This is a genomic window from Coprococcus sp. HPP0074, from assembly GCF_964238105.1.
GTDB classification, from domain to species: Bacteria; Bacillota; Clostridia; order Lachnospirales; family Lachnospiraceae; genus Faecalimonas; species Faecalimonas umbilicata.
Window position 1 is genome coordinate 1 of record NZ_CAXSKS010000007.1, and the last position, 57,671, is coordinate 57,671.

The following is a 57,671-nucleotide window of genomic DNA, read 5'->3' on the forward strand; positions in this document are numbered from 1 at the left end:
GGTGGCTCAGTTGGTTAGAGCGCCGCCCTGTCACGGCGGAGGTCGAGGGTTCGAGTCCCTTCCGGGTCGCTTGTATCAAAAGATACATAATTTCATATCCCATGGGATCATAGCTCAGCTGGGAGAGCATCTGCCTTACAAGCAGAGGGTCATAGGTTCGAGCCCTATTGGTCCCACTTAGCAGATAACTGCTGAAATGCCGGCGTGGCGGAACAGGCAGACGCACAGGACTTAAAATCCTGCGGGACTTATACTCCCGTACCGGTTCGATTCCGGTCGCCGGCATTACACCAAAAGGTGTAATAATTAAATATTGTGTGGGCGTAGCTCAGCTGGATAGAGCGTTTGGCTACGGACCAAAAGGTCGGGAGTTCGAATCTTCTCGCCCACGCTTAAACCCCTTATTGAAGTATTGATAAGGGGTCTTTTATATGCTGATGTTTGAATGAAACAAAAGATTTAGATTATAGCATTAGAAATAGACAAAAAATAAAAAATACATGGAAAAAATACAACAAATATAGTATAATAGATACAAGAATCAGATAATTAATCAGTCATTAAAAGGCGGTGATTTTTATGACGAAGAACACGATTATTACAATTGGCAGACAGTTTGGAAGCCAATCTGGCAATGGGCGGATATAACGATTTTATGGCAAACGCTGAGTTTTATGCACCTGTTGGAAGAGATCTCTATGCGGTACAGTCTGCGATTATCAAGAAGCTTGCACAGAAGGGATCCTGTGTGATTGTTGGAAGATGTGCAGATTATGTGTTAAAAGATTATCCGGGATGTATTAATGTATTTATTTGTGCTTCCAAAGAAGACCGGAAAAACCGTGTCATGGACAAGTATCATTTATCAGAAAGAAAAGCAGCGGAAAAGATGAAGAAAATTGATCGAGAGAGAAAGTATTACTATGAAACCTATTCCGGAAAGGAATGGGGCAGCATTCAGTCTCATCAGATTCTTATGAACAGCAGTCTTCTGGGAAAAGAAAAAATTGTAGAATATCTGGCAGCTTTGTATAAAGAACAGCAAGAAGAATAATATTGCTGTATAAAGGAGTAATGGGATAGATAGAACAGTTCCATTCAAAGTAGAAGTGAAAAAGAATACATAAAAAGAATTTTACAAAATTTAAGAGGAAACCGGCAGTTTGCTGGTTTCTTTCTTTGAGCGAGCAGCTTTTGAGAATAAACATAAACAATAGTAAAGGTGAAAGTATGGAGAAGAGAAAAAGAGAGAAAAAAATAACGATGACAGAAGGAAGTATTATTAAAAGTATTATGCTATTTTCGATTCCGCTTTTAATTGGAAACTTGTTCCAGCAACTGTATAATACAGCAGATTCCGTCATTGCGGGAAACTTTATTGGGAAAGAAGCGCTGGCAGCGGTAGGATCAAGCAATTCCTTGATCAATTTGATCATTGGGTTATTCATTGGCATATCTACGGGAGCAGGTGTGATCATTGCACAATATTATGGGGCAAAAGATGAAGAAAAAATGCAATGGGCAGTTCACACATCGATGATGCTCAGCATTATCGGAGGGATTCTCCTGACATTTATCGGAGTATTTTTATCGCCGCAGATTCTAAAGGCGATGGGAACTCCTCCGGAAGTAATGGAACAATCCGTAATTTATCTTAGAATTTATTTTATGGGTTCTCTTTTTAATATTACATACAACATGGGGGCAGGGATTTTAAGAGGTGTCGGAGATTCTAAGCGTCCACTCTATTATCTCTGCATTACGTCAGCGGTCAATATTTTGCTGGATATTTTGTTTGTTGTAGTCTTAAGGATGGGCGTAAAAGGGACAGCGATTGCCACAGTTATTTCACAGATTATTTCGGCAGTACTTGTTGTCTCGACCTTGTGCAGGGATGATGATATTTACCGTATGTATTTTCGGAAACTTCGGATAGATGTGAGAATGATGAAGAGAATCCTGGCAATGGGGATTCCAAGTGGACTACAGTCGGCAATCATTTCTTTTTCCAATGTGATCGTACAGTCCAATATTAATAGTTTTGGAGCAAATGCGATGGCGGGAACAAGCTCTTATATGAAGATTGACGGGTTCGTGATTTTGCCGATCATGAGTTTTGGTATGGCTGCAATGACATTTACGGGACAGAATATCGGAGCAGGGAAGTTCGATCGGGTAAAGAAAGGTCAGCATCGAACGCTATTGATCAGTGAGATTTACTCTATTTTAGCATGTTCGATTTTACTGATATTTGGGAAACAGCTTTTAACGATATTCTCTTCAGATCCGCAGGTAAATGCAAACGGGCATCTGATGTTGAAGACGGTGATGCCATTTTACTTTTTACTTGCAATCGCACAGGTGTATACAGGAGTTTTGAGAGGTGCCGGGCGGTCTATGGCCGCAATGCTTCTGATGGTGGGAAGTATGGTAGGAATCCGAATGCTTTGGGTAGGAATTATGACTTCGATCATTCCGAAGCTTTCCACGGTTCTGTGGGGATACCCGGTCTCATGGAGTGCGGCTGCACTGGGTGTGATCATCTATATGTGGAGAGTGGATTGGCTTCATCTCGAGAAAAAGAAAGAAAAACATAGTGCATAAAAAATGCGTCATGAAATGATAAGGGAATCATTTCATGACGCATTTTTATAAAAGTAAAAATTGGATTTATGCAAGCAAGGTATCCGCAAGTGATGCAAGAGCAACCTCTGTTTCGGGTTTTACAGTTGATTTTACAGTAATAACGTTCTCACAGATGGAGATATTTTTCAATGTCTCAAAGAATGCTTTCATCTGTTTTGCGGCCATTGGAGCCCAAGAACCATTTTCAATCAGAGCAACAGTACGTTTCTGGTAGTTCTTTGCCTTGAGGTGATGTAAGAAATCCTCCATACATGGGAACAGTCCACCATCATAAGTCGCACATGCGACAACAAGTTTAGTGAAACGGAATGCATCTGCCAGTGCTTTGGACATATCATCACGAGAAAGATCAGTCAGGACAACATTTTTCGCACCTTTTTCTTCCAGATCTTTTTTTAATAATTCAGCTGCTTTTCTTGTATTGCCATGGATGGAAGCATAGGCGATTAAAACACCATCCTCCTCAGGCTCATAGCTACTCCAAGTGTTATACTTTTCAATGTAATATCCTAAGTTTTCTTTTAAGATCGGTCCGTGAAGCGGGCAGATCATCTGAATGTCAAGTGCAGAAGCTTTCTTTAAGAGCGCCTGTACCTGCATGCCATATTTTCCGACAATATTCAGATAATAGCGTCTTGCTTCTTCAGCCCAGTCTTCCTCTGTGTCCAGAGCCCCAAATTTTCCAAATCCATCTGCAGAGAAGAGAATTTTCTCACTCTGCTCATAAGTAACCATGACTTCTGGCCAGTGAACCATCGGTGCCATAAAAAATTGTAATGTGTGGGTACCAAGAGAAATCGTGTCTCCTTCTTTCACAATAATGGAACGACCAGAGAGGTCTAAATCAAAAAATTGAGCGATCATATTGAAGGTCTTTGCATTCCCGATTACCTGGAGTTCTGGGAATTTTTCAATCAGAGTTGCAACGTTGGCTGCATGGTCCGGTTCCATGTGGGAAACAACAAGGTAATCTACTTTTTTTCCATCGAGGGCGGTGTCAAGATTTTGAAGCCATTCGTCTGTCGCGCGGGCATCCACAGTATCCATAACGGTAACTTTCTCATCCAAAATCAGATAAGAATTGTATGAAACACCATTCGGAATGACATACTGACTTTCAAAAAGGTCTAATGTTTTATCATCTGCACCAATGTAAATAACAGAATCTGAAATCTTTGTATCTTTCATAATATTCCTCCTACAAAACTATGTGATCTGTATTATAAGCTATCGTATCTGTTTGAAATAGGTGTATTCAAACAGATCTGCCGCAATCTATCCTTTATAGAATTACGCTGCAGAGACTAAATGAATATCTTGTATACAATAGTAAATTATATAACAGATATCGTTAGATTTCCACAAATAAATGTAAAATATTTATTTCGGACGGATTCTCATGGAAGAAAACAAAAGTTCTATGCAGAATAACGAAAAAGCAGTTGGAAAAACTTATGATTTTTTTACAAAAAACAGTAGACAAATTAGCGAAAAAATGACAAACTTAAAATAAGTAGAACGAAAAAGGACTTTAGTCCTTTTCGAGCTAATATTATTTCGATATGATACAAAAAGAGTTATTAAATATCAACAAATAAGGACGGAAAAAGAATGGAAAATAGGAGAATTTTTTTAATCGTACTGGATAGTTATGGGATCGGAGCACTTCCGGATGCAGCAGATTTCGGGGATGAAGGAAGCAATACATTAAAGACGATTACAGCTTCCAAAGCCTATGATACACCGAATATGAAGAAACTAGGCTTGTTTAACATTGATGGTGTGGACTGGATGAAAAAGGAAGAGAGTCCTGCTGGAGCGTATGGAAGGATGAAAGAGCGCTCTCGGGGAAAAGATACGACGATCGGACACTGGGAGATTGCCGGAGTTGTATCTCCAAAACCACTTCCGGTATATCCGAATGGATTTCCAGAAGAGATTTTAGAGAAGTTCCGGGAGGCAACCGGAAGAGAAGTGCTTTGCAATTTGCCATATTCAGGAACCGATGTCATTCGGGACTATGGTGAGGAGCATATGAAAACAGGAGCTTTGATTGTTTACACATCCGCAGATAGTGTATTCCAGATTGCTGCGCATGAAGAGATTGTTCCTGTAGAGGAACTTTATAGATACTGTGAGATCGCGAGGGAAATCTTATGTGGTGAGCATGGGGTAGGGCGTGTGATCGCACGTCCGTTTATCGGAGAAGCGCCGAATTTTCAGCGAACTGCAAACCGTCATGATTTTTCACTTCTTCCGCCGAGAGATACGATGCTTGATGCAATCTTAGAGGCAGGATATGATACTTATGGAATCGGAAAAATTTATGATATTTTCGCAGGCAAGGGGATTGCACACACACAGAGAATCCAGAATAATGTGGACGGCATGGAGAAGACACTTGAGATGCAGGAGAAGGACTTTAAAGGACTCTGTTTTGTAAATCTTGTTGATTTTGATATGATGTATGGCCACCGCAATGATATTGAGGGATATGCAAATGCTGCAACAGTTTTTGACAGACAGTTAAAAACATTCCTGGAGCGCATGAGACCGGAGGATATTCTGATGATCACAGCAGACCATGGATGTGATCCGGGATTTAGAGGAACAGACCACTCCAGAGAGCATACACCGCTTTTGATCTGCGGGGAAGATATCAAAGAAAATGTAAATCTTGGGACAAGAGAGACATTTGCGGACATTGCTGCAACAGTATTGGATCTTCTTCATGTGGAAAATAATACAGACGGAACGAGCATGAAGGAACTTATTATAAAATAGTAACAGGGAAACAGTAGGAGAAAGGAAAAAGAAACGGAGGTAGGAGCGTGGAGTATGTAATCGAGATGAACCATATCACCAAACAGTTCGGGAATTTTAAAGCGAATGACGATATCACCCTGCAAGTGAAAAAGGGAGAAATCCATGCACTGTTAGGTGAGAACGGGGCAGGAAAATCCACACTGATGAGCGTTCTTTTCGGCCTGTACCAGCCGGAAGAGGGAGAAATCAAGATCAATGGGAAGGCAGTTAAGATCAATAACCCAAATGATGCCAACGATCTTGGAATCGGAATGGTACATCAGCATTTTAAATTGGTGCACAATTTTACAGTCCTTGAAAGTATTGTCCTTGGAAGAGAGACTACAAAATTTGGCACATTAAAGATGGATGCCGCAAGAAAAAAAGTGATGGAGCTTAGTGAAAAGTATAAATTTAAGATCGATCCAGATGCCTATATCTCTGACATTACAGTTGGAATGCAGCAGAGAGTGGAGATTTTAAAGATGCTTTACTGTGATAATGATATTTTGATCTTCGATGAGCCGACAGCGGTATTGACACCGCAGGAGATCCATGAGCTGATGAAAGTGATGAAACAGCTTGTGGCAGAAGGAAAATCCATTATATTCATTACGCATAAGCTGAATGAGATCAAGGAAGTGGCAAACCGGTGCAGTGTACTAAGAAAAGGGAAATATATCGGCACGATCGATGTGGCAGAGACTTCAAAGGAAGCAATGTCAGAGATGATGGTAGGACGAAAAGTTAATTTCCATGTGGACAAGCCGGAGAAAACGCCGGGAGAGCCGGTATTGGAAGTAAAGAATCTGACCATTGCCTCCAAGCATGAAGGGCAGCATGCAGTAAAAGATGTGTCTTTTGCGGTGCGTAAGGGAGAGATTCTCTGTGTTGCGGGGATTGATGGAAATGGACAATCCGAGTTAGTATATGGAATTACAGGATTGACTCCGATTGAAAAAGGACAGATTATTTTAAACGGAAAAGACATTACAAAAGAGAGCATCCGGCGTAAGTGTCTGGATGGAATGGCTCATATTCCGGAAGACAGACATAAAGATGGTCTGGTGCTTGACTTTTCGCTTCAGGAAAACCTTGTATTGCAGAGTTACTACACGGAACGGTTTCAGAAACATGGTTTTTTAAAATTTGATGCAATTCGGAAATATGCAAAAGGACTGATCGAGAAATTTGATATCCGTTCCGGTCAGGGAGAAGACAGCATTGTCCGGGGAATGTCTGGAGGAAATCAGCAGAAAGCAATCATCGCAAGAGAGCTTGACAGAGATCCAGAGATCGTTATTGCAGTGCAGCCGGTACGTGGTCTGGATGTTGGTGCGATTGAATATATTCACAAACAGCTTGTGGAGCAGAGAAATGAAGGAAAAGCAGTGCTGTTAGTGTCACTGGAATTGGATGAAGTAATGGATATCAGCGACCGTATCATCGTAATGTATGAAGGTGAGATTGTTGCAGATGTCAATCCAAAGGAAATTACGGTAGAGGAACTTGGTCTTTATATGGCGGGTGCGAAAAGGAGTGTGAAGAATGAAAAATAAATGGAAAAATATCTGGCGCGGAGACGGAATCGTCAATTTTAGTTCTTCCATTCTGGCGATTGTCTGTGGATTATTATTTGGATTTATTATTCTGCTGTCCAGCAATCCGCAGCAGGCATATTATGGATTTATGATGATCCTTCAGGGAGGATTTACAGACGGAATCCAGGGAATTGGGCAGATGCTTTATCTGGCAACCCCGATCATTATGACAGGGCTTTCTGTCGGATTTGCATTTAAGACAGGACTTTTTAACATTGGAGCATCCGGACAGTTTACCGCAGGAGCTTTTGCAGCAGTATTTGTCGGCGTGAAGTTTACATTTCTTCCACCGGGACTGCATTGTCTTGCAGCGCTTCTTGCAGCAATCCTTGCCGGAGCAATCTGGGGATTGGTACCGGGCTTGTTGAAAGCATTTTTCAATGTAAATGAGGTAATCTCCTCAATTATGATGAACTATATCGGAATGTATCTTGTAAATATGATGATTCAGAGAACAGTATACGATCAGGTAAAGAACCAGACTATGGCCGTTGCAGACGGGGCAAACCTTCCGAAAGCAGGGTTAGACAAATTGTTCCCGGGTACCAATATCAATATCGGTATTCTGATCGCAATTTTATGTGTGATTCTGATTTATATTATTTTGAATAAGACGACATTTGGTTATGAATTGAAAGCGTGCGGAAAAAATCCGAACGCAAGTAAGTATGCCGGAATCAATGCAAAAAAGAGTATTGTTCTTTCAATGGTGATCGCAGGTGCGCTCGCAGGGCTTGGCGGAGCATTGTTATACTTGGCAGATTCCGGAAAATACATGCAGGTACTTGACGTAATCGCACCGGAAGGATTTTCCGGAATTTCGGTTGCACTGCTCGGACTTTCCAATCCAATTGGAATCTTATTTGCGGGACTGTTTATCGGACATATTACAGTTGGCGGTTACAACATGCAGCTATTTGATTTTGCGCCGGAGGTTATCGATATTATTATTTCTGCGATTATTTACTGTGGAGCATTGTCGCTGTTATTTAAAAATCTGATCTACAAGATTCGCATGAGAAAATCTGCGAAAAAGAATAAGAAGGAGGGCAAATAATGAGTGTAGTATATTTTGTTATTCAACAGACGATGTATTTTGCGATCCCGCTTCTTATTGTAGCAATCGGGGCAATGTATTCTGAGCGAAGCGGTGTCATCAACATCGCAATGGAAGGTATTATGGTCATGGGAGCTTTTGTTGGAATTTTCTTCATCAATATTTTCCAGGACAGAATGAGTGGACAGAAATTATTATTGCTGGCAATCTTGATCGTAGCAGTTGCCGGAGGATTGTTTTCCCTGCTTCATGCGTTTGCTTCTATTAATATGAAAGCAGACCAGACGATCAGTGGTACTGCATTAAACTTATTTGCTCCGGCATTTGCGATTTTTACAGCGCGTATGATTCAGGGGGTACAGCAGATACAGTTTACAGATACATTTCACATTGATAAAGTTCCGGTACTTGGAGATATTCCGGTGATCGGGGATATGTTTTTCCAGAATTGTTATATTACAACATACATCGGAATCGGAATCTTTCTTGTGGCAGCTTATGTGATTAAAAATACAAGATTCGGTCTTCGTCTCCGCGCCTGTGGAGAGCATCCGGGAGCAGCAGATTCTGTCGGTGTAAATGTGGCGAAGATTCGTTATGCCGGGGTTATCATCTCTGGTGTACTGGCTGGAATCGGTGGGTTGATCTTTGTTATTCCGACTTCTACAAACTTTAATGCAAGTGTTGCCGGATATGGTTTCCTTGCAATTGCAGTGTTGATTTTTGGACAGTGGAGAAGTAACAAAATTTTAATGGCAGCATTTTTCTTTGGAATCATGAAGACATTGGCAAGTGCATACTCTGCAATTCCATTTTTGAAATCGTTGCCAATTCCAAACGAATTATATAAGATGATTCCGTACATTGCGACATTGATCGTATTAGCGTTTTCATCTAAGAACTCTCAGGCTCCAAGAGCAGAGGGAATCCCATACGATAAGGGAAGCAGATAATAGAAAGGAGTGGCAGACACCATGAGAATGTATGATCTGATCATGAAGAAAAGAAATGGTGAAGCACTGACAGAGCAGGAGATTCAGTATATGATCCGTGAGTATGTAGCAGGAGAAATTCCGGATTATCAGATGTCAGCGTTTTTGATGGCGGTTTATTTCAAAGGAATGACCGAGGAAGAGACACTTGCGATGACACAGGCTGTGGCGCATTCTGGAGAGATGGTAGATTTATCCGGAATCGAGGGCGTGAAAGTGGATAAGCATTCCACGGGAGGTGTCGGGGACAAGACAACTATGATTATTGCTCCGATTGTTGCGGCTTGCGGTGTGAAGGTTGCAAAAATGTCCGGAAGAGGACTTGGACATACAGGTGGAACAGTGGATAAACTGGAATCCATTCCGGGACTTCATACATCTCTTTCCAGAGAAGACTTTTTCAACGTAGTGAATCAGACCGGATTGAGTGTGATCGGACAGTCAGGAAATCTCGCTCCGGCAGATAAAAAACTGTACGCGCTCCGGGATGTAACAGCGACAGTGGACAGTATTCCACTGATTGCGGTATCGATCATGAGTAAGAAACTTGCAGCAGGAAATGACTGTATCCTTCTTGATGTAAAAACTGGAAGTGGTGCATTTATGAAGAGTATCGATGATTCTATCACACTTGCAAAAGAAATGGTAGCGATCGGAGAGAATGCCGGAAGAAAGACTGTGGCACTGATCACAGATATGGATATTCCACTTGGACATAATATCGGAAACAGTCTGGAAGTGATTGAGGCGGTAGAGACATTAAAAGGAAATGGTCCGGAGGATCTGACAGAAGTCTGTGTACATCTTGCATCGAACATGCTTTTCCTTGCAGGAAAAGGAACGCTGGAAGAATGCAGATCACTTGTGCGGGAAGTAATCGCAAATGGTGAGGCGTTAAAAAGACTTGCAGCAATGGTGGAAGCACAAGGTGGAGACAGCTCTGTGATCTTTGATACAGATAAGTTTGAAAAAGCGGCATATCAACATGAAGTACTCGCAAAGAAAAGCGGATACATTACATTTATGGATACAGAAAGCTGTGGGATTGCCTCTGCTATGTTGGGGGCAGGCCGTGAGACAAAAGACAGCCAGATTGATTTTGCAGCAGGAATCATCTTAAAGAAAAAAGTTGGAGATTACGTGGAGGCAGGAGAGCCTATGGCAGTCTTCTATGCAGATAAGGAAGAATTATTTGCAGCAGCAGAACTGAGATATCAGGCAGCTGTGACGATTGAAGATGAGAAAGCAAACGAGACTCCGCTTGTATATGCGAGAGTAACCAAGGATCAGGTAGAACGCCTTGCATAGCAATGTGTATAAAAAAATTAAGAAAGGAGAACGTGATGACAGAAAAGGAAATCATGAGACATGTGGATCACACACAGCTGAAAGCATTTGCCACATGGGAAGACATTAAGAAACTGTGCGATGAGGCAGTGGAATATCAGACTGCTTCGGTATGCATTCCGCCATGCTACATTCAGAGAGTGAAGGAGGCATACGGAGAACAGATCAATATCTGTACGGTCGTAGGTTTTCCACTCGGTTACAGTGTGACAGAGGCGAAGATCGCAGAGACAAAGAAGGCGCTGGAGGACGGTGCGTCTGAGATCGACATGGTCATCAATATTTCAGATGTGAAAAATGGTGATTATGCGGCGGTAGAAAAAGAAATTGCGGCATTGAAGGAAGTTGTTGGAGATAAGATCTTAAAAGTGATCATCGAAACATGCTATCTGACAGAAGAAGAGAAAATTGCAATGTGTAAAGCAGTAACAGCGGCAGGTGCAGATTACATCAAAACTTCTACTGGATTTGGAACAGCAGGAGCGACTATTTCGGATATTCGTCTGTTCAAAGAAAATATTGGTGAGCATGTGAAAATGAAAGCAGCCGGAGGAGTGAAGACGGTAGAAGATCTGGAAGCATTTCTTCAGGAAGGTTGCGATAGAATCGGAACAAGTTCCGCGGTAAAATTGATTCAAGGTCATAAGACGAATGAATATTAAAAAAGAAAAGGAGAACTTATTATGAAAAAGAAGATTTTAAGTCTGATCTTAGCAGGAGTCATGGTTATGAGCATGGCTGCATGTGCAGTAAAAAAACCGGGTGCAGAGGATACTGCAAAGGACGGTGACAAGAAAGATTCCAAGGGAGGTTATGAGCTGGCGCTGATCACAGACGTAGGAACAATCGATGATAAATCTTTCAACCAGGGATCATGGGAAGGTCTGGAAAAATATGCGAAAGAGCATGATATCACTTACAAATATTACAAACCAGCAGAAAAATCTGATGAGGCATGTTTAAATGCGATCGATCTTGCTGTCAAAGGTGGAGCAAAAGTGGTTGCAACACCAGGATTCCTCTTTGAGGTGCCTGTATACGAAGCACAGACAAAATACCCGGATGTATCTTTCATCATCATCGATGCACAGCCGGTAAAAGATGGGGAAGCAAAACTCGAAGACAATGTACTTTCTATTTTCTATGCAGAAGAGCAGGCAGGATATCTTGCAGGTTATGCAGCAGTAACAGAAGGTTACAGAAATCTTGGATTTATGGGTGGAATCGCAGTGCCGGCAGTTATCCGTTACGGATATGGATTTGTTCAGGGAGCAGATGCAGCAGCAAAAGATTTAGGTCTTGCAGCAGGTGATGTTTCAGTGAAATACACTTATGTAGGAAACTTTGATGCTTCTCCGGAAAACAATGCAAAAGCAGCAGCATGGTACAATGAAGGAACAGAATGTATCTTCGCATGTGGCGGTGGAGTTGGTAACTCTGTTATGAAAGCAGCAGAGACAGCAGGAAAAGTAGTGATCGGTGTCGACGTAGACCAGTCAGTAGAGTCTGATACAGTAATCACTTCTGCTATGAAGAATCTTGGAGATTCTGTATATGATGCAGTTGCAAGCTACTATGATGGAAACTTTGCAGGCGGAACAACTCTGAACTTAAGTGCAAAAGATGACGGAATTCAGCTTCCAATGGAAACTTCTAAATTTACAAAATTTACACAGGAAAAATACGATGAACTGTATGGAAAATTAAAAGATGGATCTATCAAAGTAGAAAATGATACTGTTGCAGAAGATGCAACAGGTGTTCCGGCAGAGATCGTAAAGGTAGAGCTGATCAAATAAGCATATGGAATGCAAATATTTATATCAGGTGCTTCCGTTTCTGAATGAGATTGACAAAAAGAAACGGGAGCGGTTTGAAGAGTATTTTTACAGTGCACCGGTGTGGCTGATGGATTCTTTTCAGATTGTAGAACTGGATGCCGGCGTGGTCTTTGTCAAAGAGAACACGCCGGTTGATACCATCTATATCATTGGTCGTGGAATGATCAAGGCGACAGATTACCGAATCTATGGGATCACTTATGACTTTATGAGATTTGAGGGAGTCTATGCGATGGGCGGGATGGAGGTTATCATGGATCTTGACCGTTATTGCACAACACTTGAAACAGTAACCCCTTGCACTATCGTAAAAATAGCAAAAGAAAAATATGCCCGCTGGCTGAATTCCGATATCCGTGCTCTGAAGCTGGAAGCGAAGATCATGGGACATTACCTGTTTGAACAGGGCAAGAACAGTCGGGCATTTTTATTTTTACAAGGAGCAGACCGGCTGGCATTCTATCTTGTGGAAACTTATACAAAATATGCAAAAAATGGCATTTTGTATGTGGACAGTACCCGTCAGGAACTTTCGGAATCTTCCGGGCTCTGTGTGAAGACGATCAACAGGGCGGTAAAGAAATTCGAGGAGAATGGATGGATCACGAGAAAAGGAAGTAAGTTCTATATAGACAGTGAACAGTACCAGAAAATGAATGCAGTCGTATCGGAACTGATAGAGAGGTAGAAGTATGAATCAGATTTATGAAAAATTGTTAAATTGCAGCAATGCAGTAAAAAGTAAAGTGAAATTTCAACCGGAGGTGGCTCTGATTCTCGGATCAGGTCTTGGTGATTATGCAAAAGAAATGCAGGTGGAGGAGTCGATTGAGTATTCTGAGATTGAAGGATTCCCAGTTTCCACAGTTGCAGGACATCAGGGAAGATTTCTTTTCGGATATGTAGAAGGGGTCCCGGTAGTGGCAATGCAGGGAAGAGTACATTTCTATGAAGGGTATCCGATGTCAGATGTAGTACTTCCGGTACGCCTGATGGGATTGCTTGGAGCAAAGACCGTTATTTTGACAAACGCAGCAGGTGGTGTGAACTTTAACTTCCAGCCGGGTGACCTGATGATGATCACAGATCAGATTACGACCGCAGTTCCGAGTCCGCTGATCGGTGCAAATCTTGATGAACTGGGACCGAGATTCCCGGATATGAGTGAAGTGTATGATAAGGGACTTCGTGAGATCATTAAACAGGCTGCAAGAAATGTAAAAGTTTCTATTCAGAGTGGTGTGTATATGCAGTTTACTGGACCAAGCTATGAGACTCCGGCAGAGATCAGAATGTGTCGTGCGCTCGGTGCGGATGCAGCCGGAATGAGCACTGCATGTGAGGCTATGGCAGCAAGACATATGGGATTGAAAGTATGTGGAATCTCCTGCATCACAAATATGGCAGCGGGAATGTCCAACCAGCCTTTGAATCACAAAGAAGTGCAAGAGACAGCAGATCGAGTGGCAAAAGAATTTAAGGCGCTTGTGACCGAGACGATTCGTCTGATAGGAGAACAATAGATGGATGAACGAGAACTGATCGAACATGCATACAGAGCGAGAGAGTATGCATATACCCCATACTCAGATTTTCGCGTAGGGGCTGCGCTTCTTACAAAGTCAGGCAAGTTATATTATGGCTGTAACATTGAGAGCGCATCTTACACGCCGACAAACTGCGCGGAACGAACCGCATTTTTCAAAGCGGTCTCAGAAGGTGAGCGGGAATTTGAAGGGATTGCGATTGTCGGAGGCAAAGGAACAGGGCGCAGCGGAAATGTATGTGCACCGTGTGGAGTGTGCAGGCAGGTCATGCAGGAATTTTGCAGACCGGATGAATTTTACATTGTGCTGGAAGATGGGAAAGGCGGATGGAACAAATATTTGCTGAAAGAATTACTTCCACTTGGATTTGGACCGGAGAATCTCCGATAGAAAACAGAATCAAAGAAAAATAAAACAGAAAGAGGTACAAGAATTTCACGCTTGTATCTCTTTCTGTTTTTGGAAATATTTTTTGATCAGATAAGCTTTTTCATCATCCAAAGCATATCTGTGTAAGAACCGTCGGCATATTTCATGCTATCAGGGAATGTGCCGTAGGTCTGAAAACCTAATTTTTGGTAGAGAGCGATAGCGGAGGTGTTATTTGCGGCTACTTCCAGTTCCGCCTGCTCGTATCCCAGTTCTCTGGCGACAGAAAGTATCGTACTTAACATCATCTGTCCGATCCCGCAGCCCCAATATTTTTGATACAGTGCGATTGCGATCTGACAGCGATGCTGATACCTTTTAAATGGACCAGCGTCGGAAAGAGAGCAGTTTCCGATATGGCAGCCGTCCGCTGTTGCGAGGAGCATCAGTTCCCGGGGATTATCGATCGTATTCTGAATAAAGCATTCTTCCTGCTCTGAGGTGAGATGAAATTCATCAGGCTCCCGGAGCAGAAAAGGAGTTTCAAAACTGGTGATCTTCATATAAGTGATTAGATTATCGGCATCTGAAATCTCGGCATTTCTGAGTGTGATGATCCTTCCGGTCTTATCTTCTTTTTTGATGGGAGTTATTCGCATACAACATTCCTCCTTGTCTGTTATTTGAAAATATTTGAATTATAACCCTAGGGGGATAAATGTGCAATGCAAATTTACAGAAGATTTTTCAGATGAAATCCCAGGAATGGAAATATTGATAAAAATAGAAGTGAAAAATCATGAAAAATAGATAAAATAATGATGAAAAATGTCAAAAAGAAATGAAAATTATCAAAAATAAGTAAAAATAAACAAAAGAAACGAAGTTTTACTTTACAATAAGTGCAAAATATACTAATATAAGGATATTGACAAACGAACTGGAGGGATATGATGAAAGGGAATGTGATCGTAGGACAGTCAGGAGGTCCGACAGCGGCAATTAATTCGAGCCTTGCTGGTGTTTACTGCACTGCAAGAGAGCGTGGGGCAAAGAAAGTGTATGGGATGCTGCATGGCATTCAGGGATTGATGGAAGGCAAGTATGTGGATCTTTCGGATTTTATCAGAAGTGATCTGGATGTAGAACTATTGAGAAGAACACCGGCGGCATTTTTAGGTTCCTGCAGATATAAACTTCCAGAGATTCATGAGAATCAGGAAGTTTATGAGAAGATTTTTGATATTCTTGAGGAATTGGATATTGAATGCTTTATTTATATTGGCGGAAATGATTCGATGGATACGATCAAGAAGCTTTACGATTATTCCATGGTAACGGGGCGTGGACATACGAATTTTCTTGGGGTGCCGAAGACGATCGACAATGATCTGGCACTGACCGACCATACACCGGGATATGGAAGTGCAGCAAAATATATCGGAACATCGGTAAAAGAAATTATCCGTGACGGACATAGCCTGCGCTATGAACACGGACTTGTTACCATCGTAGAGATTATGGGAAGAAATGCAGGTTGGCTGACAGGTGCAGCTGCACTGGCAAAAGGAGAGGACTGTGAAGGGCCGGATTTAATCTATCTGCCGGAACTTGTATTTGATGTGGACAAGTTTGTTGCAAAAGTGAGGAAGCTTTTGGAGAAGAAATATTCAGTTGTTGTGGCAGTTTCCGAGGGAATCAAGACCGCAGATGGAAAATATGTGTGCGAACTCGGTTCTAATGTAGATTTCGTAGATGCATTTGGACATAAGCAGCTGACTGGAACTGCAAACTATCTGGCATCGCTGATCGCAGGAGAGATCGGATGCAAGACAAGAGCCGTAGAACTTAGCACGTTGCAGAGAGCAGCATCGCATTCTGCTTCGAGAGTGGATATCCTTGAAGCGAGTCAGGTAGGTGGTGCGGCAGTGAAAGCCGGAGATGAAGGGGACAGCGGGAAAATGGTTGTCATGCTTCGGTTATCCGATGATCCATATCAATGTACAACCGAGGTAAAAGATGTGCACAAGATTGCGAACGATGAGCGTCTTGTTCCAAGAGAATGGGTAAATAAGGAAGGCACTTATGTGACAGATGAGTTTATCACTTATGTGCGGCCGCTGATTCAGGGGGATGTATCTCCGGTTATGGTAGATGGAATTCCGAGACATCTGTATCGACCGATTGATTAGTGAGAAACAAAGCAATGGAGTCTCTCCCGGCGGGAGACTCCTATAAGGATATTGAAATAAAATCATTCATTTTTTCCATCACTTTCGTGATGATTGACCGTTCTGTAAAAAACAGATTTCAAAATACAATTCGACAAATTCTGAAAAATCCAATAAAAATCATAAAGAAAACAAAGGAATATAAATTACATGGGCATAGGAAACATTCTGTGTACTGGAGAGAAAAGGAGGCATGTGTTTGGAGAAGAAGGAATACGATATTATTAAAATGGTACAGCATGGAAAATATTGTGAGCGGATCCAGGATACAATTTTCGGACAGACGTTGATCTATTGGCTGAAATATCACCCGCAGACAGCGAAAGAGGAATTGTGGAATCTTATGCGAAAGATGCTTCTGCAGATCACATGGTTTCATAAATACGGAGAAAAACAAACTTATGGTTACTTAAGTCCATACAGCGTCATTGTAAAGGAGGACGAAGAGATTTATCTTTTGGATCTGGAGGCCGAAGGAAGCAGAGAAACGGTACGTCAGATTCAAAGCCGGACGGTGCGGAAATACTTCTCAAATCCCGAAATTTACAGGCAGAAAGGAATCTGTGAGGCAGTAGATATTTATAGTTTTGGCAGAACACTTCAATATATGTTGTCCCAAAGTGAGCCGGATCCTCCATTGACAAAAAAGGAAGAATACCAGTTGGAAAAGCTGATCAAGAATTGTCTGAAGGCAGATGGAGAGAAGGGATATATTACTTTTCCTATGGTGGAGAAGCATTTCCCGAAATTAAGATCCAGGCGAAAAAGAGAAATAGAAAAGAAAATGCCAGTGGTTGCCCTTGGCTGTGCAGTGATGGTCATCTTTGGAAGCGCGGTTGGAAAAAGGATGACAGATCAGTCAAAAGAGAAGGGAGAAATCATACAGGCAGATGAGGCAAGGGAGCAAGAGGGAGCGACCTTAGAAAATTTCGGATATACAGAGAAACTAGAAGAGGTTGTTTGGAAAATTTCAGAGCGGGAGCAAACAATAGATGGACAGGTACTTGCGTTAGAAATTTATTTAAAGGAGAGTGGTAGGGGAGCGGAAAAGGAAGAGGCATTTCTCTGTCTGGCACAGCGGTATGAGGAGAATGATCGGATAGATGATGCAGCGGAGATCTGCAGGAGAGGAAGAAAGGTGCTTCCACAGTCAAAGTTGCTTGCGCTTACATATTTGGAGATTTTATGGAATGTGGAGGGATTGGAGCCTGAGATGAAAGCACAGGTGACAAAGGGGATCCTAACGGAATTACCAGAAATTCAGGAACAAGAACAGTTTAAAATATTGAAAAGAGCATACGGATTCTAAATTTTATTTTCAGGACAAAGACATAAAAACTCCCTAAAAAGGGAGGATGCCAGATGGTATAAAACGCATCTGGCATGTATTATGAAAAAGTTTTTCTAAAAGTATGTGAATACTGTTAACGTCTGTTTCAAATGTTGTTTCATTTGATAGTCTTAGTATATGACATAGAAATGAAGAAACCGTGTGAATCAAATGAAAAAAATTTGAAAGAAATATGAACAAAATGTGAATGGCAACAAGTTATCGACGGAAAGCAAATGCCGGGAGTCCGTTTTCAAATGGAACCTCAACGTTTCCCTGAATCAGTGGCAGTGCATAGCGGATAAAATCTTCACTGATGTCAGAACCATCGTTTGTAATCCAGGAAAGAGGAACTCCTTTTTCTTTGTTGCAGATGTTGTTTACATCGGCGGTTGTGTAGGTGAGTTTATAAGGATTGTCATTTGTTCTCTGGAAAGATACCATTTTTCCTGTTTCCCCTAGAAGTGCAGCCTGTACACCATAAGTTCCTGCGCAGACAGCCTCATCTAGGTCGGCAGCAGAGAGACAAGCAGAAGAGCATCTCTGGCTGACATTGAGTTCTACAGAGCGAACTTTAATACCAAGACGTTCTTTTACGAGGTTTTCAAGATATTTTCCAGAACCTGTGAGCATCTTGTGACCGAAGTTGTCCACTCCGACATCGCTTGCATATTCACACACAAATGTACCATTGCCGTCGTTGATTCCTTCGGAGATACATACAACAAGGTTTGGTGTTGTCTCGAGTGCCTTTGATACTTTTTCAATGAAAGCATCCTGGTCAAAAGCGACTTCTGGAAGGTAGATCAAAACCGGGTTATCTTTTTCAAATTTGCGGGCAAGGACACTGGCAGCAGTCAGCCATCCGGCGTGGCGCCCCATGATTTCCACGATTGTGACGGATTTTTTATTGTCGTAGACCGAAGCGTCGATGGCAATTTCACGGACAGTAGAAGCTACATATTTTGCAGCGCTTCCAAAGCCAGGTGTGTGGTCGGTTTCCACAAGGTCATTATCGATCGTTTTTGGAATCCCGATGAAACGGATATCACTCTGGATAGAGGCGGCATAGCGAGAAAGCTTGCTGACAGTGTCCATGGAGTCATTTCCACCAATATAGAAGAAGCATCCAATGTTTCTGTCAGAAAATTTCTCAAACAATTGAGGATAAACAGCATCTGTAAGATTTTCCGGCAGCTTATAGCGGCAGGAACCCAAGTATGCTCCCGGTGTTGTGCGGATTCGCTCTAATTCCCCGTTTTCTGAAAGTGGACGCATGTCAATCACCTGATCGTTTAAAAATCCTTCAATCCCATTGATCATTCCAAAGACTGTCTCGATGGCATCTGTCTGACGGAGTCCTTCCGTTACAACACCGTAAAGGCTTCCATTGATTACAGCGGTTGGTCCGCCGGACTGTCCTACAATTATATTTTTCATGTAAATTACCTCCAAAAAATGATTATGCTTCTACTATATCGGAAATATCAGGAATTTACAATATAGCTGTTGGAAAATGTCAGGAAATGGATTATACTATGGAAAGATTGAAAATAGATGAGGTGAACGAAATGAAATATTTATCCATTGCGATTCCATGTTACAATTCGGAGGATTATATGGACCGGGCAATACAGTCTCTTCTTCCGGGGGGAGAAGATGTGGAGATTATTATTGTAAATGACGGATCGACAGACCACACGTTAGAGATTGCAAGAAGGTATGAAAAAGAATATCCGACCATTGTAAAAGTGGTGGACAAAGAAAACGGAGGCCACGGGGATGCAGTGAATGAAGGGCTGAACCATGCATCCGGTATGTATTTTAAAGTGGTAGACAGCGACGACTGGGTAGAAGAGACGGCGCTTGAGAAGATTCTGGATGTATTGAAGGGATGGTATCAGCAGGGAAGTCTGACGGACATGCTCATCTCTAATTATGTATATGAAAAGGTTGGAGTGAAGAATAAGAAAGTGATTCATTACCGGAATGTACTTCCGCAGGATCACATCATGACATGGGGGGATATCGGAAGATTTCGTCTGTCGCAGTATATTTTGATGCATTCTGTGATTTACCGGACAGAATTATTGCGTAATTGTGGATTGAAGCTGCCAAAGCATACATTTTATGTAGATAACATTTATGTGTACTATCCTTTGCCGCATGTTACATCACTATATTATCTTGATGTTGATTTTTACCGGTACTTTATCGGAAGAGAGGATCAGTCAGTCAATGAGAAAAATATGATCAAACGTATTGATCAGCAGCTTTATGTGACAAGGACGATGATCGACATGTATTCTATGCGGAAAATTTCCAGCAGGAAGCTGAGAAATTACATGATCAACTATCTTGCGATTATGATGACAGTATCTTCGATTATTCTGATCCGCTCTAAGACAGAGGAAAATCTGGAAAAGAAAAAGGCGCTCTGGAAGTATCTGAAAGAAGTAGATTATCGGGTATATTGGAAGATTCGGTATAGTATTCTTGGACAGACGATGAATCTTCCGGGAAATTCCGGAAGAAAAGTATCGGTGCTTGCGTATGAGGTGGCGAGAAGGATCATCGGATTTAATTAACATGCGGTCATTTTTATTTCTTGTTGTGTTGGAAATATATTCGTTGTGCAAAGAGCATTAGAGAAGAAAATGGAAAAGAATGTATAAAAGACGGTGCCTGGTAACATACTTCTGAGTGTAACGATGGGAGAATCGTGAAATTGTGAGAAGAAAGAGGTAGGAAACTATGGCACAGAGTTTGAAAAACAGTAGAACAAAGGAAAATTTGATGAAAGCATTTGCGGGAGAGAGTCAAGCCAGAAATCGCTATACCTTTGGAGCAGAGCTTGCGCGCAGGCAGGGGCTATATGCAGTCGAAAAGATATTCTTATTTACAGCGGAGCAGGAACGGGAACATGCAGAGCGTTTCTATGAGCTGTTGAAAGAGATGACAGGGGAGACGCTCGAAATTCAGGGAACTTATCCGATTGACGACAACGAACAGATTCTTGGGGCTTTGAAGGCGGCTCAACATAATGAATTCGAGGAAGCAGATGATGTGTATCAGGCTTTTGGAGAGACCGCAAAGGAAGAAGGATTTTTAGAGGTTGCTTCTGCGTTCTTTCAGATTGCAGAGGTAGAAAAACTTCACGGGAGAAGATTTGCCAAAGTGGCAAGACTTTTGGAGGATGGTTCTTATTTTCAGGCGGCAAAAGAAGGAAAATGGATGTGTCTGAACTGTGGGCATATCCATTCCGGAAAACAAGTTCCGGAAATCTGTCCGTTGTGCAGGCATGAGAGAGGATATTTTATCCCACTGTCACTTGCACCGTATACAGGAGCGTTGACAGGAAGTGAAATGGAAGAGTAAAACGGAAGAATTAAAAAAGCAAAGGTATTTTTACCATCCTATCTGAATAAAGTGTGATGGGGTGATCATATGGCAGACCAGAAAATTGAAAATTTATTGAATCTGGCATTGAGTGCAAGTGAAGAAGAACGAGAAAAATCTTTGGAGTTGGATGTGGGATACTACCCGGTTGCACGAACGTGGGAAGTGATCATAAAATATTCGGGAACGCTTGGGCAGGTTAGAGAAATTGCAGAGAGTGTTGTAGAATTGAGTAATGAGTTTGCCATTGTGACTGTCCGGGAAGATCGTCTGGAAGCGCTGGCGGGGATTGAGGCGGTAGAGTATATAGAGAAGCCCAAGCGATTGTTTTTTCAAGTGGAAAATGGAAGAAGAGTGTCCTGTATGACTTCGGTGCAGATCCGACCGCCAAAACTTTATGGGACCGGTGTGCTTGTGGCAATCATTGATTCAGGGATTGATTATGCAAATCTAGATTTTCGGAATGCAGATGGAACGACAAGAATTTATGCACTCTGGGATCAGACAATTCCCGGAAATCCACCGGAAGGCTATGTGCAGGGAACAGAATACACGCAGGAGAAGATCAATGAGGCGCTGCAGCAGGAGAACCGGACAGAACGAATGAAAATTGTACCAAGTGAAGATCGATCTGGGCATGGAACTGCTGTGGCGGGAATTGCAGCAGGAAATGGAAGAGGAAGTAAAGGAGCCCGCTATCAGGGAGTTGCATCTGAGAGCGGGATTCTTGTCGTCAAGCTCGGTACACCGCGGGAGGAAGGATTTCCAAGAACGACCGAACTGATGCAGGCAATTGACTATGTGGTAAAGAAGGCTCAGAGAGCAGGAAGACCTGTCGCAATCAATATCAGTTTTGGAAATACATATGGTTCACACACCGGCACAAGTTTGTTGGAGCGGTTTATTGCGGATATTGCAAACTTGTGGAAGAGCGTGATCTGTATCGGTATGGGAAATGAAGGTGCAAGTGCGGGGCATACTGCAGGAATCCTTAAAGAGAATACGGAAGAGCGGATTCCGCTTGCGGTACAGATGAAGGAGACGGCAATCAATGTGCAGATTTGGAAAAGTTACCATGACATTGTTGATATCTCTCTGATTTCTCCGGCAGGTGTGCAGATCGGACCGATACCAGAGGTAATCGGTACACAACGTTTTGTGGTCGGAGATACGGAAATTCTGCTGTATTATGGCGAGCCAAGTCCGTTTCATGTCTCACAGGAGATTTTTATCGAGTTTCTTCCAAAAGATTCGTATATTACGCCGGGCATATGGCAGTTTGTTCTGACTCCAAGAAAAATTGTGACAGGGGAATATGACTTATGGCTTCCGAGTGAGAACGTCTTGAACAGGGGAACTGCATTCCGCTACCCGACCGAGAGGGGGACATTGACGATCCCGTCGACTTCACAGAGAGTGATCAGTGTGGGAGCATACGATTCATTGACGTTTGCCTATGCAGATTTTTCGGGAAGGGGAGGACTTGAAGGAGAAAGTAAACCGGATCTTGTGGCGCCAGGAGTAGATATTACAGCGCCGACACCGTCCGGAATTTATCAGACATTCACCGGAACATCGTTTGCTACACCATTTGTTTCTGGAGCGGCGGCACTTATGATGGAGTGGGGAATCGTGAGAGGGAATGATCCGTATTTATATGGAGAAAAAGTAAAGGCTTATCTCAGGAGAGGCGCAAGACCATTGCCAGGATTTACAGAATATCCAAATCCGCAGGTGGGATATGGGGCATTGTGTCTGAGAGATAGTCTGCCGCTCTAGAAACAGCCATCGAATTGCTGAAGGGAAAAAAGGTTCTTGTATAAATTTCATCGACAAAATTCTACCAGAACAGCCAGGCGGCTTACTTTTTTATGATATGAAAATGCTTATCGGTATGTCGGTTTTTCTATTGAAAACAGCACGTTCTGGCCTTTTAAACAAGGAGAAAACAGTGAAAATAACACTGTAAAAAGGCAGTGTCGAATGTTGTCCAGAGTATCGAAAGAGTGAGGAGAAAGGTATTGACTTTGTGGATATTTAGTATCATAATACTGAATAGACACAACATATTGTAGAGAAAGGGCGATAGACAGGATGATTAGAAGTATTATCAAAAGGGACGGCCGCGTGGTACTGTATGACGAAAGCAAGATTGCATCGGCTATTTTAAAGGCGATGGAGGCAGCAGGTGAAGGAGATGCGACAGATGCTGCAAATGTGGCAAACGATGTACAGAGTAAGCTTGAAAAGTTGCCGGAAGATATGCCTCCTCAGATCGAGCAGGTGCAGGATACGGTAGAGCGGGCTCTGATGAAGAAAGGGTTTGAGGAGTCGGCGAAGAAATTTATTTTGTACCGGGCACAGAGAACACATATCCGAGAAGCAAACACAAGCCTGATGAAAACAATCGATGAGATTACGAATATAGATGCGCGCGAGAGCGATATGAAGCGTGATAATGCGAATATTGACGGAAATACTTCTATGGGAAGCATGCTCCAGATAGGAGCGGCAGGAGCGAAAAATTACAATGAGGCATATTTGCTGACACCGGAACAGGCGAAGGCGTACCGGGAGGGAGATATTCACATCCATGATTTTGACTTTTATTCACTGACAACTACTTGTACGCAGATAGATATTGAGAAACTATTTCAGGGGGGATTTTCTACCGGACACGGAGTGATCCGGGAACCACAGTGTATTCAAAGTTATGCGGCGTTGGCGGCGATTGCGATCCAGTCAAACCAAAACGATCAACACGGAGGACAGAGCATTCCAAACTTTGATTACGGACTGGCGAAGGGAGTGGCAAAGTCATTCCAAAAAATTTATAAAAAGCAGCTTACAGAAGCGGTGGAGGATCTGGCTGATCTTGAGGATGAAGAAGTACAGATTACGCAGATGTTAGATGAACTAAAGCAGACAAAAGAACTGTTTCCACGGCTAAAACAGGAGGAAGAAGTATTTGATCGTGCGGTACAGCAGAAGCTTTGCGAACGATATCATTTTACAGAAGAAAAGGCAGCACACATTACTGAGAAAGTCAGAAAGCGTACCGAGAAATATACGGAGCGCGACACTTATCAAGCGATGGAAGGATTTGTACATAATCTGAATACGATGCATAGTCGTGCAGGGGCGCAGACCCCGTTTTCTTCTATCAACTACGGGACAGATACAAGCCCAGAAGGAAGAATGATCATCCGGAATGTACTGCTTGCAACAGATGCAGGGCTGGGAAATGGGGAGACATGCATTTTCCCAATTCATATTTTTAAGGTGAAAGAAGGGGTCAATTATAATGAGGGAGATCCAAACTATGACCTATTCCGATTAAGCTGCAAGGTAAGTGCAAAAAGGCTGTTCCCGAATTTTGTATTTCTTGATTCGCCATTTAATCTTCAGTATTACAAACCAGGGCATCCGGAGACGGAAGTTGCTACCATGGGCTGCCGTACTCGTGTGATGGGGAACGTATACGATCCAGAGCACGAAATCGCGTATTCAAGAGGAAATCTTTCCTTTACTTCGATTAATCTACCTCGTCTTGCAATTGAGAGCAAAGGAGACGAGAAAGTATTTTATCAGAAATTGGATGCAATGTTGGAACTAGTTGCGAGACAGTTGATGGATCGCTTTGAGATTCAGGCAAAGAAATGTGTATATAATTATCCATTCCTTATGGGACAAGGTGTGTGGCTGGATTCGGAAAAACTAGGACCAAACGAGGAAGTCCGGGAAGTGTTAAAACATGGGACACTATCGATTGGATACATCGGTCTGGCAGAGACTTTGACGGCACTGTATGGAAAGCATCATGGGGAAAGTGAAGAGATGCAGCAGAAAGGGCTTGAGATTATCGGTCATATGCGGGCATTTACGGATGCGAAAGCAAAAGAAACTAAGATGAATTATACGTTGCTTGCGACACCGGCAGAAGGCTTGTCCGGAAGATTTCTCCGGATGGATCAGAAACGTTATGGGAAGATACCGGGGGTGACAGACAGAGAGTATTATACAAATAGTTTCCATATTCCGGTCTGGTATCCGATCTCCGCGTACGAGAAGATCAGAAAAGAAGCTCCTTATCATGCATTGTCCAATGGTGGTCATATCAGTTATGTAGAACTGGACGGAGATACTGCAAAAAATGTGGAGGCATTCGAGAGTGTGATCCGCTGTATGCACGATGCCGGAATTGGTTATGGAAGTGTCAATCATCCGGTAGACCGTGATCCAGCCTGTGGATATGTAGGTGTGATCGATGATGTGTGCCCAAGATGCGGACGGAGGGAAGGAGAGCCGATCAGTGACGAAAAGCTGAAAGAACTGAGAAAGCTATATCCGGAAATGCCGCAATTTTGCGGATGCAGATAGTACGAAAAGAGAATATTTTCAGGAAAAGGCAGCAGATATTTTGACAATAGATAGGTTAGTGAAAGGAAGGATTTAGTATGGAAGAAAGATGTACGATTGGAAAAGATGTAAAATTTGAGAGGATCAGAAGAATTACGGGATATCTTGTGGGAACAATGGACAAGTGGAATGATGCAAAAAAAGCAGAAGAGAGAGACAGAGTAAAACATGGACTGGGACAATAGAAAACTAAGGATTGCGGGAATCGCCGGGGACAGTATTGTAGATGGCCCCGGAATCCGCATGACATTGTTCGCACAGGGATGCCCCCATCACTGTCAAGGATGTCATAATCCGGAAACGTGGGAATTTGACGGAGGAACCTGGTGGACGACAGACGATCTTGTCAAAGTAATTGAGGAAAATCCTCTTGCTAAGGGAGTTACATTTTCTGGCGGGGAGCCATTTAGCCAGGCGGAGGCATTTGCAGAGCTTGCAGGAAAATTAAAGAACCGGGGATACGAAGTGGCGAGTTATTCGGGATTTACTATGGAAGAACTTTTGCGGGGATCCCGAGAGCAGCGGATGCTTTTAGAGAAATTGGATGTACTGATTGATGGACCGTATATCGAAGAGCAAAGAAGCCTGTCACTTGCGTACCGGGGGAGCAGAAATCAGAGGATCATAGATGTTCCTGAAAGCCTCAGAACCGGAGAGATCACGGAAATTGTTTCGGGGAGATGGCAGGGAGAATATTAGGAAAATACGTCTTGCAGAGAGAAAAAGTGAATTCTCTTACAAGGCGTATTTTTTTAGGATCAGTCCACAGTCGTCCATGTATGCCCGGTATGTTTTAAAAATACATTCAGTATATCTTCTGTACGTATTTTCAGACTGGATGTGTTGATGCAAGGGTGGCAGCCGATATATTCGTTGTCCAGTAATTCTTTATCGATGACCAGATGTACGGCGTGGTTGCTGTCGTTCATCAGTCCCAGAACGCTGACAGATCCCGGTGTGATGTTCAGATATTGTTCCATATATTCTGCCTCGGCGAAAGAAAGGCGGGAGGTACCAAGCTGTTTTGAGACATCTTTCGTCTTAAACTTTTTTTTGCCAGGAATCATCAGAAGGTAAAAAGCAGTTTTCTGCCGGTTTATTAAAAATAAGTTTTTGCACATGGACACGCCAAGAAGCATGTCGATGTTCTCGCAGGCTTCCATTGTCTCGGTGACTGCGTGATCTACGCGTTCGTAAGGGATGGAAAGTTCATCTAGAAGAGAATAGACGGCCATTTCCTTTGGGAGCCGTCCTGTTTTATCCGGTGCGGTTGTATAAAGTTGATTACTGATGTTGCTTATATTCATTTCAAATTCTCCTTCCAAAGATAACATTAGAAAATATCATGATCGAATGTTAGAATATTATAGCACTTTATCGGAGTATTTGTAAAAAAATGTAAAAGACAGTATAGATTTTCAGTGAAAAATGATAAAATAATAAAAAGTGTCAGTAGGAGTTGAAAAAGAAAATGATACAGGTATCGAATCTGGGAAAGCGTTATGGGAAAAAAACAGTTCTTCAAGAGATTAGTTTTACGGCACAATGCGGGGAGTGCGTAGCCGTTGTCGGCAGAAACGGCTGCGGCAAGACAACACTGATGCAGATTCTTGCAGGAGTATTGAAACCAGATGGAGGAGAGATTCGCTATTTTGGGAAAGAACCGTTAAAGAACTTCCACTATTATCAGGAATATTGTGGGTATGTGCCTCAGGATCTGCCATTTCTGGAAGAACTGTCTGTGAAAGACAACTTGAAATTATGGGGCGTGGACCGATCGGCACAGTATGAGTGGATCATAAGAGCATTTGATCTTAGAGAAATCATGAAAATGCCGGTGCAGAAGCTTTCCGGAGGAATGAAAAGAAGACTCAGTATTGCCTGTGCTCTTGCAAAGTGGCCGCCGATTCTACTTTTGGATGAGCCTACTACAGCGTTGGATCTCTATTATAAAGATAGGATCCAATCCTGGATCAGAGAATATAAGAAGATGAATGGCATTGTGATCATGACGACACACGATGAGAAGGAAATCATGGAGAGTGACAAATGTCTGGTCATGTGTGAGGGATATTTGCGCGAAACAGGAACAGAATCCAGAGAGATTGAACAGATTAAGAGAATGATGGGGATGAGACTGGAAGATTTTTCAAGAATCTGACAAAAACAAAAGAAAAAGGAAGAGAGGACATAAGAGATGAAGAAATATGGAAAGAGGATGCAGTTTGACCCGATGACAGGAGAACCGATTGATCCAGAAGCAAAATTTGATCCGATGACTGGAAAACCACTGTATAGCAACAATGGAAAACAGGGAAAAACAGGAAAGAAGATTGCAATCATCGGAGGGGTAACAGCGGTTGCAGCAATTGGATTGACTGTATTTGGAGCTGTGAAAAGCGGAATTTTTTTCAGCGATAGCACAAAGGTATTGATGGCCACGGCAAATACGGTAAGGGACATGGAGTATTTTTCGGATATAGTAAAATCCGCAGAAATCCTTTCTTCCGGAAAATATACAACAACGATTCATGCCGGACTAGAAGACACGGAAGCAGAAGCACAAATACTTAGGGGAAAAGCAAAAGTTCAGATAGCCGCACAGGTGGAGTTTCCCGATTCTGATCAGGTAAGTGCACTTGCAGAGTTAAATGAGAGGGAAGCCAGACTAGAAGTGCCAGTGCTCAGTGATAAAATGTTTGCTTATAATTATAGAGAAGAGAAAGGCGGATATTTGGCAGATGAGGGAGTGCTGGAAAATGTTGATGAAGTGTTACAGTTGGCAGGACAGGCTTTAGGGGAAGAAAAAGATGTTCAGAAAATGTGGAAGGAGTTGGTTTCTTCCCTGTCCGAGGAATGGAAAGAAGTAGAAGTTGTCAGAAGGAATCCGGAAGAGTATGAAGTAGATGGAAAATTCAGAAAATGCAAAGGTTATACGGTATCACTCACGGAAGAAAATATGGAAGACTTACTTTCAGTGACAGAAGATATAGTGACAGATTACTATGATAGTAAACTTTGTGAAGAGATGTTGTCGAATATCTTTTCAGAGTTGGAGTATATTATAGAGGATATGCCGGATGTAGATGTAACATGTTATGTATATAAGAATAAACTGGCGGCAGTCGGACTGGAAGTAGATAGGAATGAGATGGAGATTCAGTTTCTTGGAGGAAAGACGAGATTTCAGAATATGGAGATCTCTGTTGAGGATGAGACTGTCATAGAGGTCGAAGGAGAGACGGAAGGGTCTGCAGAAGTTACGACAGTCTATATCGAAGGGGAAGAGGCTCTGGAAATGGAATATGATAGAAAGTCCGGAGAATATAAAATCGAAGTACCGCAAGCGGATATGGAAATGTCAGGTGTATTTCTGGCAGATAAGAAAAAAATGGAATTGTCAGCAGAGACAGTGGAAGTATATGGAAATCGGCTTGATGTAGATTGTTTGCTGTCCATCCGTAAAGGTGCGGAGTTCCGCGAATTTGAGGGGGATGTCTTTGATGTCGGAGAGGCTTCCAAATCAGAGTTAGAAGATCTCGGAGAAGAACTTATGGAACAGATCGAGGAAGATGAGAATCTGGAAGATTTCTTGTATGAACTTGATTATTATCTTTAGAATGATGTTATGCTATGAGAAATTTGATCGTATATCTGGAACTAGAATGGAAAAGATCGCTGAAAGTACTTGGTAAATCAGCTGTGAGTCTGCTTGTGATTCTGTGCATTATCATTGGAGGCGTGTTTGGAATCAGTTATGTATTGTTTCATTTCCAGATTTTTGAGCCGATACAGGTGGCGGTAGTGATTCCGGATACGGAAGAGGAGTCAAAGGTGATTGCCCGGTTTCTTGCGGGAATGGAAAGTGTGCGGAATATCTGCAGATTTGAATATATGGAAGAGAAACAGGTAAGGACTGCGGTCTGGGAAGGAAAGGCTCAGGCAGCAGTGATATTGCCGGAAGATTTTTATCAGGATATCTATGAGGGAAATCCGGCAAAGGTGATACTTTTGTTTCCGGAGGAGATGGACTTGGATACAGCCATTTTCAGAGAACTTTTGGAGGATGGAGTTTCGATGATCAGAACAGCGGAGGCGGGAGTATTTGCGGCGATGGATACCGGAAAAGTGTATGAGACGGAGATGGAATCGTATGAGATTGCCGAGTTTATTTCCTATAAATATATCGGCAATGCTTTCCGGCGTGGGGAGCTGTTTCAGGAGAGTATTTATTCCCCTGTAGGAAATCTAGAGTTGTCTGAGTTTTATGCAGCAGCAGTATTGGTAGTTTTTCTTCTGATGAGTGGAGTGAATTGTGGATTCCTCTATAAGCAGGAGAGCAGAGCAGTGGAACAAAGAATGTATGCAAACGGTTTGGGTGCTGTTTCGCAGACGACAGTAAAAATTGTGGCGATGGCAGGTATGTTGTGGATTCTTTCGGCGGGATGCTATCTGTCGGGAATCGGTGTTCAGCAGATGATGGAAATAAGAACAATGGGCATAGATGGGACTGTTTTCTGGAAGATGATCCCGCTTTGTTTTGGAATCGCATCCTATTTTTCGTTGATGTATGTATTGGCAGGTAGAGGGATGCAGGGAAATCTTTTGCTGCTCTGTGGGAATGTGCTGATGATCTTCTGCTCAGGAACAGTAGTTCCGTCCGCGTATCTTCCGAGAGTGGTAGGAAGTATCGGCAAATGGCTTCCGCTGAATCTGTTTCATGAATACAGTGCACAGATGTTGTTTGGGAGCATAGAAGTAAAACTGGTGTTATGGATGATGATCTGGGGGTTGGCAGCCGGAGGAATAGGGGTCTTAATTACATGGAAAAGACATGGTACATATTACAACTGAAAGCAGAAATGAAGCGGAAAACATGGTGGATCATCCCGGCGGCAATGATTGCAGTTGCCTTGCTTGTCAGTCAGATGCGGATTCCGAACGGAGAAAATGTCTCAGTGGGGCTTTGTCTTGCCGAAGATCCGATGGCAGAAGCAATTGCGGCCGGGTTGAGTCAGAGAGAATCCGTGTTTGAATTTATTGTGTTTGAAAAAGAAAGCGAGTTGAGGAAGGCGCTGGAAACAGCGGAAATTGACAGTGGATTTCTCTTTTCAGAAGAGTTTGAAGAGAAAGTAAAGAAAGGCTGCAGCAAGGAACTGATCACTTTTTTACGGACACCTTTTTCTGCTAAAGGAACAGTTGCAAAAGAAACACTTTATGCCGTATTTCTGGAAAAATACGGAGAGGAGATCTTGCTGGATGGACGAAAAGAGATTTATGAAGAGGATAGAAAAGATCTTGTTCCGTTTCTCTTGGAAAGGAATGCAGAGTATTTAAAAAGTGAAGAATTTTTTCGGACAGAGGTAGAAGCAATACCAGTACAAGAAACTTCCGACAAGGAAGAGCTGACAGATATCTATCCGATTCAGGGAATCATGGGGATTTTTTTATTTGTTTTGCTCTGGATGACATTCGGACGGAGGTTTGAAGGGAATGGCAGAGGAATCTGTCTAGCTTTAGACCGGAAAAGACAGAAGAGATTTGAGTATCTCGGATATCTTGCAGCTGTAACAATTCCGTCAGTCACAGGGATTGGTGTGGTTATGGCTGTCGGAGAGAGCAGAGGAGTGGTGATAGAATTGTTTCGCATGTTTCTGCTTGTATTTATAGGCGCACTGTGGGTGTCAATTGTCGGAGGATGGTTCAGGAGCAGTATGGCACTTTCTGCCTGGGTGCTCGCCTTTGTTGTGATACAATTGGTGCTTTGTCCGGTATTGATCAATATCTCAGCTTACTTGCCTGCTGTAGACTATATAAAATATTTATTTCCGCTCGGGTGGTATGTCTAAAGGGACTCCATTGTAAAATACATTTTTCAGTGTTCCTTTTTCTTGTCTTTCCGGGCGGAAATCGCTATAATGAGAAAGAATCATTAGAAGGAGGAGATGGGAAAAGATGTTTCAACTGATTCCATATCTGAAAGGATATAAAAAAGAGAGTGTGATCGGTCCGCTCTTTAAGCTTTTAGAGGCATGTTTTGAACTGATTGTTCCACTTGTGATGGCAAAGATCATCGATGTAGGAATTGAGAACCGGGATATGCCGTACATTTTGAAAATGGGAGGAGTTTTAATACTGTTAGGTGTGATTGGTCTCGCATGTTCGCTGACGGCGCAGTACTTTGCGGCAAAGGCAGCAGTTGGGTTTGGGACGGAGCTGCGCCATGATCTGTTTCGCCATATCAGCACGCTGTCCTACCAAGAGATTGATCAAGTTGGAAGTGCAACGCTTGTAACAAGAATGACAAGTGATATCAATCAAGTGCAGTCCGGAGTCAATCTTGTACTCCGACTGTTCCTGAGATCACCGTTTATTGTTGTCGGGGCGGTTGTCATGGCATTTACAGTCAACTTCAGACTGGCATGGATCTTTGTTGTTGCAGTACCGCTTCTTTCCATTGTCATCTATGGAATTATGATGATTACAATTCCAATCTATAAGAAAGTGCAAAAAGGGCTTGATCAGATTCTTTTGACGACGAGGGAAAATCTTGCAGGAATCCGTGTGATCCGCGCATTTCGGACACAGAAAGAGGAGCAGAAAGCATTTGAAAAGGAAAGTCATACATTGATGCAGGATCAGTTGAGAGTCGGCTGGATCTCAGCACTGATGAATCCACTGACCTATCTGATCGTCAATGGAGCGATCATTGTACTTGTGTGGGCCGGAGCTTTTGAAGTGAATACAGGAAAGGTGTCACAGGGGGAGATGATCGCACTTGTCAGCTATATGACACAGATTCTGATCGCACTTGTGGCACTTGCGAATCTGATCGTATCTTTCACAAAGGCGCTTGCATCTGCGGGAAGAATCAACGAGGTGTTTGCTATTTGTACAACGATGGAATCTCCGAAAAGCAGAATGGAAAAAGTATTTGATAAAAAGTGTGAAGCAGTTTTGTTTGATCATGTGCAGTTCCGGTATCACGGATCAAAAGAACCTGCGCTTTCGGATGTAACATTTTCTGTAAGCAAAGGAGAAACGGTTGGAATTATCGGAGGAACCGGATCAGGCAAATCAACTTTGGTCAATTTGATCCCGAGATTTTATGATGCATCAGAAGGACGTGTACTTTTTGATGGTGCAGATGTCAAAGAGTATCCGATGGAGAAGCTGCGTGGAAAAATCGGAATAGTTCCGCAGAAAGCTACTTTATTCCGGGGGACGATTCGTGCAAATATCCAGTGGGGGAAACAGGATGCTACCGATGAGGAGATCTATGAAGCACTGGAGATCGCACAGGCAAAAGAGTTTGTTCAGGAAAAACCGAAGGCACTTGATACGATGATCAGTCAGGGCGGGAAAAATCTGTCCGGAGGGCAAAGACAGCGACTGACGATTGCCCGTGCGCTTGTGCGGAAGCCGGAAGTATTGATTCTTGATGACAGCGCATCGGCACTGGACTTTGCGACAGATGCAAAGCTTCGGAAAGCCATTGCGGAGAGGACAAAGAATATGACAGTCTTTCTTGTATCGCAGAGAGCGGCATCCATTCTCCATGCGGATAAGATTATTGTTATGGATGATGGTATGGTTGCAGGGATCGGTACGCATCAGCAACTGTTAAAAACATGTGAGGTCTATCGGGAAATCTGTTATTCCCAGCTTTCCAAAGAGGAGGTGGAGCAATATGAAAAAGAATAAAGGAACGGTGGGGAAAGTATTAAAACTGATCGGACCTTATAAATATCTTTTATTGTTGTCACTTGTATTTGCGATGATTTCTGTCGCTCTGACACTATATGCACCAATTTTGATCGGAGACGGTGTGGATGTTCTTATTGGAAAAGGACAGGTAAATTTTCCGGAGGTTTTTGCAATTTTGAAAAAACTTGCAGTTGTCATTGTGCTGACTTGTGTGGCGCAGTGGCTGATGAATCTGTGCAACAACCGGATCACCTACCGTGTTGTGAAGGATGTGAGGATAAAGGCATTTGCAAGACTTCAGGTACTGCCCTTAAAGTATGTGGACAGCCGCCCGCAGGGGGAGACGATCAGCCGGATCATCACCGATGTGGAACAGTTTTCAGACGGATTGTTAATGGGATTTTCCCAGTTTTTCACCGGGATTGTTACGATTTTAGGAACGCTTGTCTTTATGCTTGGTATTCATGTACAGATTGCGTTGGTCGTGATCTTGATCACACCGGTATCTTTGTTTGTAGCAAGCTTTATTGCAAAAAGAACGTATACGATGTTTCAGAAGCAGTCAGAGACAAGAGCTGAGATGACTTCGCTTGTGGAGGAAATGATTGGAAATCAGAAAACAGTGCAGGCATTCGGTTATGGAGAGGAAGCGTTAAAGCGGTTCGATGCAATCAATCGGAACTTGCAGACATGCAGTCTCAAAGCAATCTTTTTTTCTTCCATCACAAATCCAAGCACACGGTTTGTCAATGGACTCGTGTATGCGGGAGTTGGGATTACCGGCGCAGTCTTTGCGATGCGAGGAGCGATTTCTGTCGGACAGCTGTCCTGTTTTCTGACCTATGCTAATCAGTATACAAAGCCGTTCAATGAAATTTCCAGTGTGATCACAGAACTGCAGAATGCGCTTGCCTGCGCAAGGCGCGTGTTTGATTTTATTGAAGAGGAAACGGAGACGGTGGATCAGAAAGATGCAGTCGTCTTAAGTCAGGTACAAGGAGAAGTAAAACTTGTGGATGTATCGTTCTCCTATCAGCCTGAGGTACCACTGTTGGAGCATCTTAATCTTACTGTGAAGCCGGGACAGAAGATTGCGATCGTAGGTCCGACAGGATGTGGGAAGACGACTTTGATCAACCTGCTGATGCGATTCTACGATTTGGATGGCGGACAAATATTGCTGGATGGAAATGCTGTTTCAAAAGTAACAAAAGACAGTCTGCGTGCAAGCTTTGGAATGGTCCTTCAGGAAACCTGGCTGAAATCTGGCAGTATCGCAGAAAATATTGCATATGGAAATCCGGGTGCGACAAGAGAAGCGGTTATTGCGGCAGCGAAGGCGGCGCATGCCCATGGATTTATCAAACGTATGCCGGAAGGATATGATACCGTTATTACCGAGGATGGCGGAAATTTGTCACAAGGACAAAAGCAACTTTTGTGTATTGCAAGAGTGATGCTGAAACTTCCACCGATGTTGATTCTTGATGAGGCAACATCGTCCATTGATACAAGAACAGAAATACAGATTCAGAAAGCATTCCAGAAAATGATGCAGGGGCGGACAAGCTTTATTGTGGCGCACAGACTTTCCACGATCCGGGAAGCAGATGTGATCCTTGTGATGAAAGATGGAAATATTATTGAGCAGGGGGATCATAAAACACTGCTTGCAAGAAATGGGTTCTATGCAGAGTTGTACCAAAGCCAGTTTGCAGAATAGAATAAGTTATATCGAAAGTGTATGAAAAGAACAGAAATCGGGAATACTCTCAGAGAAAGAAAAGCGGATATCCGCTGAAAAAACAGTTAAAATCTGAGTAGGGAGGCATTGCATGAAAGCGATTGTAGAAGAAGGATGTATTTCCTGTGGAGCATGCGTTGGAGAATGTCCGGAAGTGTTCCGGTTCGGAGATGACGGGCTGGCGGAGGCATATGCGGAAGTCACAGCAGAAAATGAAGAGGAAGCAAAAGCGGCAAGAAACAGCTGTCCGGTGTCTGTTATCGATATCCGTTAGTGACGGAAAAAGAGAGGCAGTGCTTTCTGAAAAGCAAGAAGAGAGCGGCCGATCATCCTGTCGTGAAAAAATGAAAAAGAAAATAGAAAAGAGGTCTTCTTTATCCGGGACTGCCATAGATTGTATGGTAGAACGGATCAGGGAGGCTTTTTTTAATGGAAGAAACAAAATATATTTATGCGGACAAATCAGAATACCCAGAAGTCTGTGTGCAGGAGAAAAACAGACAGTATGCGGCAGCAATGCTTGGCAATGTAGGAGCGTGTGACTCTGAAATGTCGGCAGTCAGTCTTTACTTTTACAATGGCGTGATTGCGGAGGGGAAATTTGAAGAAATCTCGGAATGTTTTCATAAGATCAGTATTGTGGAGATGCATCATTTACACACTTTTGCGACACTTGCGAATCTACTTGGAGCAGATCCACGCATGTGGAGTGTCGAGAGAGGAAGATATCGTTACTGGTCAGGGGCTTGCAATCAATATTCCAGAAACATCGGTGACATTCTTCAGAATGCACTTCGCGGGGAGCAACAGACCATTGCAAAATACCGCAGACAGAAAGAATGGATACAGGATTGTCATATCAGGAAAATTTTGGAGCGGATCATCTTAGATGAACAGTGTCATGTAAAAATATTTGAGCAGCTGTGTGACAGATATGTCCATTAAAACATAGAAAACGAAATAGAAGAAATAAAGGGGGAGAAAATGCGGGTATGTGAGTTGAGGGAAAAGGAAGTGATCAATGTCTGTAACTGTAAAAGGCTGGGAAACCCGGTGGATCTTGTATTTGATGCGTGCAGTGGCTGCATCGAGGCAATTGTCATTCCAGGGCCGGGAAAAATCTGTGGTTTTCTAGGATCGGACAGTGAGTATGTGATTCCATTTTCCTGCATTAAAAAAATAGGGGAAGATATCATTTTTGTGGAAATCTGTGAAGAAAAATACCTTGTTCCATGCAAATGATTTGACATTGATTTCCATTACCGATATACTAAAGAAAAATGTGGAAGGGGAACAGAACATGAAGTGTCCTTATTGTAATAATCCAGATACAAAGGTAATCGATTCCAGACCGGCAGACGATGGAAGCTCGATCCGTCGTCGCCGTGCCTGTGATGAGTGTGGAAAGCGGTTTACAACTTATGAAAAAGTTGAGACGATTCCGTTGATCGTCATTAAAAAAGATGATAACAGAGAGCAGTATGACAGAAGAAAGATTGAATCTGGGGTGCTGAGTGCCTGCTACAAAAGACCTGTTTCGGCAGATCAGATCCAGAAGTTTATGGAGGAAGTAGAGACAGAGATTTTCAGCAGAGAAGAGAAAGAGATTCCGAGCAAGGTGATTGGAGAAATCGTGATGGACAAGCTGAAAGAGTTAGATGCAGTTGCCTATGTAAGATTTGCTTCTGTGTATCGTGAATTTAAGGATGTCAATACTTTTGTGGAAGAGTTAAAATCAATTCTTGATAAGTAAGAGGGTTTCCATGGCAAAAGAGAACGGAGTGAGAAAATGAATCAGGCAATCAGAGAGAGAACGAAGTGGTTTATGGATGCAAGATTTGGGATGTTTATTCATTGGGGAATCTATGCAATTCCGGCATGCGGTGAGTGGGTGATGTCCCAGAGGGAAATGACGAATGAGGAGTATGAACAGTATTTCCGAGAATTTGATCCGACTGCTTACGATCCGAAAGAGTGGGCAAAGCTGGCAAAACGCGCTGGGATGAAATATGCGGTCCTTACGGCAAAGCATCACGATGGATTTTGTCTGTTTGATTCGGCACTGACCGATTATAAGGCGACAAATACAAAGGCAGGAAGAGATCTTGTCAGAGAATTTCTAGATGCGTTCCGGGCAGAAGGGATTCGGGTTGGACTGTATTTTTCGTTGATCGACTGGCACCATCCAGATTTTCCGAAGTACGGAGATCGCCATCACCCGATGAGAAATCAGGAGAGATACAAGGATGCACAGATAGACTTTGACAGATACCTTGATTTTATGCACGGTCAAGTAAAGGAACTTGTCACAAACTACGGAAAACTGGACCTGTTATGGTTTGACTTTTCTTACGATGACATGAGAGGAGAAACATGGCGTGCGACAGAATTGATTCAGATGGTAAGAAAATATCAGCCGGATGTCGTGATCGACAACAGACTGGAGGGGTCTGGGGAAAATCATGGAAGTATTGCAACTGCGGAACCTCTGATCTATAGCGGAGATTTTGCAAGCCCGGAGCAGATCATCCCGCCGGAAGGGATCATAGATGAAAATGGGGAGCGCATTCCATGGGAACTTTGTGCAACTATGAATAATCATTGGGGATACTGCAATTTTGATCATGAATATAAACAGGCAGATATGCTGATCCGAAAGCTTGTAGAATGTACGAGCAAAGGCGGAAATATGATTCTGAATGTGGGACCAGATGCGAAAGGAAGAATTCCGAAAGAAAGTGTGCAGATTCTTGAGGAAATCGGAGCATGGATGGAGCGAAATGGAGAGAGTATCTATGGCTGCGGAATCTCTGAAATTCCAAAACCGGAGTGGGGAAGGTACACGCAGAATGCGGATACGATTTATGCACATGTTTATGAGGCGCCGCTCGGAGCACTTCCCCTATATGGAATTGCACCGGATCGGTTGGACAAGGTGTATTATCTTGCAGATGGAAGTGAGATGACACGCGGGGAAGCATGGAACACAGTATTGTTCCAAGATGTTGCATTTGTGTCGCTCGGAGCAAATCCAGTGTTTACTTATCCGCTACCGGATCCGATTGACACTGTTTTGAAGATCAAGATAAAAAAAGGCAGCAGGCTGTGTCCGGGAATGGACTAGCCTGCCGCCTTTTTTGGCAAAACTATTTTATTCAAAATCCAGTTCTACCGGACAGTGATCTGATCCCATCACATCTGTGAGAATTTTTGCATCTCTGAGGCGGTCTTTTAAACATTCTGACACACAGAAATAGTCAATTCTCCATCCTGCATTCTTTGCTCTTGCACTAAAACGGTAGGACCACCAGGAGTAAATCCCCTCCTGTTCCGGATAGAAATAGCGGAATGTATCAATAAATCCTGCCGAAAGCAGTTCCGTGAACTTTCCTCTCTCCTCATCTGTAAATCCGGCATTTTTCCGGTTTGTCTTTGGATTTTTCAAGTCGATTTCTCTGTGTGCAACATTTAAGTCTCCACAGAAGATCACCGGCTTTTTCGCTTCCAGCTTCTTTAGGTACTTCAAAAATTCCGTCTCCCACTGCATCCGGTAATCTAATCTTGCAAGTTCGTTCTGTGAGTTTGGCGTATAGACTGTCACAAAATAGAACTCCTCAAATTCCAGTGTGATGACACGCCCTTCCTTGTCATGTTCTTCCATTCCAATTCCGTAAGCAACTGAAAGCGGCTCTTGTTTTGTAAAAATTGCTGTCCCCGAGTACCCTTTTCGCTCTGCATAGTTCCAGAACTGATGATACCCTTCCAGCTCCAACTTAAGCTGACCTTCCTGCATCTTGCTTTCTTGTATACAGAAAATATCCGCATCTGCTTCCTTGAAAAAGTCTAAAAACCCTTTTTGGACACAGGCACGTATCCCATTGACATTCCATGAAATAAATTTCATTTATCCACCTCCTCATAATTTCTTCTGTTATTTTTATGAATAGTATTTTTTATTTATAATTCACTTCCCGCAGACATAACCCATGCGCCGGTGCAAGAAATCCAGTAAGACTTCTATCTCTGTGGTGAAATGCTTCCAGAACGCTCTCTGGTGTGCGGATTCCTTCTCCGACCTCTAAAAGTGTTCCCGCGAGGATTCGAACCATATGATATAGAAATCCATCTCCGCGGAATGCCAGCACAAGCTTCTCGTTCTCTTCCTTCATATCGATGGAAAAAATCGTCCGCACAGAATCAGCCTCTTTATTGTCGGTAAAACTCCCAAAATCATGTGTGCCCGTCAAGTGATCGGCTGCTTGGCGCATACGATCCAGATCAAGATGCACCGGTCTGTGATAACAGTATTTTCTTGTAAATACATCTGCACGTGATCTCTGATCGATCCGGTATTCATACACCTTAGATACTGCACTGTACCTGCTGTGGAAAGACTGGGAAACACTCTCGACGAGACAGATTCTGATATCCTCCGGGAGCATTCGGTTCAATTCTTGCCGAAGCAACTCCGGATCCTCGTTTGTTTTCAGAAACGCATGAGCAACCTGTCCTTTGGCATGTACACCTGCATCAGTTCTTCCGGAGCCGCTTATTTTTACAGGACTTCCTTCAATTTTACTGAGCACACGTTCAATCGTTCCCTGTATGGTTCCAGGCTCATTTGTCAGCCTCTGCCATCCTTTATAACCGCCCCCATCATAGGCAATCGTCATCTTATAGTTCTTCTTAATTTTTTTCATCATTTCTATTATAAATCAACTGAAGTCCTTTTAAAAGGAGTGTTTCATCAATCGGAATTTCCTTTTTACAATGTGGAATGATTGTGCCTGCCAGTCCACCGGTAGCTACAAGTGAAGCCTTTTGTCCAATCTCATCCTCAATCCGGTCGATCATCCCATCGATACAAGCTGCGCTTCCATAGATAATGCCACTCTTCATACAATCTACTGTATTTTTTCCAATCGCCTTCCGCGGTTGTTCGATACTAATCTTTGGAAGCTGAGAAGTCTTCTCAGTCAATGCCTCCAAAGCTGTTGCCACTCCTGGCAGGATCATCCCTCCGGCATAATTTTTCTTTTCATCAATCAAAGAAATGGTTGTTGCGGTTCCAAGATCCACAACGATGATCGGCGCTTCATACGCTTCAATCGCCGCAACCGCATTGACGATCCGGTCGCTTCCGACTTGAGCCGGCTGATCCATATGAATATTTAATCCTGTTTTCACTCCAGGTCCCACAACTTTTATCTGTCTGTGAATGACCTTTTTCGCTGCCTGCGCTATCACCTTAGTAAGCGGTGGCACGACCGAGGAGATGATTCCTCCCCGAATCCTGCTTTCCTTGATTCCATACAGTTCCAGTATAGTTTTGATACTGACTGCATATTCTAAATCGGTTCTTGTCAGATCCGTAGAGAGCCTCTCTGCAAAACAGATCTGCTCTCCGTCAAAACATCCTATCGTAAGATTTGTATTTCCAATATCAATCGCTAAAATCATAAATACTATCCTTCTGATATTTTTTAATGTAATCTTTCTTTCAATTTTAACAAAATACGTCCAATCACCATCGTTAAGATTGCCGCGACAATTGCCTCCGGCACTCCGTTGATTCCAATGATCGTCATAATAAATCCATATACCGCATCCACCGACACTTGATTGACCTGTGCATAATCATCTTTAAAAAAGAAATAGATCATATTCATAACAAGCAATGTGTTTGTGAGCGCTCCGCTGATCCCGGCCACAAAAAGTGCTGTATTTTGGGATGCTTTCCATTTTGTCGTCACCTTTCTGACTCCATGATATACATAGTAGGGAACAACCCCTGTCAGAATTCTCGGCACAAAACAAATTAAAATGCTTGCAAATCCCCCCTGAATTTCTCCCAGTGAATAAAATGGTGAGAATACAAAAGATGTGACTGTCGGATTCATCGTATTGTTGATCAGACTGGTCAATCCAAAGATCAAGCCGAGAAAAGCTCCTTTCTTTGGGCCAAGCACCAATGCGCCAAGTATCACAGGAATGTGGATGATCGTTGCCCGTGTGAATCCGAGCGGGATATACCCTAAAAATGGGACCATAGCCATCAGAATGATCAGTGCCGCGAAAAGTGCAGCCTGTACAAGTCCTTTTACCTGTGACGTTGTGTTAGTTGTTTCGTTATTCATTTTTCTTCCTCCTTGTTATTATTCCCCGGTAAGCCTTATGCTTTTGGGGGATACAATACAATTACGGCGCTATTGTAGCATGTCGCTCTCTGAAAAGCAATGATGTTTGAAAAGAAAAACATAGATTTACGCGTGCAGTCTGTGCTGTGATATGATACAATCATGTTCAGAAATGTACCAGATTGGAGGAACCATTTATGTTAAAAGGAAAGACAGTCATACTCGGAGTAACCGGCAGCATTGCCGCATACAAGATTGCCAATCTCGCCAGTATGCTCACAAAGCTTCACTGCGATGTGCATGTACTGATGACACAGAATGCGACGAACTTTATTCACCCGATTACCTTCGAGACACTGACCAACAACAAATGCATTGTCGATACATTTGACCGGAATTTTCAATATAATGTGGAACATGTCTCTCTTGCCAAACGGGCAGATGTTGTTCTGATCGCTCCGGCAACAGCCAACGTCATTGCAAAACTGGCATACGGTCTTGCCGATGACATGCTCACAACGACAACCCTCGCCTGCACATGCAAAAAAATCGTTGCGCCGGCAATGAATACCAATATGTACCGCAATGCGATCACGCAGGATAACTTAAAACGGCTTACACAATTTGATTTTGAGGTGATCGCTCCGGCGACCGGAATGCTTGCCTGCAAAGATATCGGAGAGGGCAAACTTCCGGATGAGCAGACACTGCTCAACTATATTTTAAAAGAGATTGCAATGGAGAAAGATATGAAAGGGGTAAATGTCCTTGTGACTGCCGGAGCCACCCAGGAAGCAATCGATCCGGTCCGCTACATTACCAATCACTCCACCGGAAAGATGGGCTATGCCCTTGCGCGTGACTGTATGTTGCGTGGAGCCAATGTCACTCTGGTGAGCGGCCAAAGTGCACTGACCCCGCCGCCATTTACAACTGTGATTTCTGTCACATCTGCAAAAGAGATGTTTGATGCGGTCACAGAACATGCCGAATCGCAGGATATCATCATCAAAGCGGCTGCTGTCGCTGATTATCGCCCTGCCAGTATTGCCACAGAAAAGATGAAAAAGAAAGAGGATGCTCTCACCATCGAATTGGAGCGGACCGATGATATTTTAAAATACCTCGGGGAACACAAGCATCAACAACAGTTTCTATGTGGATTTTCCATGGAGACCGAGCATATGCTTGAAAATTCCAGAAAGAAACTGGAAAAGAAGCATCTCGACATGATCGTTGCAAATAACTTAAAGCAGGCAGGTGCAGGATTTGGGACGGACACAAATGTAGTGACTATGATTACACCGCAGGAAGAAATTGCACTAGAACTGATGTCCAAAGAAGAGGCTGCTCACGCAATTGTCAGCCAAATTTTAAAAAATCTCAGTTAGCGGTTAACCTGTTTTTGCGAGCTGCATATACGCATACAATACATTTTTTGTTGCTGAAAAGGCTGAAGAAGTGTTAAGAAATATGGGTCTATTTTCGGAAATGTTTATGAAGGAGGTCATTGTGATGAGAATTGAGAAAGAACAGACGGTTGCAATCGGAATTGATTATCAGGAGAAGCTTGTTCCGGTCATGCATAAAAAGGAAAAGCTGATTGAAAATTCAAGGATTTTGCTCTCAGGGCTTTCGACTTTGGAAGTACCGATCTGTCTGACACAGCAGTACACAAAAGGTCTTGGGGAGACAGTACCAGAGATCATAGCGGCAGCGGGGATCAAGGAACATGTGGAGAAAATCAGCTTCAGCGCCTATGAGGATATCAAAGAGTTTGTCAAAGGAAAACGGTTTGTCATTCTCTGCGGCATTGAGGCGCACATCTGTGTGCTTCAGACGGTGATCGACCTGATTGAAAATGGACATGTGCCGATTCTTGTTGTGGACTGTATCTCCAGCAGAAAAGCTTATGACAGGAAGATCGCGTTAAAGCGGGCCGAGAAGGAAGGCGCCTTTTTAACAACGTATGAGGCAGTTCTCTTTGAACTTCTAAAAGAGGCTGGAACGGAGCAGAGCAAACAGATTCAGCGGCTGATAAAATAGCGGAGGAAACAATGGCAAGAAAGATAGAAGTGGTTGATTATTGTCCAGAATGGAAAGAAAAATTCTGGCAGGAGGCTGCGAAGATTCAAGAAATTTTAGGAGAAAACTGTATTACTGTCTATCATATTGGTTCCACTTCCGTGAAGGGACTGCGGGCAAAGCCGATCATTGATCTGATGCCAGTTGTAAAAGAGCTGGAAGCGGTGGATCTGCACAATAAGGAATTTGAAGCGCTAGGGTATGAGTGTAAGGGAGAGTATGGGATCTTAGGTCGCCGTTTTTTTATGAAGGGAGGGGATTTGCGGACCCATCATGTACACATTTTTGCGGAGGAGAGCAGGAAAGAGATTGAGCGGCATCTGGTAGTACGAGACTATCTTCGCACCCATAAAAAAGATGCGGAGGCATATGCTGCCCTGAAGACAGAGCTGGCAGAGAAATTTACCTATGACAATGAGGGATATTGCGATGGAAAAGATTCCTTTGTAAAAGATCTGGAACGAAAGGCGCTGGAGTGGAGAAAAACTATGTCTGTATAAGAGAAAAATAAGACATACTGTCAAAAGAGAGATGGCTAAGGCGAGAAATTAATAGAAATTTTATAAATAGTAATAGAAAAGTGAAAATATCTTCACCACATGGGAAAACATGTCGAAAAGTGAAGATATTTTCATTTTTTTATTTTCGGGAAATAGGTATGATGGAGGAAAATGAGGTAGGGCAAGAAAAAGGAGGAAAAAAGAATGGATGTTATGAAACTTGCAAACAGTTTACCTATGTGGATCGCTTGTGGTATTCCGGTCGTGTTCGTCATGATACAGGCACTTCTCTTTGCACGTGAGGCTTATCGTTCGGGAGAAAAAGTCGGGCTTACGAAAACACAAATGAATAAAGCGATTAAAAGTAGTGCGGTGACTTCGATAGGGCCATCGATTGTTGTACTGAGCGGTATGTTATCACTTTTGGTGACAGTTGGAGGACCAGTTGGTTGGATGCGACTTTCTATGATTGGTTCTGTTATGTTTGAGTCTATTGCAGCGGGACTTGGAACATCAGCGGTTGGTGTGACGTTAGGAACAGATCCAATGACAAAAGAAGCGCTTACCATGGCAATTTGGACAATGATCCTTTGTTCAGTTGGCTGGGTATTGTTCGGAACATTTTCTACAAATAAAATGGAAAAGATTGAACATAAATTATCGAAAGGAAATGAGGGAACTTTGACAACGATTGCATCAACAGCGATCATTGGTGTGTTTGCTGCAATGGTTGCAAGCCATCTTTCAAAACCTATTTATTTTCTGATGCAGAAAGCGGATGCAGCAGCTATGGGCGGTGCAAATAAAAATGCGATTGCCTGTATTTTAGGAGCTGTGATCATGTATGGGCTTTCGACAGTAGCGGAGAAAAAGAATATTGGCTGGTTAAGAGAATGGTCATTGACGATTACTATTTTAGGAGCGATGGTCATTACAGCTTTGATTTAATGATAGGAGGAAGAATGAATGAGCAATAATTTCTATAAAGATGAATATATGCCAAAAATAAATAGAATAGGAAAGATGACAGGATATGTAGGAGTGATTCTTGCGTTTTTACCAGCGGTTGCGCTTGCGGTAGTTTACGGACTGCTTCCGAAACCGGCAGCTCTTTTGACAGCGTTTGTCAGTGGTGCGAGTGCATTTGGAGTGCTTTGGTTTGTGGAGCCGATTTCCTATTTTCCGGTAGTTGGTCCGGCAGGAACTTATATGGCATTTCTTTCCGGCAATATTTCTAATATGCGTATTCCATGTGCAAGTATGGCACAGGTAGCAGCTGATGTGGAGCCGGGAACAGAAAAAGGTTCTGTTATTGCAACCATTGGTATGGCGGTTTCTATTATTATCAATACATCGGTATTAACGGTAGGAGCCATTCTTGGAACTTCAGTATTGGAAATGCTTCCAGCTTCTGTAATTTCTGCATTAAATTATCTGCTCCCGGCATTGTTTGGAGCGTTGATCGTGCAGTTTGGAATCAAGATGAAAAAGCATAGTCTTGTGATGGTACTGATTGCGATTGCGTTATATACAGCAATTGGAATGGGCGTCTTTAATTGGCTTCCTGGCGCATCTAACTGGCTTGGAACAATGGGATGTGTATTCCTTAGTATCGCGATTGGATTGGCAACCTTAAAAAACACTGCAAAAAAAGAAGCATAAGTAATTAGGAAGATAGGCAAAGGAGAGATAGAGATGACAAAAAAAGAACTTCATCAAATTGTAGATAGTCTGGAGCCCTTGTGCCAAAAGAGTTGTAAGAGATTATGGGATCATCCGGAAGTGGGTGGAGAAGAAAAAGAAAGTGCAAATTATTTTCGGGAGATCTTATCAGAAGAAGGCTTTGTTATTGTGAATGAAGCAGAATTGCCACATGCATTTTATGCAGAATATGGTTCGGGAACTCCTGTCATTGCAATCTTAGGAGAATATGATGCGCTTCCAGGATTATCTCAGACAGTATCTGCGCAAAAAGAAGCAGTACAGGAAGGAGCAGCAGGCCATGGATGTGGTCACAATTTATTGGGAGCAGCATCGGCCGTTGCAGCGATTGCAGTGAAGCGATTTTTGGAGCAGGAAAATCAGGAAGGAACGATTCGTTTCTATGGATGCCCGGAAGAGGAGTTACTTTCTGGAAAAGTGAAAATGTCTTATCATCATATGTTTGACGGCTGTGATATAGCGATTAGCTGGCACCCAATGAGTGCGAATATGGTGTATGATAGTGGATATCTCGCCAGTGCTTCTGCACACTTTAAATTCTATGGAAAAAGCTCCCATGCTGCATTTGCGCCGGAAGTAGGCAGAAGTGCGTTGGATGCGGTAGAGTTAATGAACGTTGGCGTGAACTATTTGCGTGAACATGTGACATCCAAAGCAAGGATTCATTATACAACCGATAGCGGTGGATTTTCTCCGAATATTGTTCCGCCAAGAGCAGGTTCCTGGTATTTTGTTCGGGCACCTCATATTTCAGAGGTAAAAGAGATTTTGGAGCGTGTAAGAAAAGTGGCAGAGGGAGCTTGCCTTATGACAGAAACATCAATGGAAATGAAAATAGATTATGGATGTTGTGAGCTTTTAGAGAATCATGCATATGCAGATTTGGCATATGAGAATCTAAAAGAAGCCAAACTACCATCTTACACAGAAGAGGAATTAGCATTTGCTTCGAAATTAGAAGATACCTTGTCAGGGGAAACGGTAGAAAATGCAAGAAAACTGTATGACACAGAGGGACTTCCATTGGCTATGAAAGTGGGAATAAGAGATTTGTATCAGAGGAACCCACTGACGGCTTCTTCTGATAGCGGAGATGTCAGTTATATAATGCCGATGTGTCTGATCTCTACTGTGTGTTGGCCGGCGGCAGTTTCGCCACATACATGGCAGGCATCAGCTTCTGCAGGCTCTTCTATTGGAGAAAAAGGTGCTCTTAGTGCAGCGCGGGTTATGGCGGGAATTGCATATGATTTATACCAATCTTCAGAAATTCGGGAAAAAATCCTAGAAGAATTTCGAGAAAAAAAAGTGGATTATAGACCAATGTATGAAGAATAGATTATGGACAACAGATTCGTAGAAAGGGAAAGAGATTATGCAGAATCAGTTATTAAAAGAGGCAAATGAATTTCAAGAGAAATTAAGTGCATGGAGACGAGCGCTTCATCAAATTCCAGAAATTGGATTACATCTTCCAAAAACAGTCGCATTTGTAAAAAAAGAGTTGGAGCAAATGGATATTCCATATACCGTGTATGAAGAAAGTTCTTGCATTGTTGCTTTGATTGGAAGTGGAGAAAAATGTTTCATGCTTCGCAGTGATATGGATGCACTGCCGGTAAGAGAGGAATCAGGAGAACCTTTTGCATCAGAAAACGGATGTATGCATGCTTGTGGACATGATATGCACACAACAACACTTTTGGGGGCTGCAAAACTGCTGAAATCACATGAAAGGGAATTGAAAGGGACTGTCAAATTGTTATTTCAGTCAGCAGAAGAAACTTTTCAAGGAGCGAAAGCAGCGGTGGATGCAGGTGTTTTAGAAAATCCGAGAGTAGACGCTGCATTTGCAATGCATGTAGCACCGAATAGTGAAAATAAGAAGATTATTTATGGAGAATATCCGATGACCTCTGTCTATGGATTTCGTGTTCTTTTGACCGGAAAAGGAACGCATGGATCTGCACCAGAGTTAGGTGTTGATCCGATTAATGCAGGAGTTCATTTGTATTTGGCTCTGCAAGAATTGATTGCAAGAGAAATTTCAGCAATGGAAGAAGCGGTGCTGACGATTGGACGGTTTGAATCGGGAAGTGCATTTAATGTGATTCCGCATCGCGCAGTATTAGAAGGATCTCTTCGGACATTTAAATCAGAAGTCAGAGACTATATAATCTGCCGGATCAAAGAAGTTGCAAAAGGAGTAGCTGCCACATATCGTTGTGAGGTGGAACTAGAAGTGCTTAACGATGTTCCGGCAGTAAAATGTGATGTGAAATTAAATGAAGAGATTATTCAGTCTGTCAGAGAGCTGGATTCCGAGTTAAAAGCATATCCGACGTTTCACGTGATGGGCTCTGAAGATTTTTCTTACTTTGGTGAGAAGATTCCGACAAGTTATTTCTTTATCGGAGCAGGAGTGGACAATCAAGATGAATGGGTTGGACATCATAATCCTCATGCAAAATTCAATGAAACATGCCTGCCGACGGCAGCTGCTATTTATGCGAAAGCGGCAATGGATTGGCTGGAAAATCATGGTTAGGCAAAAGATGGACCTAGCTTGACAGAAAATTGCAGAAGATGATAAACTTGCAACGATAGTAGGAAATGGCAAGCAGAACAAAGAAAGGACAGGGACAATATGGGAATTTCAATTAAAACTTTATTGGAACATGAATTTTTTAAAGACTTTCATATTGTAGCTGGTTCTAAAGGGATACAGAAAGAAGTACAAGGAATTGCGGTCATGGATGCTCCGGATGCCTATCGTTGGACGAAAGGAAAGGAACTTGTAATTACTTCCGGTTATTCTATTTTGATGGAACCGGATTGTATCAAAAAGTCTTTTGATGAAGGATTGATGCAGATTACTTCCGGAATGATTATTAAACGAGGGAGACATCTTCCGATGATTCCGAAAGAGATTATCGAACTGTTTGAACAATATGAAATACCGCTGATCAGTATGCCATTTGAAATCGGCTATATGGAAGTCATGCAACAAGTGAATACGATCGTGATGAATCGGACCATTCGGCGCTTTCAAATCCATCAGAATGGTGCGATGATGTTAGGTTCGACAACATACAAAGTTCAAAAGATTAAAAAAATATTGCAGGCAGTAGAAGTGGAAATGGGATTTCCGGCATTTCTATATGATGTAGGTGAACAGGAAGGATATTGCAGCTCTGCAAACTTTAAGCGAATTTCAGAAACCTATGGATTGCAGGAAAGTGATTATTGGAATCCTAAAATGGAACACAATCGCTATACATTATGTGACTATATACAGATGACACGAATCCGAATGTTTAATGAAGATAATGTGGATGGTCCGCGGATCAGTTGGATTTTGATGCCGATTAGTATTGGAGGCAATCTGCAGGCATACTTTATTGTGATGGAATCAAGAGAATTCTTAGATTATTACGATGAGTATTCCATTCGGATTGCGTACCTTTTGCTACAATCGGTATATGAACAAATTGTCATTGCACAAAGTATTGGGAACATCGGATTTGAAAATCTTGTTTTGCTTGCGCTGCATTCTACCGGGGAAGATGAAGAAAGGCTTCTTTATCAGGCGGGACAGCAGGGGATTTCTATGAATACAAGATATATCTGTGTATTGTTTCACCAGATGAATGAGGAATTGAGTGCGCGGAATTCCAGAGAACAGTATATTACTGTTTTCAAAAACAGTCAGCTTTCTAAAAATGCAAAATTAGCATTTCTCGATGAAAATACAGGGATAGTTTTAACGGAATTGTCTGATTCTGTGTCATATAGTCAAAAACATCTGGAAGGTATGATTTCTGATTTTGAGCAGAAAATTGTTGAAACATTTCCTAAAATGGAATTGGAGTTTGCAGTGTTGCGAGAAGGCAAGAAAATGTCGGAATTAAAATCATCGGTGGAAACGTGTGGGAAAGTAATGAAAATGGGGAAAAAGCTTTGTCCAAAGAAGAAAATTTGGGATTATGAAATGATTGGACCGTTTGCATGGCTTCAAATTCCGGAGAAAGAATTGGAACAGATGCTCTCAGAGTATCTGGATATGATGAAAGACGAGAAAAATGTAGAACTGCTCAGGACACTGAAAGTTTATCTGGAAAACAATATGAATTTCAGCGTGACAGCTGAGAAAATGTATGTACATATAAATACCATTCGAAAAAGGATTGACAAGTTAGACCGAATGCTACAGATCGATTGGGATTCCTATATTTCCCGATTAAAAATAGAAATATTATTGCAGTTTTTGGAATTGTAGATTCCGATAATTATAGAAGAAATGGGTATGGCTGAAATGCAGGCTATACCCATTTCTTATGTGTAAAAATCCTGTGAGCATCGACCGTATACGGATTTACTTTTGAAGGAGTAAAAAAGGCTAGTTTTAAATATAGCCTCCGTCTATTCCGATGATCTGTCCGGTCATATAGGCGGGAGCATGGGCTAAGTCCCATGCGAGAGAAGCAACCTCTTCCGGGGTACCAAATCGGCATGCAGGGATATCTTCTTCCAGTGCAAGACGTTCTTCAGGACTAAGCTGTGCGTTCATGGCAGTATCGATGGCGCCGCAGGCAATGGTGTTGACTTGAATATTGCTAGGTGCAAGCTCTTTTGCCAGTGCCCTCGTCAGTCCGTGGATGCCGGATTTTGCGGCGGAATAAGCGACTTCGCAGGAGGCGCCGACCGTTCCCCACATCGAGGAAATATTGATGATTTTTCCTTTTTTTCTGGAAATCATAGAGGGCAGGGTTGCCCGGCTGCAATAGAAAACTGAGGAAAGATTTGTCTGGATCATGCGGTTCCACAGATCGTCGGTCATATCTGTGAACAAACCGATGTGAGAAATTCCTGCATTGTTGATAAGTACATCGATCTGCCCACAAGTAGCGGAAATCTCTTCAAACATTGCGGTGACTTGTGAAGAATCACTGACATCGCAGCGGCAACAAGTGCAGGAGCCGTCAGGCAGTGCAAGGATTTCTTTTTTGACATTTTCTAACTGCTCGAGAGAAGTGGAGCAGTTTAAAATGACATGGTAATGATTTTTGGCAAACTGAAGTGCGATCGCTCTTCCGATTCCTCTAGAGGAACCAGTAACAAGAACGACTGGTTTTTGATTGGTTATATGCATAAAGAACCTCCGTGAAAAAAATATAATGTTACTATAGCACAAACTGGTGAAAAATGACAGAACAGCTCAGAACAAATCCGAAAGAAGAGTTGAAAAAGTGTGTTCGATTGGTATAATAAAACTAGGTGAAATTGGTATATCGTTTTAGGTGGGAATCGAAAGAAAGAAGAAAATACAGGAGGTGGAGGAGATGATCCAAAGGGCAATCGCATTTGCGACGAAAGCACATGACGGGCAACTGCGGAAAGGGACGATGCGCCCATATATTTTACATCCGCTGGAAGTGGGTGTGATCGTAGCGAGAATGACGGAGGATGAGGAGGTTATCAGTGCAGCAATCCTGCATGATACGATCGAGGATTGCGAAGGAGTGACGGCGCAGATGATCGAGCAGATGTTTTCCAAGCGGGTGGCAGAACTTGTGCAGAAAGAAAGTGAAGACAAATCAAAGACGTGGATGGAACGCAAAGGTGCGACGATTCAGCATCTGAAAGTAGCAGAGCGGGAAGTACAGATGATCGGTCTGGCAGATAAGCTGTCCAATATACGGGATATCGATCGGAATTATCCAGAGTGCGGGGAGGAATTGTGGCAACGATTCCGGATGAAAGACAAAGAGACGATTGGATGGTACTATAAAGGAGTAGAGGAGGCTCTTCGGAATTCTTTCTCGGAAGTTCCGGCGTATATCGAGTACCGCAGTCTTGTAGAGAAAATTTTTGGAAAATAGAAAATAACAGGAAGACAATAGACAGGAGAACAGTATGAAGAAAAAAATATTAATGATAGGAACCGGAGGAACAATTGCATCAAAACAGACGGAGGCCGGGCTGGCTCCGGGACTTTCCTCGGAGGATATCCTATCTTATATTCCGCAGGTAGAGAGCGTGTGTGATGTGGATACACTTCAGGTGTGCAATATTGACAGTACGAATGTGACGCCGGAATATTGGAAGAAGATTGCAGGGGCAATCGAGGAACACTATGAGGAGTATGATGGATTTGTCATCTGCCACGGTACGGACACGCTGGCATACACGGCGGCAGCATTGTCTTACATGATCCAGAATTCTGAGAAGCCGATCGTGATCACCGGAGCGCAAAAGCCGATCAACATGGATGTGACAGACGCGAAGACAAATCTTTTAGACAGCTTTATTTACGCGTCAGACGATGCCTCTCAGGATGTGACGATCGTATTCGATGGGAAAGTCATTGTCGGAACAAGGGCGAAGAAAGAGCGCGCCAAGAGTTACAATGCATTTTCCAGCATTAATTTCCCGTATCCGGCAGTGATACAGGATCAGAAAGTATTTCGCTATATGCCGGCGATTCCTTATAAGAAGCCGGTCACGTTCTATCATGAGATGAAGAACAGTATTTATGTATTAAAGCTGATTCCAGGTATGAAGCCGGATGTATTGTCCTACATTTTTAAACATTATGATTGTGTCGTAATTGAAAGTTTTGGTGTAGGCGGTCTGCCGGAGAGCATTGTCGGAGAATTTTATAAAGAGATGACGGAGTGGGTGCGCCACGGAAAGATTGTGGTGATGACAACGCAGGTGGCAAATGAAGGAAGTAACATGACGGTCTATGAAGTTGGGAAAAAGGTCAAACAGGATTTTGATCTGATTGAAGCATACGACATGACATTGGAGGCAGTGATCACAAAATTAATGTGGATCATGTCCATGGAACAGATGAGTTACGCGGAAGTGAAAGAAAGATTTTACAGCAGCGTAAACCATGACATTTTATTTCATGAGTAGCAGTGTGAAATGAAGTGTGTTTAGTAAATTATAAAAAGGAAAAAGGGGAAGAAAAATGTATCAGCATATTTTATTTGATCTAGATGGAACACTGACAGACCCGAAAGTGGGGATTACAAGCGCAGTTGCACATGCGCTGAAATTTTATGGGATAGAGGTGGAGAATCTTGATACACTCTGCAAGTTTATCGGTCCGCCGCTTGCGGATTCTTTTATGGAATATTATGGATTTGACCGGGAACAGGCAGTGGAAGCAGTGGAGAAGTATAGAGAATATTTTTCGGTGCGAGGATTATATGAGAACGAAGTCTATCCAGGGATTGAACAACTATTAAAAGCACTGACAGAACAAGGAAAGAAGGTCTATCTGGCGACATCCAAGCCAGAGGTGTATGCAAGACAGATTTTGGAGTATTTTCACCTGACAGAGTATTTCACTTTTATTGGAGGAAGTGAATTGAGCGGGGAGCGTGTCAGAAAAGGAGATGTTATCGCATATGTGCTGGAGCATGAGAAGATTACAGACAGAGATAAGGTGATCATGGTCGGAGACCGAATGCATGATGTGCTTGGGGCAAAGGAGCAGAACATCCCATGCATCGGAGTGTTATATGGCTATGGAAACCGGCAAGAGCTGGAAGAAGCGGGAGCGGCAATGATCAAAGAGAGCGTAGAAGAACTGCACGACACCTTAGTGTAACTGAGGGGAAAATCGCGCCGGAAAAACCGCAGAGAAAGAAAAAATAAAAAGAGATAGAAAGAGGTAGAAGCAAGGAAATGAAGTCAGCACAGGATTTGAGAAAGTTACTAAATGAGATTCATCGGAAGAGTTATCCTGCATATAAGGGGACGAAGGGCAGTTATCGGTTTGCGGATTATATTCTGCAGATCGATCATGTGCAGGGAGATCCATTTGCATCGCCATCGAAAGTGAGTGTTGCGATTGACGGACAACTGGCAAGGTTTCCGAAACAATTATTTGACAAGAAATATAAGCGGATCGCGCTGCAGGATTATCTGACAAGAGTATTTTATCAGAAGATCGAACGCTTCAACTTCAAGGCAAAGGGTTCGGGGAAAAGTGGTTTGTTATCTGTCAGCAGATGCGGACAGGAGATTCTGGAACGGACAGCCTGCACGATTGACCCGGCAAATGGTAACGTGCTTGTGCGTATGGAAGTAGGATTTCCGGCAAATGGAAGGACAATTAATTCCGGAGAGCTTATTAAGATTTTCTTTGAGTTTCTTCCAGAGTGTGTAAAGGAATCATTTTTCTATCCGTGTGCAGATCAGAAAAAAATTGAGCAGACGATTTTTTTGGCGGAAGATCAGCAGGTGATCCGGGAAGAGATCCTGAAGCGAAATCTTAGTGCATTTGTGGCAAACGGCTCGATTTTGCCGAGAGAGAGTGGAATTTCTTCCCGTCCGATGAAGAATGGGGTTCCATTCCGTTCGCCGAAAGAGATGGAAGTGGAGATGGAGTTGCCGCACAGAGGAAAGATTAACGGTATGGGGATTCCATGTGGAATTACTTTGATCGTAGGCGGCGGCTATCACGGGAAATCCACATTATTAAATGCGCTGGAAGTTGGTGTGTATAATCACATTGCTGGAGATGGAAGAGAGTATGTGATCAGTGATGATACTGCAGTCAAACTCAGGGCGGAAGATGGACGGAGTATCAAAAAGACAGACATTTCTATGTTCATCAACAATCTCCCGAATAAGAAAAATACAGAGGCATTCTATACCGAAGATGCAAGTGGAAGCACTTCGCAGGCGGCAAATGTAGTTGAGGCGATCGAGGCAGGCAGCAGATTGTTTCTGATCGATGAGGATACGAGTGCCACAAACTTTATGATCCGCGATGAACTGATGCAGCGGGTAGTGGCAAGGGAAAAAGAACCGATCACACCGTTTATTGACCGAGTGAGGGAGTTGTATGAAAAAGAAGGGGTGTCCTCGATCATCGTAGCGGGAAGTTCCGGATCTTATTTCCATATCGCAGATACGATTATCCAGATGGAACAGTATGAGCCGGCGGAGATTACAGCTTTCGCAAAGCAAGAGGCAGCGGCATTTCCGCTTCCGGTATCGGAAGGAAAGCGGGAGATGAAGAAACCATCCGTGCTCCGAAGCGCAGAAAAAAACAGGACATTCGCAGACCACGGAAAAGTGAAGATCAAGGCGATGGGAAAAGATGGCATCCAGATGAATCGAGAGACAATCGAACTTCGCTATGTGGAACAGATTGTTGATGCGGAACAGACAAATGTACTTGGCTATCTCGTGAAGTATGCAGAGCAGAATCTGTTTGATGGAAAGAAAACAATCCAGCAGGTAGTAGATGCGATGGAGCAGAAGATGGAGCGGGATGGACTTGCTTCCATTGCAGAGTCTTCGTATCTTACGGTTAATTTTGCAATGCCGAGAAAGCAGGAGATCTTTGCCTGCCTAAATCGTTACCGGGGGCTGCGGTTGTAAGAAGATGAGAATAAAGTTGCGAAGAACTTATGAAAATCTAAAGAATTTATGAACTTCTTGACAAATGGCAGTTAGCCGACTATCATAAGGAATATCGAATAAGAAAAGGTTGAGAGAAAGAGGAGTACGCAAAGATCCCTTGCAAGAGAGGATCACTCATGGGCTGAAAGGTGATTTCAAGAAGGAATTGTGGAAGTAGCTTTTGAACCGGACGACTGAAGCGGCAGCAATGCTGACAGTAGGTAGTCACGGATCGTCCCCGTTATCGGACGCTAGAGATATCGATCTGCTTTTGTACAGAGATTTACGGAGTATGGAGCAGAGAGATAACAAAGGTGGTACCGCGATCATTCGCCCTTTACAGTATGTAGAGGGCGTTTTCTATTCCATAGGAAATCATATCAAAGGAAAAGATAAAGAGCGGCCACTTATGACAGAGCTGAAAGAAGATGAAGAGCAAAAGAGGGTTTGCAAAGGAGGAAATGATGAGTAAGAATTTAGAGAAGACTTACAATCCAAAAGAGATTGAGCCGAAACTTTATGAAAAATGGTGTGAGAACAAATATTTTCACGCAGAAGTAGACAGAAGTAAAAAACCGTTTACAACTGTAATGCCACCGCCGAATATCACAGGAAAGCTTCATATGGGGCATGCATTTGACAATACACTTCAGGATATCCTGATCCGTTATAAGAGAATGCAGGGATACAATGCACTTTGGATTCCGGGTACAGATCATGCGGCGATTGCCACAGAGGTAAAAGTTACAGAGCAGTTAAAGGCAGAAGGAATTGATAAGAAGGAACTTGGAAGAGAGAAATTTTTAGAGCGTACCTGGCAGTGGAAGGATGAGTATGCAGGAACGATTGAAGGCCAGTTGAAAAAACTCGGTGTTTCCTGTGACTGGGATCGAGAACGCTTCACGATGGATGAGGGATGCTCCAAAGCAGTTGAGGAAGTATTCATCAAACTTTATGAGGAAGGATACATTTATAAAGGATCCAGAATCGTTAACTGGTGTCCAGTATGTAAGACAGCACTTTCCGATGCAGAGGTTGATCACGAAGAGCAGGCAGGACATTTCTGGCATATCAAATATCCAATTGTAGGAACAGATCGTTTTCTTGAGATTGCGACAACACGTCCGGAGACGATGTTAGGAGATACAGCAATCGCGGTACATCCAGATGATGAGAGATACAAAGATATCGTCGGAAAGAATGTATTACTTCCATTAGTAAACAGAGAGATTCCAATCGTGGCGGACTACTATGTAGATAAGGAATTTGGAACCGGAGCGGTGAAGATCACACCAGCACACGACCCGAATGACTTTGAAGTCGGAAAGAGACATAACCTTCCGGAGATCAACATCATGAACGATGATGCTACGATCAACGAGCTCGGTGGAAAATATGCAGGGATGGAGCGCTATGAGGCGAGAAAAGCAATCGTAAGCGATCTGGAAGAGCAGGGATTCCTTGTGAAAGTAGAAGATCATTCTCATAATGTCGGAACACATGAAAGATGTGGAACAACGGTAGAGCCACTCGTAAAACAACAGTGGTTTGTCCGTATGGAAGAGCTGGCAAAACCGGCGATCGAGGCGATCAGCAACGGAGATCTGAAACTGATTCCAGAGCGAATGAACAAGACTTATATGAACTGGCTGTCCAATATCCGTGATTGGTGCGTATCCAGACAGATCTGGTGGGGACATAGAATCCCGGCTTATTACTGTCAGGAATGTGGAAAAGTTGTTGTGGCAAGAGAGATGCCGGAGGTATGCCCGGATTGTGGCTGTACCCATTTTGTGCAGGATGAAGATACTTTAGATACATGGTTCAGCTCCGCACTTTGGCCATTCTCAACACTTGGCTGGCCGGAGAAGACGGAAGATCTTGATTACTTCTATCCAACCGATGTACTTGTAACCGGATATGACATCATCTTCTTCTGGGTGATCCGTATGGTATTTTCCGGATATGCTTATACTGGAAAAGCGCCGTTCCACACGGTATTATTCCATGGATTGATCCGTGACTCTCAAGGAAGAAAGATGAGTAAGTCTCTTGGAAATGGAATTGATCCGCTGGAGATTATCGAGAAGTATGGTGCAGATGCGCTCCGTATTACGCTTGTGACGGGAAATGCACCTGGAAATGATATGCGTTTCTACGATGAGAGAGTAGAGGCAAATAGAAACTTTGCGAACAAAGTATGGAATGCATCCCGCTTTATCCTCATGAATATGGAAGGAAAAGAGATTACAGTTCCGAACGAAAGTGATTTGTCAGCGGTGGATCAATGGATCATCTCAAAGATGAATACACTGACAAAAGATGTGACAGAGAACATGGACAAATTTGAACTTGGAATCGCTGTACAAAAAGTATATGACTTTATCTGGGATGAGTTCTGTGACTGGTACATCGAGCTTGCAAAATACCGTATTTATCACGCGGAGGAAAATCCGGCAGCAGCAAACAGTGCACTTTATACATTAAAGACTGTGCTCGGTGATGCATTAAAACTGCTCCATCCGTTTATGCCGTTTGTGACAGAAGAAATCTACGGTGCGCTTGTTCCAGAAGAAGAATCATTGATGATGTCTTCCTGGCCGGAATACAAAGAGAGCAGCTGCTATCCGGAAGCAGAGAATATTGTAGATCACATGAAAGAGATCATCCGCGGTGTCCGCAACGTACGAGCAGAGATGAATGTTGCTCCAAGCCGTAAGGCGAAGACATATATTGTCTGTGAAAATGAAAATCTTTGTCAGG

General features: G+C 42.9%; 54 protein-coding genes and 3 tRNA genes (1 of these 57 running past the window's edge). 48 read left to right on the forward strand and 9 right to left on the reverse strand.

What is annotated here, in order from left to right:
- The first annotated feature begins 103 nt into the window (after window positions 1-103).
- The 5 genes from ACESPO_RS09560 (at window position 104) to ACESPO_RS09580 (ending at window position 2,604) form a co-directional block, all read left to right on the forward strand.
- Window positions 104-176: transfer RNA gene (locus tag ACESPO_RS09560), tRNA-Val, on the forward strand.
- A 22-nt stretch (window positions 177-198) separates the two neighbouring features.
- Window positions 199-285, forward strand: a tRNA-Leu gene (locus ACESPO_RS09565).
- 32 nt (window positions 286-317) lie between these two features.
- A tRNA-Arg gene (locus ACESPO_RS09570) sits at window positions 318-391 on the forward strand.
- A 213-nt stretch (window positions 392-604) separates the two neighbouring features.
- Window positions 605-1,054 carry a cytidylate kinase-like family protein gene (locus tag ACESPO_RS09575; protein WP_016438283.1) on the forward strand — a complete coding sequence of 150 codons (450 nt, stop codon included), beginning with the start codon at window positions 605-607 and terminating at the stop codon, window positions 1,052-1,054.
- Window positions 1,055-1,230: 176 nt separating this feature from the next.
- Complete coding sequence (locus ACESPO_RS09580; protein ID WP_117577871.1) at window positions 1,231-2,604, forward strand: MATE family efflux transporter; 1,374 nt, start codon at window positions 1,231-1,233, stop codon at window positions 2,602-2,604.
- 66 nt (window positions 2,605-2,670) lie between these two features.
- Here the strand turns inward: ACESPO_RS09580 and ACESPO_RS09585 are convergent, their stop codons facing one another.
- Window positions 2,671-3,834 (reverse strand): FprA family A-type flavoprotein, encoded by a 1,164-nt coding sequence (locus tag ACESPO_RS09585; protein WP_009262503.1) that lies wholly within the window; start codon window positions 3,832-3,834, stop codon window positions 2,671-2,673.
- 423 nt (window positions 3,835-4,257) lie between these two features.
- Between ACESPO_RS09585 and ACESPO_RS09590 the strand changes: the two genes are divergently transcribed.
- Genes ACESPO_RS09590 through ACESPO_RS09635 form a run of 10 tightly spaced genes read left to right on the forward strand, consistent with a single transcriptional unit; the run spans window position 4,258 to window position 14,226 of the window.
- Entirely contained in the window at window positions 4,258-5,430 is a 1,173-nt protein-coding gene (locus tag ACESPO_RS09590; RefSeq protein WP_008974782.1) for a phosphopentomutase, read from the forward strand.
- A 47-nt stretch (window positions 5,431-5,477) separates the two neighbouring features.
- Complete coding sequence (locus tag ACESPO_RS09595; RefSeq protein WP_008974783.1) at window positions 5,478-7,010, forward strand: ABC transporter ATP-binding protein; 1,533 nt, start codon at window positions 5,478-5,480, stop codon at window positions 7,008-7,010.
- The gene (locus tag ACESPO_RS09600; RefSeq protein WP_008974784.1) at window positions 7,000-8,109 is read left to right on the forward strand and encodes an ABC transporter permease; all 1,110 of its coding nucleotides are present in this window, start codon (window positions 7,000-7,002) and stop codon (window positions 8,107-8,109) included. The genes ACESPO_RS09595 and ACESPO_RS09600 overlap by 11 nt, the downstream gene beginning before the upstream one ends.
- Complete coding sequence (locus ACESPO_RS09605; protein WP_009262501.1) at window positions 8,109-9,062, forward strand: ABC transporter permease; 954 nt, start codon at window positions 8,109-8,111, stop codon at window positions 9,060-9,062. Before ACESPO_RS09600 ends, ACESPO_RS09605 begins: the two co-directional genes overlap by 1 nt.
- Before the next feature lie 21 nt (window positions 9,063-9,083).
- Window positions 9,084-10,409, forward strand: a complete 1,326-nt coding sequence (locus tag ACESPO_RS09610) for a pyrimidine-nucleoside phosphorylase (RefSeq protein ID WP_499788756.1) — start codon at window positions 9,084-9,086, stop codon at window positions 10,407-10,409.
- A gap of 35 nt (window positions 10,410-10,444) precedes the next feature.
- Entirely contained in the window at window positions 10,445-11,110 is a 666-nt protein-coding gene (deoC, locus tag ACESPO_RS09615; RefSeq protein WP_008974787.1) for a deoxyribose-phosphate aldolase, read from the forward strand.
- 21 nt (window positions 11,111-11,131) lie between these two features.
- On the forward strand, window positions 11,132-12,247 hold the full coding sequence (locus ACESPO_RS09620) for a BMP family lipoprotein (RefSeq protein WP_008974788.1): 1,116 nt from the start codon (window positions 11,132-11,134) through the stop codon (window positions 12,245-12,247).
- A 4-nt stretch (window positions 12,248-12,251) separates the two neighbouring features.
- On the forward strand, window positions 12,252-12,977 hold the full coding sequence (locus ACESPO_RS09625) for a Crp/Fnr family transcriptional regulator (RefSeq protein WP_009262498.1): 726 nt from the start codon (window positions 12,252-12,254) through the stop codon (window positions 12,975-12,977).
- A 4-nt stretch (window positions 12,978-12,981) separates the two neighbouring features.
- Window positions 12,982-13,812, forward strand: a complete 831-nt coding sequence (locus ACESPO_RS09630) for a purine-nucleoside phosphorylase (RefSeq protein ID WP_008974790.1) — start codon at window positions 12,982-12,984, stop codon at window positions 13,810-13,812.
- A complete protein-coding gene (locus tag ACESPO_RS09635; protein ID WP_008974791.1) occupies window positions 13,813-14,226 on the forward strand; it encodes a cytidine deaminase in 414 nt (137 codons plus the stop codon).
- An 86-nt stretch (window positions 14,227-14,312) separates the two neighbouring features.
- Here ACESPO_RS09635 and ACESPO_RS09640 read toward each other — a convergent pair whose 3' ends face one another.
- A complete protein-coding gene (locus ACESPO_RS09640; protein ID WP_499788757.1) occupies window positions 14,313-14,864 on the reverse strand; it encodes a GNAT family N-acetyltransferase in 552 nt (183 codons plus the stop codon).
- A 294-nt stretch (window positions 14,865-15,158) separates the two neighbouring features.
- On the opposite strand from ACESPO_RS09640, the gene ACESPO_RS09645 reads away from it, so the two are divergent.
- The gene (locus ACESPO_RS09645) at window positions 15,159-16,397 is read left to right on the forward strand and encodes a 6-phosphofructokinase (RefSeq protein ID WP_008974793.1); all 1,239 of its coding nucleotides are present in this window, start codon (window positions 15,159-15,161) and stop codon (window positions 16,395-16,397) included.
- A gap of 232 nt (window positions 16,398-16,629) precedes the next feature.
- On the forward strand, window positions 16,630-17,745 hold the full coding sequence (locus ACESPO_RS09650) for a protein kinase family protein (protein WP_499788758.1): 1,116 nt from the start codon (window positions 16,630-16,632) through the stop codon (window positions 17,743-17,745).
- A 240-nt stretch (window positions 17,746-17,985) separates the two neighbouring features.
- Here ACESPO_RS09650 and ACESPO_RS09655 read toward each other — a convergent pair whose 3' ends face one another.
- On the reverse strand, window positions 17,986-19,206 hold the full coding sequence (locus ACESPO_RS09655) for a 6-phosphofructokinase (RefSeq protein ID WP_499788759.1): 1,221 nt from the start codon (window positions 19,204-19,206) through the stop codon (window positions 17,986-17,988).
- 131 nt (window positions 19,207-19,337) lie between these two features.
- Between ACESPO_RS09655 and ACESPO_RS09660 the strand changes: the two genes are divergently transcribed.
- The 6 genes from ACESPO_RS09660 to nrdG all read left to right on the forward strand — a co-directional run bounded on the left by ACESPO_RS09660 (window position 19,338) and on the right by nrdG (window position 26,283).
- A complete protein-coding gene (locus ACESPO_RS09660; RefSeq protein ID WP_016438289.1) occupies window positions 19,338-20,354 on the forward strand; it encodes a glycosyltransferase family 2 protein in 1,017 nt (338 codons plus the stop codon).
- A gap of 166 nt (window positions 20,355-20,520) precedes the next feature.
- Window positions 20,521-21,144 carry a rubrerythrin gene (gene rbr / locus ACESPO_RS09665; RefSeq protein ID WP_499788760.1) on the forward strand — a complete coding sequence of 208 codons (624 nt, stop codon included), beginning with the start codon at window positions 20,521-20,523 and terminating at the stop codon, window positions 21,142-21,144.
- 69 nt (window positions 21,145-21,213) lie between these two features.
- Entirely contained in the window at window positions 21,214-22,944 is a 1,731-nt protein-coding gene (locus ACESPO_RS09670; protein ID WP_117577881.1) for a S8 family peptidase, read from the forward strand.
- Between the two features lie 315 nt (window positions 22,945-23,259).
- Complete coding sequence (locus tag ACESPO_RS09675) at window positions 23,260-25,545, forward strand: anaerobic ribonucleoside triphosphate reductase (protein WP_039861145.1); 2,286 nt, start codon at window positions 23,260-23,262, stop codon at window positions 25,543-25,545.
- Between the two features lie 77 nt (window positions 25,546-25,622).
- Window positions 25,623-25,769, forward strand: a complete 147-nt coding sequence (nrdD, locus tag ACESPO_RS09680) for an anaerobic ribonucleoside-triphosphate reductase (protein ID WP_009262487.1) — start codon at window positions 25,623-25,625, stop codon at window positions 25,767-25,769.
- Window positions 25,753-26,283, forward strand: a complete 531-nt coding sequence (gene nrdG, locus ACESPO_RS09685) for an anaerobic ribonucleoside-triphosphate reductase activating protein (protein WP_499788761.1) — start codon at window positions 25,753-25,755, stop codon at window positions 26,281-26,283. Before nrdD ends, nrdG begins: the two co-directional genes overlap by 17 nt.
- Window positions 26,284-26,342: 59 nt before the next feature.
- Here the strand turns inward: nrdG and ACESPO_RS09690 are convergent, their stop codons facing one another.
- Window positions 26,343-26,891 carry a prolyl-tRNA synthetase associated domain-containing protein gene (locus ACESPO_RS09690; protein WP_499788762.1) on the reverse strand — a complete coding sequence of 183 codons (549 nt, stop codon included), beginning with the start codon at window positions 26,889-26,891 and terminating at the stop codon, window positions 26,343-26,345.
- A 164-nt stretch (window positions 26,892-27,055) separates the two neighbouring features.
- On the opposite strand from ACESPO_RS09690, the gene ccmA reads away from it, so the two are divergent.
- From ccmA to ACESPO_RS09745, 11 genes are all read left to right on the forward strand, one after another.
- On the forward strand, window positions 27,056-27,745 hold the full coding sequence (gene ccmA / locus ACESPO_RS09695) for a heme ABC exporter ATP-binding protein CcmA (protein WP_009262484.1): 690 nt from the start codon (window positions 27,056-27,058) through the stop codon (window positions 27,743-27,745).
- A gap of 36 nt (window positions 27,746-27,781) precedes the next feature.
- The gene (locus ACESPO_RS09700; protein ID WP_499788763.1) at window positions 27,782-29,203 is read left to right on the forward strand and encodes a hypothetical protein; all 1,422 of its coding nucleotides are present in this window, start codon (window positions 27,782-27,784) and stop codon (window positions 29,201-29,203) included.
- A 14-nt stretch (window positions 29,204-29,217) separates the two neighbouring features.
- Window positions 29,218-30,438 carry an ABC transporter permease gene (locus ACESPO_RS09705; protein ID WP_499788764.1) on the forward strand — a complete coding sequence of 407 codons (1,221 nt, stop codon included), beginning with the start codon at window positions 29,218-29,220 and terminating at the stop codon, window positions 30,436-30,438.
- Window positions 30,408-31,433, forward strand: a complete 1,026-nt coding sequence (locus ACESPO_RS09710; protein ID WP_119987616.1) for a hypothetical protein — start codon at window positions 30,408-30,410, stop codon at window positions 31,431-31,433. The genes ACESPO_RS09705 and ACESPO_RS09710 overlap by 31 nt, the downstream gene beginning before the upstream one ends.
- A gap of 106 nt (window positions 31,434-31,539) precedes the next feature.
- A complete protein-coding gene (locus ACESPO_RS09715) occupies window positions 31,540-33,288 on the forward strand; it encodes an ABC transporter ATP-binding protein (protein WP_499788765.1) in 1,749 nt (582 codons plus the stop codon).
- Window positions 33,275-35,014 (forward strand): ABC transporter ATP-binding protein, encoded by a 1,740-nt coding sequence (locus ACESPO_RS09720; RefSeq protein WP_270457591.1) that lies wholly within the window; start codon window positions 33,275-33,277, stop codon window positions 35,012-35,014. The genes ACESPO_RS09715 and ACESPO_RS09720 overlap by 14 nt, the downstream gene beginning before the upstream one ends.
- Window positions 35,015-35,126: 112 nt before the next feature.
- Window positions 35,127-35,309, forward strand: coding sequence for a ferredoxin (locus tag ACESPO_RS09725; protein WP_016438300.1), 183 nt, complete (start codon window positions 35,127-35,129; stop codon window positions 35,307-35,309).
- Window positions 35,310-35,464: 155 nt separating this feature from the next.
- Entirely contained in the window at window positions 35,465-35,980 is a 516-nt protein-coding gene (locus ACESPO_RS09730; protein WP_008974812.1) for a ferritin-like domain-containing protein, read from the forward strand.
- Between the two features lie 39 nt (window positions 35,981-36,019).
- The gene (locus ACESPO_RS09735; RefSeq protein WP_008974813.1) at window positions 36,020-36,277 is read left to right on the forward strand and encodes a PRC-barrel domain-containing protein; all 258 of its coding nucleotides are present in this window, start codon (window positions 36,020-36,022) and stop codon (window positions 36,275-36,277) included.
- Between the two features lie 58 nt (window positions 36,278-36,335).
- Window positions 36,336-36,788 carry a transcriptional regulator NrdR gene (gene nrdR, locus ACESPO_RS09740; RefSeq protein WP_035102618.1) on the forward strand — a complete coding sequence of 151 codons (453 nt, stop codon included), beginning with the start codon at window positions 36,336-36,338 and terminating at the stop codon, window positions 36,786-36,788.
- Between the two features lie 36 nt (window positions 36,789-36,824).
- Window positions 36,825-38,159, forward strand: coding sequence for an alpha-L-fucosidase (locus tag ACESPO_RS09745; protein WP_120105251.1), 1,335 nt, complete (start codon window positions 36,825-36,827; stop codon window positions 38,157-38,159).
- A gap of 27 nt (window positions 38,160-38,186) precedes the next feature.
- On the opposite strand, the gene ACESPO_RS09750 is transcribed toward ACESPO_RS09745, so the two are convergent.
- From ACESPO_RS09750 to ACESPO_RS09765, 4 genes are read right to left on the reverse strand one after another with little or no spacing between them, the layout of a single operon-like run.
- Window positions 38,187-38,939 carry an exodeoxyribonuclease III gene (locus ACESPO_RS09750; RefSeq protein WP_008974816.1) on the reverse strand — a complete coding sequence of 251 codons (753 nt, stop codon included), beginning with the start codon at window positions 38,937-38,939 and terminating at the stop codon, window positions 38,187-38,189.
- 49 nt (window positions 38,940-38,988) lie between these two features.
- Window positions 38,989-39,708 (reverse strand): tRNA pseudouridine(38-40) synthase TruA, encoded by a 720-nt coding sequence (gene truA, locus ACESPO_RS09755; protein WP_009262473.1) that lies wholly within the window; start codon window positions 39,706-39,708, stop codon window positions 38,989-38,991.
- Between the two features lie 13 nt (window positions 39,709-39,721).
- Window positions 39,722-40,495 carry a type III pantothenate kinase gene (locus ACESPO_RS09760; protein ID WP_009262472.1) on the reverse strand — a complete coding sequence of 258 codons (774 nt, stop codon included), beginning with the start codon at window positions 40,493-40,495 and terminating at the stop codon, window positions 39,722-39,724.
- Between the two features lie 23 nt (window positions 40,496-40,518).
- The gene (locus ACESPO_RS09765) at window positions 40,519-41,172 is read right to left on the reverse strand and encodes an ECF transporter S component (protein WP_016438304.1); all 654 of its coding nucleotides are present in this window, start codon (window positions 41,170-41,172) and stop codon (window positions 40,519-40,521) included.
- Between the two features lie 197 nt (window positions 41,173-41,369).
- Here ACESPO_RS09765 and coaBC point away from each other — a divergent pair, with 197 nt between their 5' ends.
- The 8 genes from coaBC (at window position 41,370) to ACESPO_RS09805 (ending at window position 49,758) form a co-directional block, all read left to right on the forward strand.
- Complete coding sequence (gene coaBC / locus ACESPO_RS09770) at window positions 41,370-42,563, forward strand: bifunctional phosphopantothenoylcysteine decarboxylase/phosphopantothenate--cysteine ligase CoaBC (protein ID WP_009262470.1); 1,194 nt, start codon at window positions 41,370-41,372, stop codon at window positions 42,561-42,563.
- 124 nt (window positions 42,564-42,687) lie between these two features.
- Entirely contained in the window at window positions 42,688-43,218 is a 531-nt protein-coding gene (locus tag ACESPO_RS09775) for an isochorismatase family protein (protein ID WP_016438305.1), read from the forward strand.
- 11 nt (window positions 43,219-43,229) lie between these two features.
- On the forward strand, window positions 43,230-43,757 hold the full coding sequence (locus ACESPO_RS09780; protein WP_009262468.1) for a GrpB family protein: 528 nt from the start codon (window positions 43,230-43,232) through the stop codon (window positions 43,755-43,757).
- A gap of 204 nt (window positions 43,758-43,961) precedes the next feature.
- On the forward strand, window positions 43,962-44,705 hold the full coding sequence (locus ACESPO_RS09785; RefSeq protein ID WP_499788766.1) for a DUF5058 family protein: 744 nt from the start codon (window positions 43,962-43,964) through the stop codon (window positions 44,703-44,705).
- A gap of 18 nt (window positions 44,706-44,723) precedes the next feature.
- Window positions 44,724-45,419 (forward strand): hypothetical protein, encoded by a 696-nt coding sequence (locus ACESPO_RS09790; RefSeq protein WP_009262466.1) that lies wholly within the window; start codon window positions 44,724-44,726, stop codon window positions 45,417-45,419.
- Window positions 45,420-45,452: 33 nt separating this feature from the next.
- Window positions 45,453-46,817, forward strand: a complete 1,365-nt coding sequence (locus ACESPO_RS09795) for an amidohydrolase (protein ID WP_120105252.1) — start codon at window positions 45,453-45,455, stop codon at window positions 46,815-46,817.
- Window positions 46,818-46,854: 37 nt separating this feature from the next.
- The gene (locus ACESPO_RS09800; RefSeq protein WP_009262464.1) at window positions 46,855-48,027 is read left to right on the forward strand and encodes a M20 metallopeptidase family protein; all 1,173 of its coding nucleotides are present in this window, start codon (window positions 46,855-46,857) and stop codon (window positions 48,025-48,027) included.
- Between the two features lie 99 nt (window positions 48,028-48,126).
- Entirely contained in the window at window positions 48,127-49,758 is a 1,632-nt protein-coding gene (locus ACESPO_RS09805; RefSeq protein WP_119987632.1) for a PucR family transcriptional regulator, read from the forward strand.
- Window positions 49,759-49,884: 126 nt separating this feature from the next.
- Here ACESPO_RS09805 and ymfI read toward each other — a convergent pair whose 3' ends face one another.
- Complete coding sequence (gene ymfI, locus ACESPO_RS09810; protein WP_009262462.1) at window positions 49,885-50,631, reverse strand: elongation factor P 5-aminopentanone reductase; 747 nt, start codon at window positions 50,629-50,631, stop codon at window positions 49,885-49,887.
- 190 nt (window positions 50,632-50,821) lie between these two features.
- Here ymfI and ACESPO_RS09815 point away from each other — a divergent pair, with 190 nt between their 5' ends.
- From ACESPO_RS09815 to ACESPO_RS09840, 6 genes are all read left to right on the forward strand, one after another.
- Window positions 50,822-51,361 carry an HD domain-containing protein gene (locus ACESPO_RS09815; protein ID WP_119987636.1) on the forward strand — a complete coding sequence of 180 codons (540 nt, stop codon included), beginning with the start codon at window positions 50,822-50,824 and terminating at the stop codon, window positions 51,359-51,361.
- A gap of 34 nt (window positions 51,362-51,395) precedes the next feature.
- Window positions 51,396-52,403, forward strand: a complete 1,008-nt coding sequence (locus ACESPO_RS09820) for an asparaginase (protein WP_008974830.1) — start codon at window positions 51,396-51,398, stop codon at window positions 52,401-52,403.
- Window positions 52,404-52,458: 55 nt separating this feature from the next.
- Window positions 52,459-53,103: an HAD family hydrolase gene (locus ACESPO_RS09825; protein ID WP_009262460.1), complete on the forward strand. Its 645-nt coding sequence runs from the start codon at window positions 52,459-52,461 to the stop codon at window positions 53,101-53,103.
- Between the two features lie 77 nt (window positions 53,104-53,180).
- A complete protein-coding gene (locus tag ACESPO_RS09830; protein ID WP_270602255.1) occupies window positions 53,181-54,887 on the forward strand; it encodes an ABC-ATPase domain-containing protein in 1,707 nt (568 codons plus the stop codon).
- 202 nt (window positions 54,888-55,089) lie between these two features.
- Window positions 55,090-55,380 (forward strand): hypothetical protein, encoded by a 291-nt coding sequence (locus tag ACESPO_RS09835; RefSeq protein WP_009262457.1) that lies wholly within the window; start codon window positions 55,090-55,092, stop codon window positions 55,378-55,380.
- A protein-coding gene (locus ACESPO_RS09840) for a valine--tRNA ligase (protein WP_008974835.1) crosses the window boundary here: on the forward strand, window positions 55,373-57,671 show its 5' portion. Its footprint extends 350 nt past the window's final position; the window shows 2,299 of its 2,649 coding nt (coding positions 1-2,299); the start codon lies at window positions 55,373-55,375; its stop codon lies off the right edge, out of view. Before ACESPO_RS09835 ends, ACESPO_RS09840 begins: the two co-directional genes overlap by 8 nt.

Coding starts and splice junctions, on each gene's coding strand:
- ACESPO_RS09745 (WP_120105251.1), top strand. CDS start 36,825: ATGAATCAGGCAATCAGAGAGAGAACGAAGTGGTTTATGGATGCAAGA.
- ACESPO_RS09700 (WP_499788763.1), top strand. CDS start 27,782: ATGAAGAAATATGGAAAGAGGATGCAGTTTGACCCGATGACAGGAGAA.
- ACESPO_RS09785 (WP_499788766.1), top strand. CDS start 43,962: ATGGATGTTATGAAACTTGCAAACAGTTTACCTATGTGGATCGCTTGT.
- ACESPO_RS09605 (WP_009262501.1), top strand. CDS start 8,109: ATGAGTGTAGTATATTTTGTTATTCAACAGACGATGTATTTTGCGATC.
- ACESPO_RS09620 (WP_008974788.1), top strand. CDS start 11,132: ATGAAAAAGAAGATTTTAAGTCTGATCTTAGCAGGAGTCATGGTTATG.
- ACESPO_RS09800 (WP_009262464.1), top strand. CDS start 46,855: ATGCAGAATCAGTTATTAAAAGAGGCAAATGAATTTCAAGAGAAATTA.
- ACESPO_RS09725 (WP_016438300.1), top strand. CDS start 35,127: ATGAAAGCGATTGTAGAAGAAGGATGTATTTCCTGTGGAGCATGCGTT.
- ACESPO_RS09805 (WP_119987632.1), top strand. CDS start 48,127: ATGGGAATTTCAATTAAAACTTTATTGGAACATGAATTTTTTAAAGAC.
- ACESPO_RS09720 (WP_270457591.1), top strand. CDS start 33,275: ATGAAAAAGAATAAAGGAACGGTGGGGAAAGTATTAAAACTGATCGGA.
- ACESPO_RS09600 (WP_008974784.1), top strand. CDS start 7,000: ATGAAAAATAAATGGAAAAATATCTGGCGCGGAGACGGAATCGTCAAT.
- ACESPO_RS09645 (WP_008974793.1), top strand. CDS start 15,159: ATGAAAGGGAATGTGATCGTAGGACAGTCAGGAGGTCCGACAGCGGCA.
- ACESPO_RS09610 (WP_499788756.1), top strand. CDS start 9,084: ATGAGAATGTATGATCTGATCATGAAGAAAAGAAATGGTGAAGCACTG.
- ACESPO_RS09660 (WP_016438289.1), top strand. CDS start 19,338: ATGAAATATTTATCCATTGCGATTCCATGTTACAATTCGGAGGATTAT.
- ACESPO_RS09650 (WP_499788758.1), top strand. CDS start 16,630: ATGTGTTTGGAGAAGAAGGAATACGATATTATTAAAATGGTACAGCAT.
- ACESPO_RS09735 (WP_008974813.1), top strand. CDS start 36,020: ATGCGGGTATGTGAGTTGAGGGAAAAGGAAGTGATCAATGTCTGTAAC.
- ACESPO_RS09640 (WP_499788757.1), bottom strand. CDS start 14,864: ATGCGAATAACTCCCATCAAAAAAGAAGATAAGACCGGAAGGATCATC.
- ACESPO_RS09635 (WP_008974791.1), top strand. CDS start 13,813: ATGGATGAACGAGAACTGATCGAACATGCATACAGAGCGAGAGAGTAT.
- ACESPO_RS09705 (WP_499788764.1), top strand. CDS start 29,218: ATGAGAAATTTGATCGTATATCTGGAACTAGAATGGAAAAGATCGCTG.
- ACESPO_RS09670 (WP_117577881.1), top strand. CDS start 21,214: ATGGCAGACCAGAAAATTGAAAATTTATTGAATCTGGCATTGAGTGCA.
- ccmA (WP_009262484.1), top strand. CDS start 27,056: ATGATACAGGTATCGAATCTGGGAAAGCGTTATGGGAAAAAAACAGTT.
- deoC (WP_008974787.1), top strand. CDS start 10,445: ATGACAGAAAAGGAAATCATGAGACATGTGGATCACACACAGCTGAAA.
- ymfI (WP_009262462.1), bottom strand. CDS start 50,631: ATGCATATAACCAATCAAAAACCAGTCGTTCTTGTTACTGGTTCCTCT.
- ACESPO_RS09765 (WP_016438304.1), bottom strand. CDS start 41,172: ATGAATAACGAAACAACTAACACAACGTCACAGGTAAAAGGACTTGTA.
- ACESPO_RS09590 (WP_008974782.1), top strand. CDS start 4,258: ATGGAAAATAGGAGAATTTTTTTAATCGTACTGGATAGTTATGGGATC.
- ACESPO_RS09830 (WP_270602255.1), top strand. CDS start 53,181: ATGAAGTCAGCACAGGATTTGAGAAAGTTACTAAATGAGATTCATCGG.
- ACESPO_RS09655 (WP_499788759.1), bottom strand. CDS start 19,206: ATGAAAAATATAATTGTAGGACAGTCCGGCGGACCAACCGCTGTAATC.
- ACESPO_RS09690 (WP_499788762.1), bottom strand. CDS start 26,891: ATGAATATAAGCAACATCAGTAATCAACTTTATACAACCGCACCGGAT.
- ACESPO_RS09775 (WP_016438305.1), top strand. CDS start 42,688: ATGAGAATTGAGAAAGAACAGACGGTTGCAATCGGAATTGATTATCAG.
- nrdD (WP_009262487.1), top strand. CDS start 25,623: ATGGAAGAAAGATGTACGATTGGAAAAGATGTAAAATTTGAGAGGATC.
- ACESPO_RS09815 (WP_119987636.1), top strand. CDS start 50,822: ATGATCCAAAGGGCAATCGCATTTGCGACGAAAGCACATGACGGGCAA.
- truA (WP_009262473.1), bottom strand. CDS start 39,708: ATGACGATTGCCTATGATGGGGGCGGTTATAAAGGATGGCAGAGGCTG.
- rbr (WP_499788760.1), top strand. CDS start 20,521: ATGGCACAGAGTTTGAAAAACAGTAGAACAAAGGAAAATTTGATGAAA.
- ACESPO_RS09675 (WP_039861145.1), top strand. CDS start 23,260: ATGATTAGAAGTATTATCAAAAGGGACGGCCGCGTGGTACTGTATGAC.
- ACESPO_RS09780 (WP_009262468.1), top strand. CDS start 43,230: ATGGCAAGAAAGATAGAAGTGGTTGATTATTGTCCAGAATGGAAAGAA.
- ACESPO_RS09750 (WP_008974816.1), bottom strand. CDS start 38,939: ATGAAATTTATTTCATGGAATGTCAATGGGATACGTGCCTGTGTCCAA.
- ACESPO_RS09825 (WP_009262460.1), top strand. CDS start 52,459: ATGTATCAGCATATTTTATTTGATCTAGATGGAACACTGACAGACCCG.
- ACESPO_RS09715 (WP_499788765.1), top strand. CDS start 31,540: ATGTTTCAACTGATTCCATATCTGAAAGGATATAAAAAAGAGAGTGTG.
- ACESPO_RS09760 (WP_009262472.1), bottom strand. CDS start 40,495: ATGATTTTAGCGATTGATATTGGAAATACAAATCTTACGATAGGATGT.
- ACESPO_RS09710 (WP_119987616.1), top strand. CDS start 30,408: ATGGAAAAGACATGGTACATATTACAACTGAAAGCAGAAATGAAGCGG.
- ACESPO_RS09625 (WP_009262498.1), top strand. CDS start 12,252: ATGGAATGCAAATATTTATATCAGGTGCTTCCGTTTCTGAATGAGATT.
- coaBC (WP_009262470.1), top strand. CDS start 41,370: ATGTTAAAAGGAAAGACAGTCATACTCGGAGTAACCGGCAGCATTGCC.
- ACESPO_RS09790 (WP_009262466.1), top strand. CDS start 44,724: ATGAGCAATAATTTCTATAAAGATGAATATATGCCAAAAATAAATAGA.
- ACESPO_RS09585 (WP_009262503.1), bottom strand. CDS start 3,834: ATGAAAGATACAAAGATTTCAGATTCTGTTATTTACATTGGTGCAGAT.
- ACESPO_RS09630 (WP_008974790.1), top strand. CDS start 12,982: ATGAATCAGATTTATGAAAAATTGTTAAATTGCAGCAATGCAGTAAAA.
- ACESPO_RS09820 (WP_008974830.1), top strand. CDS start 51,396: ATGAAGAAAAAAATATTAATGATAGGAACCGGAGGAACAATTGCATCA.
- nrdG (WP_499788761.1), top strand. CDS start 25,753: ATGGACTGGGACAATAGAAAACTAAGGATTGCGGGAATCGCCGGGGAC.
- ACESPO_RS09730 (WP_008974812.1), top strand. CDS start 35,465: ATGGAAGAAACAAAATATATTTATGCGGACAAATCAGAATACCCAGAA.
- nrdR (WP_035102618.1), top strand. CDS start 36,336: ATGAAGTGTCCTTATTGTAATAATCCAGATACAAAGGTAATCGATTCC.
- ACESPO_RS09795 (WP_120105252.1), top strand. CDS start 45,453: ATGACAAAAAAAGAACTTCATCAAATTGTAGATAGTCTGGAGCCCTTG.
- ACESPO_RS09580 (WP_117577871.1), top strand. CDS start 1,231: ATGGAGAAGAGAAAAAGAGAGAAAAAAATAACGATGACAGAAGGAAGT.